Consider the following 54,559-nt stretch of genomic DNA (forward strand, 5'->3'; position numbering starts at 1 on the left):
CTCACACCTCGCCCAGCACCTCTGTGACGGCGCCATCCTGTGCGATGCGTCCGGCGTCGAGCCGGATGACGCGGGTGCACCACTCGCGGACGATGGCCATGTCGTGGGTGGCGAGCACCAGGATCTCCGCCTTGCTGACCAGCGCCTCGAGCTTGGCCCTTGCCCGCTGCATGAAGTCCGCGTCGCCCGCGAGGAACCACTCGTCCATCAGCAGCACCTCGGGGTCCATCACGGTGGCCATGGCGAAGGACAGCCGGACCGACATTCCCGCCGAGTAGGTCCTGACCGGCACGTCGAGGAACTCGGCGAGGCCCGAGAAGGCCCCCACCTCCTCGGCGAGGCTGGCGCTCTCCGCCTCGCCGAGGCCGCGGAACAGCCCGCGGAGGACGATGTTCTCCCGCCCCGTCGCATGCGGGTCCATCCCCGCCGCCGGGTCGATCAGCGCGCCCACCGAGCCCGCCACCTCCAGCCTGCCGCCGACCGGCTCATAGACCCCGGCCAGCGTCCTGAGCAGCGTCGTCTTCCCCGCCCCGTTGTGCCCGACGAGTGCCACCCGCTCGCCGGGGGCGATGCGGAAGCTCAGCTCGCGCAGCGCCGAGACCACGATGCGGCTGGCCTCGTCCTGGCGCAGCCGCAAGGGCGAGTTGGCGAGGATGCGCTTCTTCAGCGAGCGCGCGCCCAGATGGTAGAGCGGGAACTCGATGGTCACCGCCTCGGCATGAATGTGCGGCATGATCAAACCCAGAAGGCGATACGGCCGCGGAAGCGGATGAAGAAGCCGAGCGCGAGGCCGGCCGTGGCGGCGGTGAAGAGGCAGGCCGAGACCCAGACCGCCGCCGAGGCGCCGCCCTCGACCAGCGGCCCGCGCACCGTCTCCATCACCACGTAGAAGGGGTTGAGCACCAGCCACTCCGCCTTGCCCGGCCCCAGCAGCTCGGGCTTCCACAGCACCGGCGAGAGGAAGAAGGCAAGCTGCATGACGCTGCCGACGATGGGGGGGATGTCGCGGAAGCGGGCACAGAGCATGCCGAGGAACAGCGCCAGCGCGCAGGCATTGATGCCGATCAGCGCCAGCCCGGGCAGCGCCCAGAGCGCCTCCCAGCCCGGCCAGACGCCGGTGACGGCGAAGACGGCGAGGATGATGGGCAGGCTGTGGGCGGCGATGACGGCGTTGCGCCAGACGCAGCGCAGCACATGCACCGTGTAGGGCAGGGGGAGCTGGCGGATGATGCCCTCGGCGCTGGTCAGGCTGGTGCAGGCATCGCCGACGACGGCGTTGATGGTGTTCCAGGTGATCAGGCTGACGGCGATGAAGGGCAGGTAGTCGGCCAGGCTCATCTTGAACAGCGAGGAGTAGAGCAGCCCGAGCCCGACGATCATCACCGCGTTCGACAGCGTCAGCCAGAACGGCCCGAGCACCGAGCCGCGGTAGCGGTTGCGGATGTCGAGCGCCGCCAGCGCGAAGCTCAGCCGCCACCGCCGAACCCCCGTGGCAATGTCCCCCAGCGCCGCCGCACGGCGACGAGGGACGCGAGCGTCGAAGACGTAGAGCGCTTCGGGCCGCGCCCCGGGCATGGCAGTTCCATCCGGCATGACCGGGCCTATAGACCGGAAATCCGCCCCGCCGCCAGGGCGGTGCAACTTTCGGTAGCAATCCGAAACAGGCAAGCGTATGCATGCGCACAGTATTGCGATGCCAAAGCAGTCTTGCCGTCGGACCGGACGAACGTGTAGGGCTAGTGCTTCAGGACGTAGAACGTCCGCCAGGTCTTCGGGGCAAGCCTGGGATTCCGCGCCGTGGGGACGGCAGGGGTCCGTGGGGGGCAGGCTTCGGAACCCGGTGGTCCCAGACCCGGTGGAGCGAATGGGGATGCCCGAAGGGAACAGGACATCGCGTGACGGCATGGCCGGCGGGGCAGGGCGCGTTGCGCGCCTGGCACAACCGGCGATGGCGCTCTCGATGTTGGCCATGCTGGCGGCCTGTGGCCAGCAGCAGGCGAGTCGGCCAAGCACCGGCCATCATGTCGCCGTCACGCATGGCAGCTATAACCGCCCGGCGAGCTACAACCCGCCGGGCCCGCCCGGTGATCCATGGGGGCCCTATATCCGCGAGGCCGCCCGTCGGTTCGACGTGCCGGAGCGCTGGATCCGCGAGGTGATGCGCCAGGAGTCCGGCGGCCGCAGTTCCGCCACCAGCCCGGTCGGCGCCATGGGGCTGATGCAGGTCATGCCCGGCACCTACCGCGAACTCCAGGCACGCTACGGCCTCGGCGACGACCCCTACCACCCGTATGACAGCGTCATGGCGGGCGCGGCCTATATCCGCGAGATGTACGACCTCTACGGATCGCCGGCCTTCCTCGCCGCCTACAATGCGGGGCCGCGGCGACTCGAGGACTATCTCTGGAACAGCCGGGGCCTGCCGGCCGAGACGCGCAACTACGTTGCCCGCATCGGCCCCAACATCGTGGCCCATCACCCGAGCCGCCGCGCGGCGCCGGAGATCTACGCCGCGGCCGAGATTCCGCTGAGCATCCCGGCCGGCCCGCGCCGCATGGATCAGGCGACGATGATCGCGCTCCGCGAGCAGCGCCAAGCGGTCGATCCGGGCGTGCAGGTGGCCCGGCTCCCGGCTGGCCCGGTCGTCCGGATGGAGCCCATCCCCGATGGCAGCACCTATGCGGCCCAGGCCGCGCCGGTGCAGCTCGCCTCGCTCGACAACAGCTCGGTCGTGCGGATGGACCCGATCCCGGACGGCTCGACCGCCCAGGGCGCCCAGCGGCTGATGGAGTCGGAAGCCCGCGCCGCCGCCGAGCCGCCCGCCGCGCCGCGCGAGCCGGTGCTCGCCACCCCGGCCCCGCGCGCTCCGGCGGCTGTCGCCCCGCCGCAGCGCCCGACCCTTCTCGCCTCGGCCAATGCGGCGCCTGCGCCTCGGCCGGTGGCGATGACGAGTCGCGGTCTTGCGCCGCAGCTCCAGGGCTTCGGCGGCCTCGTGTCGAGCGCCCATGCCAGCAGCCTGCCCGTCTCGCTCCGCCCCGGCGCCGCCCGCCCGTCGGTGACGACCGGCGCCTGGGCCGTCCAGGTCGGCGCCTTCGCCAGCGAGAACCTGGCCCGCAGCGCCGCCAATGCCGCCCGCGAGGCCGGTGGCGGCCAGGCCCAGGTGCAGCCGGTCGCCGCCGGCCGCGGCAGGCTCTACCGCGCCCGCGTCATCGGCCTCTCGCAATCTTCCGCCCAGTCGGTCTGCGAGCGGATGCGGCGCAACGGTGCCTGCATGGTCCTCTCCCCCGACGCCCAAAGCTGACGACCCGGAGCTGAGCGGCGCGGGGGAACCCGCCCGCTTTCCGGTGGTTGTCCGCAACCACCGTTGTCGCAGGGAGCCATCATGCCCAGCCTCGACCCCGATCTCCTGCACCGCCTCGACGGCACCTTCGACATCCTCCTTGCCGCCCGCCCGGTCCTGGGCGGCGACCCGGACGAGGAGGACGAGGACGACTTCGACGAGGAGGATGAGGACGAGGAGGAAGACGACTACGACAAAGACGAAGACGAAGACGAAGACGACGAGGAGGATGACGACCTCGACGAGGAGGACGACGAGGAAGTCTGACCCCCTCTTGCCCTCGGCGCCCCGCTACCCCAGGCTGCGGCCAGCCAAGGGATAACAAAGGGGAAGGGTCGAGGATGTCTGCCGCTGCCGTGCCATCGGGGCTTTCGGGCTTCGCTTCCCTCGACCCCCTGGTGCGGCCCCGCTCCGTCGCGGTGATCGGTGCCTCCGACGAGCCGGCCCGCATCGGCGGCCGCCCCATCGCCTACATGAAGGAACGCGGCTTCGCCGGCCCGATCTGGCCGGTGAACCCGAAGCGCCCGACCGTCCAGGGCCTGCCCGCCTTCGCGTCCATCGCCGAGCTGCCTGCCGCACCCGACGTCGCCATCATCGCCGTGCCGTCAGCCCTGGCGATCCAGGTGCTCGATGAGCTTGGCACCAAGGGATGCCGCGCCGTCATCTGCTTCACCGCCGGCTTCGCCGAGATGGACGAGAAGGGCGCCGCCGCCCAGGTGCAGATGACCGAGGTCGCCCGCCGCCACGGCATCCGCCTGCTCGGTCCCAACTGCCTCGGCGTCTTCAACGACGCGATCCGCTTCTACGGCACCTTCACCGCGAGCTTCGAGAAGGGCTGGCCCATCCCCGGGCGCATCGGCATCGCCTCCCAATCCGGCGCCTACGGCACGCACATCTTCTCGGCGGCGCTCGACCGCGGCATCGGCACCCAGGTCTGCATCACCACGGGCAACGAGGCCGAGGTCGCGCTCGGCGACGTGCTCGGCTGGATGGCCCAGGCGCCCGAGGTGGACGTGATCTGCGCTTATGCCGAGGGCATCCGCGAGCGCGAAAGCTTCCTCGCCGCCCTCGACCTGGCGCGGCGCAACCGCAAGCCGATCGTGATGATGAAGGTCGGCCGCAGCCAGTTGGGCGGCGCCGCGGCCCAGTCCCACACCGCCTCCATCGCCGGCGACGACGCGGTGACGCAGGCGGTGCTCGACGAATTCGGCGTGGTGCGGGCGCGGACGACGGAGGAGATGCTCGACATCGCCTATGCCGCCACGCGCCGCATCTACCCCGCGCGGAACACACTCGGCGTGCTGACCGTCTCCGGCGGCGCCGGCGTCCTCATCTCCGACGCTGCCGAGGCCGCCGGCCTGCCCATGCCGCCGATGCCGGAGGAGGCGCAGGCCAAGCTTCGGGCGCTGATCCCCTTCTGCGCCCCACGCAACCCGGTTGACTGCACCGCCCAGGTGACCAACGACCTGAAGCTCATCTCCACCTTCGTCGAGAGCGTCGCGGTGGATGGCGGCTACAGCTCCATCCTCTCCTTCTGGTCGCAGACCGCGGCCGGCCGCAGCCTCGGGCCCAAGCTGCACCAGGAGATGCGCGCCGTCCGCGAGGCGCATCCCGACCGGCTCTGGGTGATGTCCATGCTCGCACCCAACAAGGTGCGCGACTACGAGGCCGATGGCTGGCTCTGCTTCGAGGACCCGTCCCGCGCCGTCGTCGCCATCGAGGCGATGGGCCGCTTCGGCGCCGCCTTCGCCCGTGCCGAGGCGCCGCAGGCCGACATCCCGCTGCCAAGCGTCGAGCTGCCCACGACGACCCCGAGCGAGGCGGTGGCGAAGTCGCTGCTCGCCGGCGCCGGCATTCCAGCCGTCCCCGAGCATGCCGCCCCCGACAGCGAGGCCGCCGTCGCCGCGGCCGAGTCCATCGGCTACCCGGTGGTGCTGAAGATCCTGAGCCCCGACATCTTCCACAAGAGCGAGATGGGCGGCGTCCTGCTCGACATCGCCGATGCGTCCCAGGTGCGCCATGGCTTCGCCACCCTGCTCGACCGCGCCCGCCACCACGCCCCCGCCGCGCGCATCGAGGGCGTGCTGGTGGCAAAGCAAATCAAGGGCGCCGTCGAGATGGCGCTCGGCGTCTTCCGCGACCCGGTCTTCGGCCCGGTGGCGATGGTGGGCCTCGGTGGCATCTTCATCGAGGTGCTGAAGGACGTCGCCTTCCGCCGCTGCCCCTTCGACACCGCGGAGGCGGAGCGGCTGATCCGCTCGCTGCGCGGCTTCCCCCTGCTCGACGGCGCCCGCGGCCGCCCGAAGGCCGATGTGGCCGCGTTGGCGAAGGCCCTCTCCGCCCTCTCCGCCTTCGCCGTGGCCGCCGGCCCGCGCCTCGCCGGCGTCGATGTGAACCCGATGCTGGTCCTGCCGGCGGGCCAGGGTTGCTTCGCGGCCGACGCGGTCATCGAACTCGAGGGAGGGAAGCACTGACATGCCCATCAACCACGACCAGCTGATGAACTACCCCATCCCGGAGGTCCGCCAGACCCTCCGCTGGCAGGATGTGGCGCTCTACAATTTCTCCGTCGGCCTCGGGCAGGACCCGATGGACGAGCAGCAGCTCGACTTCCTCTACGAGCCGCGGCTGAAGGTGATGCCCTCGATGCCCGTGGTGCTCGCCTCGCCCGGCTTCTGGTCGCGCAACCCGGATACCGGCATTGTCTGGCAGCAGATCCTGCACGGCGAGCAGGGGCTCGTCCTGCACAAGCCGCTGCCGACCGAAGGCGAGCTGATCGGCCGCTCGCGCATCACCGGCCTCGTCGATCGCGGCGAGGGCAAGGGCGCGCTGATGTATTCCGAGCGCGAGATCCTCGACGCCAGGACCGGCGAGCTGCTCGCCACCTCCACCTCCACCAGCTTCATGCGCGGCAATGGCGGCTTCGGCGGCCCCACCGGCCCGGTGAAGCAGCCGCACCCGGAGCCCGAGCGCGCCCCCGACATCACCCTCGACCTGGCGACGCGGCCGGAGCAGGCCCTGGTCTACCGCCTCAACAGCGACCTCAACCCGCTGCACATCGACCCGGAGGTGGCGAAGCAGGCCGGCTTCCCCCGCCCGATCCTGCACGGGCTCTGCACCTTCGGCACCGTCTGCCATGCTTTGCTGAAGTCGCTCTGCGACTACGACACAACCCGCTTCGGCTCGATGGACCTGCGCTTCTCCTCCCCCGTCTTTCCCGGCGAGACCATCCGCACGGAGATCTGGAAGGAGGAGGGCGGCGCCGCCTTCCGCGCCCGCGTCGTCGAGCGCGACAAGCAGGTCATCAGCAACGGGCGCTTCCGCTTCGCCGGCTGACATGGCTTGGTCACCCGGGGCCTGGACGCTCGGCCCCATCACCGTCTTCGACACCGAGACCACCGGGGCCGGCGCGGGCGACCGCGTCGTCTCCCTCGGCGCCGTGCGGCTCAACGCGACGCTGGAGCCGGAGGCGACGCTGCATCTGGCCTTCTCCCCCGGCATCCCCTGCCATTGGGGCGCCATCCGGGTGCATGGCATGTCGGATGCCTTCCTTGCCTGCCATCCGCCTTTCGAAGCGCATGCCGACGAGGTCGCCGCCTTCTTCGGCGGCCATGCCGCGGCGGCGCACAACTTCGCCTTCGACCGGCGGATGCTCGGCGGCGAGTTCGAGCGGCTTGGCCTCGAGGCACCCTGGGGTACCGGGCTCTGTACCATGCAGGCCTGGCGCCGCGCCTATCCCGGCGAGCGGGTGGGCCTCGCCCGCGCCGCCGCCGCCTGCGGCTTCGAGCGGGAGACGTCGCTGCACGGCGCGCTGGAGGATGCCTGGCTCGCCGTCCAGCTGCTCCGCCACCTGCACGGCCTGCCGCCGGTGCCGATGCGCCTCCACGGCATCACCAACGGCCCGGCGCACTCCCTGGCCGAGGCCTGAGGCCGGTGTCCTTCCGCGGCTTCGCCGCGGAAGGCGGGACGATGCCTCGGTAAGGAGGCCGACCTTCCGGGGCCCCCGCGGCCCGCGCAGCGGTGTCGTGGGGAGAGAATCGGTAGCACGCTAAGGGGCTGGACCGGCGGCCCTGGTGGCAGTACTGCAATGCACCCCCGGGAGGGACAAGGATGATCAACAAGATCGTGCAGTCGGTGGCCGATGCTCTGGCCGGCGTGAAGGATGGCTCCACCGTGCTGATCGGTGGCTTCGGCAGCGTCGGCCAGCCCGACGTGCTGATCGAGGGCCTGATCGAGCAGGGCGCCAAGGACCTCACCATCGTGCTGAACAATGCCGGCTCCGGCCGCATCGGCGTCGCCAAGCTGATGGACCAGGGTCAGGTCCGGAAGATCGTCTGCTCCTTCCCCCGCAGCAAGGACCCGGTCGTCTTCGAGACCCTCTACCGCGAGGGCAAGATCGAGCTGGAACTCGTCCCCCAGGGGACCCTTGCCGAGCGCATCCGCGCCGCCGGCGCCGGCATCCCCGCCTTCTACACCGCGACCGCGGCCGGCACGCTGCTCGCCCGCGGCAAGGAGAGCCGGGAGTTCGATGGCAAGACCTATGTGATGGAGCGCGCCCTCAAGGCCGACGTGGCGCTGGTCGAGGCCTGGGAGGCGGACCGCTGGGGCAACCTCGTCTACCGCGGCTCCGGCGGCAACTTCAACCCGATCATGGCGATGGCCGCCGAGCTGACCATCGCCCAGGCGCAGCACATCCGCGAACTCGGCGAGCTGCACCCGCATATGATCGGCACGCCCGGCGTCTATGTGAACCGCGTGGTCCAGGTGGACCGCGGCGGCGACTGGCTGAAGCCTGAGCAGAACTGAGGAGGAGCCGTCATGCCCTTCAACCGCGACCAGATGGCCGCCCGCCTCGCCGATGACGTGCCGGAAGGCTGGTGCGTCAACCTCGGCATCGGCATGCCGACCATGGTGGCCAACCATGTCCCACCGACGCGGGAGGTGATCTTCCAGTCCGAGAACGGCGTCATCGGCATGGGCCCGGCGCCAAAGGAGGGCCAGGAAGATCCCTGGCTCATCAACGCCGGCAAGCAGCTCATCACCCTGGCGAAGGGCGCCAGCTTCGTCGGCCATGCCGACAGCTTCGCCATGATCCGCGGCGGCCATATCGACCTCTGCGTCCTCGGCGGCTTCGAGGTGGCGGAGAATGGCGACCTCGCCAACTGGGCAACCAGCGAGAACGACACCGCGCCCGCCGTTGGCGGCGCCATGGACCTCGCCGCCGGGGCCAAGCGCCTCTGGGTCATCATGGAGCACACGACTAAGGACGGCCGCCCGAAGATCGTCGAGCGCTGCGGCTACCCCCTGACCGGCCTCGCCTGCGTCAACCGCGTCTACACCAACCTTGCCGTGCTCGACGTGGTGGAAGGCAAGGGCTTCGTCGTCCGCGACCTGGCACCCGGTGTGACGCTGGAGGAGGTGCAGGCCAAGACCGGCGCCACGCTGCACACCCAATGAGCGCCGCGCTCAGCGGGGAGGACCGCGCCGAATCCATCCGCATGATCCGGGACAGCGCCGCCGCGGTGGCGCCCCCGGGCGGCGACATGAAGCGGGTGCGCGACCTCCGCTTCCAGACCCCCGGCTTCGACCCGGCCATCCTCCGCCAAATGGGCGAGATGGGCTGGATCGGCCTCCGCCTGCCGGAAGAGGCCGGCGGGGCCGGCCTCGGCCTTGGCGAGGCCTGCGCCCTGGCCGAGGAGTTGGGCGGCGCCCTGGTGCCGGAGCCGCTGATCCCCGCGATGCTCTCCGCCTCCCTGCTCGCCGCCGTCGGCGCCGGCCCGCTGGAGCGCTTGGTCTCCGGCGAGGCCCTGGTGCTGACCGCCTGGCAGGAGCGTCCCGATACGCTGGAGGTGCCCGGCAGCCCCGACGCCCCCCGACGCTTCCTGCCCATGGCCGCCGGCGCCGCCTCCTTCCTACTCCCGGTCCGCGAGGGCGGCCGCATCGCCCTCTACGAGCAGCAGGCCGGCGCCGGCCTCACCACCGAGCAGACCCAGGATGGCGGCCATCTCGGCACGCTGGAGCCGAATCTCGGCATGGCCACGCGCATTGCCGACGACATCGGCGAGGCGCTCACGCTCGCCCTCGACGAGGCCGCGCTGCTGACCAGCGCCTACCTCCTCGGCGGCATGGACCGCGCCTTCGCCATGACGCTCGACTACCTGAAGACGCGGCAGCAATTCGGCCGCATCATTGGCACCTTCCAGGCCTTGCAGCACAAGGCCGCCGATGTGCGGATGCAGATCGCCCTGACCCGCGCCAGCATCGAAGCCGCGGCCGCGACGCTCGATGCCGGCGCCACCGGCGATGCCCGCCGCGCCGCCGTCTCCCGCGCCAAGGCCCGCGGCGCCGCCTCCTCCATGCTGGTGACGCGCGAATGCATCCAGCTGCATGGCGGCATCGGCTACACCGACCAGTATGATGTCGGCCTCTACCTGCGGAAGGCCATGGTGATGGCCAGCCAGTATGGCAGCGCCGCGCTGCACCGCCGCCGCTTCATGGCCGTGAGCCCGGAGGTCGAGGAATGAGCGAAGCGATCGCCCGCATCGTCTCGGAGCGTGAGGGCGGCGTCCTCGTCCTCACCCTCGACCAGCCGGCGCGGCGCAACGCGCTGGCCATGCCGCTCCGCGTGCAGATGATCGAGGCGCTGCACGCCGCGCAGGGCGACAAGGCGACGCGCGCCATCGTCGTCACCGGCGCCGGCGGGCATTTCTGCTCCGGCGGCGACATCTCGGGAATGGACGTGAACTCCGCCATGGAAGGCCGCGAGCGCATGCGCCTCTCGCATGAGCTGATCCGGCTGATGGTTCTCGGCAGCGTCCCCGTCGTCGCCGCCATCGAGGGCTATTGCGTCGGCGCCGGCCTCTCCATCGCCTGCGCCTCCGACACCGTTATCGCCGCCGAGGATGCCCGCCTCGGCGCCGGCTTCGGCAAGATCGGGCTGATGGCCGATCTCGGCCTACCCCACACCCTGCCGCTGCGAGTCGGCCAGGGGAAGGCGCGGCAGATCCTGCTCTACCACAACCAGATGACGGCGACGGAGGCGGAGCGTATCGGCCTCGTCGACCATGTCGTGCCCAAGGGCCATGCCCTGGCGACGGCCATGGAGAAAGCCCGCTTCCTCGCCGAGCAGGCCCCCGCGCCGATGGCATTGACCAAGCAGATGCTCGGCGAAGGCCTCGACCGCGCGCTGGAACAGGAGCGCCACTTCCAATCGACGCTCTTCCTCACCAAGGATTTCGCCGAAGGCCGCGCTGCCTTCCTCGGCAAGCGCACGCCCGCCTTCAAGGGAGACTGAGCCGATGGACGCCATCCGCATCCCCGCCCCGGCAGAGCTCGACGCGCTCGACGACGAGCATTTCCGCCAGGTGGTCCGCAGCTTCCTGCATGAGAACTACCCGGAGGAGCTGCGCAACCCTCCGAAGCGCCTCCATTGGGACGAGAACCGCCCCTGGTACATGAAACTGGCGGAGAAGGGGTGGCTCTGCCCCGGCTGGCCGAAGGAGCATGGCGGCCTCGGCCTATCGCCCGCCAAGCAGATCATCCTCACCGAAGAATACGAGCGCTACGGCGTGGCGCGGACCAACGACCACGGCATCGTCATGCTCGGCCCGCTCGTCATCAAATACGGGACGGAGGAGCAGAAGCAGCGCTTCCTGCCGAAGATCCTGACCGGCGAGCATATCTGGTGCCAGGGCTATTCCGAGCCCAATGCCGGCTCCGACCTCGCCGCTCTGCGCACGGAGGCGGTGCTCGATGGCGACGAGTATGTCGTCAACGGCCAGAAGATCTGGACCACGCTGGCGACCGATGCCAACTGGATCTTCCTCCTCGTCCGCACCGACAAGCAGGCGAAGAAGCAGGAGGGCATCTCCTTCCTCCTCGTCGACATGAAGACGCCCGGCATCACCGTGCGGCCGATCATCAACCTCGAGATGCATGACGAGTTCTGCGAGGTCTTCTTCGACAATGTCCGCGTGCCGAAGGAGAACCTGGTCGGCCAGCTCAACAAGGGCTGGGACATGGCCAAGGCGCTGCTCGGCTTCGAGCGCATCTTCCTCGGCTCGCCGCGCCAGTCCGGCTACGCCCTCTCGCGCCTCAAGATCCTCGCCGAGCGCATGGGCGTCTGGGAAGATGCCGAGTTCCAGGACCGCTACGCCCGCCTCCGCCTGGAGTTCGAGGACCTGAAGGCGCTCTACGGCACCTTCGTCGAGAAGCTGAAGCGCGGCGAGAGCCTCGGCCCCGACGTCTCCATGCTGAAGATCCTGCAGACCGAGCTGTTCCAGGCCATCACCGACACCATGCTCGAGATCGCCGGCGAGAATGCCGGGCTGCTGGAGCCGATGGAGGGCAACCGCGACCTCAATATCGGCGGCCTCTTCATCCAGGCCCGGCCGGCCACGATCTATGGCGGCTCGAACGAGATCCAGCGCAACATCCTGGCGAAAAACGTGCTCGGCCTGCCCGGCTAGAGCAAACTCTGATCAGGCGGAATCACCTGATCGGAGGTATTTGCTCGACCGAACAATGAGTTGGAGCATGATCCACGATCATGCTCCAGGCTTGGAAATCCAGGGCGTTTCAATTAGAGAGCGGGCGGTCCAAATGACAGGATCGTCATGTCCACACCCATCGAACGCCGTCCGCTCCCTTTTCTGCCGGCCCTCGTCTTCGGCTCGCGCTGGCTGCAACTCCCGCTCTATCTCGGGCTGATCGTCGCCCAGGTCGTCTACGTGTTGCTCTTCATGAAGGAGCTGTGGCACCTCGTCAGCCACGCCCACGACTTCGGTGAGCAGGACATCATGCTGATCGTCCTCGGCCTCATCGACGTGGTGATGATCTCCAACCTGCTCATCATGGTGATCGTCGGCGGCTACGAGACCTTCGTCTCCCGCCTCAACCTCGAGGGCCATCCGGACGAGCCGGAATGGCTCAGCCACGTCAATGCCGGGGTGCTGAAGATCAAGCTGGCGATGGCGATCATCGGCATCTCATCGATCCACCTGCTGCGCACCTTCATCGCCGCCAGCAACCTCGGCACGGAGCGCAGCACGACGACGGAGGCCGGCATCATGTGGCAGGCCATCATCCACGCGCTCTTCATCCTCTCGGCGATCGGCATCGCCGCAGTGGAGCGGCTGTCCCACACGGTGCCCGCGCGCGAGCATCACTGAGCGGTCAGGGCTCCTGGTTGCTCCGGCCGCTGGCGCCGCCGGTCACGCCGCCCGCACCACCGGCCCCGCCGCCGCCCATGGCGCCGTCATTGGTGGTGTTGGGGTCGTAATCGGTCGGCCCGCCTTCGGCGAAGCTCGGCACCCGGGCCTTCACCTTCTCGTCCGCCGGCTTCACCGGCTCGTCCGGCATCAGCCTGTCCTGGTCCTGCGCCATGCTCTCTCTCCGATCCTTGTCGAGCGAATGGAACAGGCGAGGGCCCCAAGCGGTTCAGGGCGAGGGGCGCAACGTGCCGCCGATTACTGCACCTCGCGCCAGGCGCCCTTCAGGTCGCCGAGGAAGCGGGCGTACTCGCGCTCCTTGCTCTCCGGGTCCGGCAGCCGCAACAGGTAGGAGGGGTGGACGGTCGGGAAGACCGGCACCCCGTCCTCGCTCTTCACCACCTCGCCGCGCACCTTGGTGATGGCGAGCGGCTTGCCGGTCAGCGCGCGCAGCGCCGTGGCGCCGAGCGAGACCACCAGCCGCGGCCCGACGATCTCGATCTCCCGCCGCAGGAAGGGCCGATAATGCGCGATGTCGCCCGCATCCGGCGACTGGTGCAACCGCCGCCGCCCCGTCGGCTTGAATTTGAAATGCTTCACCGCGTTGGTGACATAGGCCTCGGCGCGGGGGATGCCCGCCTCCTCCAGCGCCCGGTTGAACATCCGCCCGGCCGGCCCGACGAAGGGGCGGCCCGCGATATCCTCCTCGTCGCCCGGCTGCTCGCCGACGAAGAGCAGCGCCGCCCCGATCGGCCCCTCGCCGAAGACGGCCTGGGTGGCGTGCTCGGCGAGCGGGCCGCGATCGGCGAGCACCTCGGCGCGGAGGGCGGCGAGGGCGGTGGCGGGATCCTGGGTGAAGAGATCGGCTGACATGGGCGCCTCAACGTCCGCCGCCAGCACCCGTTGCCGCCGCGGCGCGGCCGGGGTCGCCCCGCGCGCCACCATCTCCGCCACGCGCCGCGGCGCCTCCGCCATCAGCCGGGGAATGTCCTGTGCCTCGGGCAGGTTGCGCCAGTACTTCACCGGCATCTCGGCCCGCATGGCGGCGGGCTTGAGCCGGGCGGGATTGAAGATGCTGGCGAAATAGGCCCGCCACAGATCCTCCTTGGCATCCTCCGCCGGCGCGTCGGCCCGCCTGCCGCCGGGCCCCATCTGTACTTCCTCCCCATCCCAATGCGCGCTCGCCTCCGGCGTCAGGATGGACCAGCGCATGCCCGCGAAGCGGCGGATGAAGAAGCCCGTTTCTGCCTCCAGGATATGGTGGTCCGGCTCGAACCAGGCGACATAACGCCCCTCCGGCGCCTCACGAAAGCGGACGAAGGCGTGCATCTTGTGGGCATCCCGCCGCACCGCCTTTGCCATCGCTTGGGCGCGGATCACCTCCGGGTCGGTCGCCATCTCCAGCAGCCCGTGCTCGCCATGGGCGATGCGCCAAAGCAGCCGATAGAGTAGGGCGAAGCGCTCCCCGTCGCGGTGGCGGATGACTACCTCCGCCAGCTCCGGGAAGGCGCGCGGCACGGTGATCCCGGCCCTTCGCGGCTCCGGCACCGGCTCATGCGCGAACAGCCCCGCCGCCTCGCCGACCAGGTGCCATGCCACACGCTCCGGTGCGACCTCGGCCGCCAGCAGTCGCCGCGCCGCCTCCCGCCAGGCCGGGAAGTCGGCGGGGCCGGGGAGGGCGATGCCGATCACAGCAGCGCCATCTGCACCGGCTTGGCGAAGCCGGTGCGCGGCGCCACCAGCGCCCGCAGGTCGAGCCGATCCGTCACCCTCGGCCGATGATCCTCGGTCACGAGGAAGGGCAGCAGCTTCCCCAGCGGCAACCGCAGCCGCGCCAGGTCCTCGCTGCGGATGCTGCGATGCCGCCGCGCCGCCAGCAGCCGGTCCACCGTTTTCGCCCCGAGCCCCGGCACGCGCAGCAGCCGCTCCCGCGGCGCCCGGTTCACATCGACGGGGAAGTCGCCACGGTGGCGCAGCGCCCAGGCCAGCTTCGGGTCGATGCCGAGGTCGAGCATCCCGCCCTCGCCCCCGGCCATGATCTCGTCCAGCGAGAAGCCGTAGAAGCGCAGCAGCCAGTCCGCCTGGTACAGCCGGTGCTCGCGCACCAGCGGCGGCGCCGCCGGCGGCAGCAGGCGCGAGGCATCGGGGATCGGCGAATAGGCGGAGAAGTAGACCCGCTTCAGCCCGTAGCTGCCATAGAGATTGGCCGTCGTCCCGAGCACCGCCCGGTCGTCCGAGGCGTCGGCGCCGATGATCATCTGCGTGCTCTGCCCGGCCGGGGCGAAGCGCGGGGCCGGCGCGCGCCGCTCCGTCTTCCGTGCTTCCTTCGCCTCCTCGATGCGCAGCCGCATCTGCCCCATCGCGCGGCGAATTTCGGACAAATCCTTCTCCGGGGCGAGCGCCTTCAGCGCCCCCTCCTGCGGCAGCTCGATATTGATGGAGAGCCGGTCGGCATGCCGTCCCGCCTCGGCCAGCAATTCGGGAGAGGCGTCGGGGATGGTCTTCAGGTGGATATAGCCGCGGAAGCCATGCTCCTCGCGCAGGATGCGCGCGACATCGACCAGCCGCTCCATCGTGTAGTCGGGCGAGCGGATGATGCCGGAGGAGAGGAACAGCCCCTCGATGTAGTTGCGCCGGTAGAAGTCGAGCGTCAGCTCCACCAGCTCCCGCACCGTGAACCGCGCGCGCGGCACATTGCTGGTCGCCCGGTTGATGCAATAGGCGCAGTCATAGATGCAGGCATTGGTCAGCAGCACCTTCAGCAGCGAGATGCAGCGCCCGTCCGGCGCATAGGCATGGCAGATGCCCATGCCCTCCGTGCTGCCAAGGCCGCCCTCGCGGCTGTCCCGCTTCTCGGTTCCCGAGGAGGCGCAGGAGGCATCGTACTTCGCCGCATCCGCCAGGATCTCGAGCTTCTGCCGCAACTCCATGCACGATCCTCCAGTTCCTTATATGTTCTGGTACCGGCGGATTCAAGGCCTGAGTGAACCTTTCCGGTCGCGGGTAGTTATGGCGGCCGATGATGCAGTTCCTCCGCCCCGCCCTGCTCCTCCTCCTGCTCGCCGGCCCAGCCCTGGCGCAGGAGGCCGCCTTCCTCACCCAGGACCAGCTGGCGACCGTGCTGCGCGCCCGCGGCTTCACCGACCTCGAAGGGGTGGAGCGCGAGGGCGACAGCTTCCGCATCGCCCGCGCCACGCGCTACGGCGAGCGGGTCGAGAATTTCCGCATCGACGCCGCCACCGGCCTGCCGCGCGAGCAGCCCCCGCTGACCGAGGCCCAGGCCCGCGAGTTGCTGCGCACCCGCGGATATACCCAGGTGACGGAGCTCGGCCGCGACGGCGATGCCATCCGCCTGCGCGGCCTGCGCGAGGGCACCCCCATCGAAGTGACCGTCGATGCCCGCACGGGGGCGGTGCGGCAATAGCCTTCAACCCCATCTCAAGCCTGTGACCCAGGCCTATATCAACCGCATCGGCACCGCCGTCCCCCGGCATGAGGTGCATGACGCCTTCCGCCGCTTCGCCGACCGGCAGATCACCGAGCCGCGCATCCGCACCGCCTTCGCCCGGCTGGCAGAGCGCTCGCAGATCGACACCCGCCATTCCGTGCTGGAGGCCGAGCCGGATGCCAGTGGCACGGTGGACGGCTTCTACCGCACCGACGCCTTCCCCGGCACCGGCGCCCGCATGGCCCGCTACGAGCGCGAGGCCCCGGCCCTGGCCGAAGCCGCCTGCCTGGCGATGGGGCTGGAAGGGGAGGGGCCGCGCGTCACCCATCTCGTCTTCGCCACCTGCACCGGCTTCGCCGCTCCCGGCCTCGACCACTGGCTGATCCGCCGCTTCGGCCTGCCGGGGAATGTGGAGCGCAGCATCGTCGGCTTCATGGGCTGCCAGGCGGCGATCAATGCGCTGAAGCTCGCCCACCACATCGTCCGCAGCGACGCGCGCGCACGGGTTCTGGTGGTGAATCTCGAGCTCTGCACCCTCCACCTCCAGCCGAGCAGCGAGATCGAGCAGCTGCTCTGCTTTCTCCTTTTCGCCGACGGCGCCAGCGCCGCACTGGTGACGGCAGAGCCGCGGGGCATCGGGATCGAGGGCTTCCACGCCGCGCTGATCCCCGAAGCCGCCGACCAGATCACCTGGCGCATCGGCGATGGCGGCTTCGACATGACGCTCTCGGGCTTCGTGCCGCTCACCCTCGCCCGCGCCCTGCCCGACGAGGCGGCGGCCATCCTCGACGGCGAGGCGGCGGACGCCTTCGACCTCTGGGCGGTGCATCCCGGCGGCCGCAGCGTGCTGGATGCGGTGACGCACGGCCTCAACCTGCCGGCACACGCGCTGGATGTAAGCCGGGCGGTGCTGCGCGAGCACGGCAACATGTCCTCCGCCACCGTCATGTTCGTCCTGCAACGGATGATGGCGGCGGGGCGCGGGCAACGCGGCTGCGCGCTGGCCTTCGGCCCCGGCCTCTCGGCCGAGACCATGCGCTTCCGCCTCGCCTGATGCGCCAGCGCAGCGCCGCCGAGGAGTGGATGGACGACGCGGCCGCGACCGAGGCCGAATTCGCCTCCGCTCTGCGCGACCTCGCCCGCATCAACCGGATGAGCCTCGCCTACCGCCCGACTCTCCGCTGGCTCGACGCGCTGGTGGCCGAAACGGGCGCCCGCCACCTCTCCGTGCTCGATATCGGCTTCGGCGGCGGCGACATGCTGGCCGCCATCGCCCGCTGGGCCGCCCGCCGCGGCGTCACCGTGGACCTCGTGGGGCTCGACCGCAGCCCCTGGGCCGCCCGCTACTCGGCCGCCGCCGGGGTCAAGGCCCGCTTCATCACCGCCGACCTCTTCGACCTGCCGGCGGAGGAGCGCTTCGATGTCGTGCTGTGCAGCCTCTTCACCCATCACCTGCGCGATCCGGAGCTGGTGCGCTTCCTCCGCTGGCTGCCGGGGCGCGCGCGAAGGGGCTGGCTGATCTCCGACCTGCACCGCCACTGGCTACCCTGGAGCTTCGTCTGGGGCGCGGTGCGGCTGCTGCGGATGGACCCGATGGTGGTGCATGACAGCACCGTCTCCATCGCCCGCGGATTCACCCGCGCCGATTGGCAGCGGCTGGTGGCCGAAGCCGGCGTCGCGGCGCGGATCGAGTGGGCCTTCCCGTTCAAATGGATCGTCTCCGCCCGTGCCTGATGTCGTGGTGATCGGCGCCGGCCCGGCCGGCTGCGCGGCGGCGATCACCCTTGCCCGCGCCGGCCGGGAGGTGCTGCTGCTGGAGCGCAGTCCCGAGCCCCGCGAGAGCGTCTGCGGCGAATTCCTCGGCCCCGACGCGGCGGCAGCGCTGGCCCGCCTCGGCCTCGATCCGGCGGCGCTCGGCGGCGCCCCGCTGCGGCGGATGCGGATCGGCCATGGCAGGCGCGAGGCCGATTTGGCGCTGCCCTTCCCCGCCTGGGCCCTGCCGCGCCGCCTGCTTGACGGCGCCCTCCAGGGGGCCGCCGGCCCGACCCTGCGCCGCGGCACCGCCGTGCTCGGCGCCGTGCCGATGGGGGAGGGGTGGCGCCTCCGCACCCCTTCAGGCGAGATTGAGGCGCGGCGCATCATCCTCGCCACCGGCAAGCACGCGCTGCGCGGCCATCCGCGCGAGGGCGCCCCGCCGCCCGCCCTCGGCCTCAAGCTGCACCTCGCCGGGGTGGCGATGGCGGATGCCGTCGCCCTGCTGCCCTTCGACGGCGGCTATGCCGGCCTGCAACCCCTGCCCGGCGGCGGGGCCAATCTCTGCGCCGCCCTGCACGGCCCGCCCGGCGACCTGCTCGCCCGCGTCCGCGCAGGCTCCGCCCTTGCCGGGCGCCTGCTCCGCGATGCGCGCCCGCTCTGGGACCGGCCGCTCGCCATCGCCGGCGTGCCCTACGGCTTCCACCAGCCCGCCGCCGGGCCGCCCGGCCTCTACCGCGTCGGCGACCAGGCGGCGGTGATCCCGAGCTTCACCGGCGAGGGCGTGGCGCTTGCCCTGCATTCCGGCCTGGCGGCGGCCGAGGCAATCCTCGCCGGCCAGGAGGCCGCCGCCTTCCACGCCGCATGGCGCCGCCGCAGCGCCGGGCCGATGCGCTGGGCCGGCCTTGCCGCGCATGTGCTGCGAGCCTCGCCCCCCGCCTTCGCCGCCCTCGGCGCGGTCGGCCCGCTGGCGCGCTTCGTTGCTACACGGACCCGGGTAGCCGCCTGACCCGCCGCCCGGCTCAGTCGATGCTGATGCCGAGCCGCGCCACCGTCTCCCGCTCATAGACCACCCGCTCGCGGGCAAAGGCGAGGTATTCGCGCGGGCCGAGATACTCGTTCGGCAGTTCCCAGCGCTTCATGATCGCCTGGCTGGCCTCGTCCTCGAAGGCCTTCTTCAGCGTGCGGTGGAGGATGTCCACCACCTCCGGCTCCATCCCCTTCGGCCCGGCGAGGCCATAGGGTGAGGTCACGCTCATCCCGTAGCCGAGATCCTTCAGCGTCGGCACATCGGGGAAGCTCGGCAGCCGCGTCGGCGTCCAGGCGGCGAGCAGGCGGAGCTCGCCGGTCTCCACCTGCGGCCGCCAGGACTGGCTGTCGGCGACGATGTCGATCTGCCGCCCCAGCAGGGCGGTCACGCCCTCCTGGCTGCCGCGCATTGGCACATGCGTCATCTCGGCTCGCTCACGGGTGAGGATGTCCTCCATGGCCAGGTGGTTGGTGGTGGCGATGCCGCTGGTCGAATAGGTCATCCGGCCGGGGGCGCGACGGGCGGCCTCCATCAGCTCGGCATGCGTCTTCCACGGGCTGTCGCCGCGCACCGCGGTGCCGAAGACGAAGCCGGTGAGCTGCATGATATAGGTGAAGTCGCCGACCGGGTCCCAGCTCGGCTGCCGCGTCAAGAAGGGGTGGCGGAGGATCGAGAGGTGGTGGTGCGCGATGGTGTAGCCATCCGGCCGTGCCTGCTGGATGAGGAAGGTCGCGGCGCGGGTGCCGCGGGCGCCGGCCATGTTCTCGATGATGATGGGCTGGCCAAGGTCCTTGGCGGCGATCTCGAACATCTGCCGGTGCAGCGCGTCGAGCGAGCCGCCCGGCGGCCAGGGGATGAGGCAGCGGATCTGCCGGTTGGGGAAGCGCCCCTGGCCAAGCGCCGGGGCCGCGAGCAGGCCGGCCGCCGCGCCGAGGGCGGCGCGGCGGGTGAATGTCGTCTTCATTGTGTCCTCCCTGTGTCCCTTGGCCCGGTCAGCCGTCGAGGGTGAGGTTCAGCCGCTTCACCATCATCTTTTCATAGTCGACGCGCCTGGCGACGAAGTCGCGGTAGTCCTCCGTGTTGCGGTAGACCAGCGGCATGTCGAACTGGCCGCGGATGCGCTCGTTCTCCGGGTCGAAGAGCGCGGCCTTGAAGGCATCGTGCAGCACCCGCACCACGCCCTCGTCCATGCCCTTCGGACCGCTGACGCCATAGGGCGAGGTGACCTCCATGTCGTAGCCCAGCTCCTTCAGCGTCGGCACGGTCGGGAAGCGCGCCGCGCGCTCGGCGGTCCAGACCGAGAGCGCCCGCATCGACCCCGCCTCGACGAAGGGCGCCCAGGCGCTGCTGTCGGAGACCATGTCCACCTGCCCGGCCAGCGCCGCCGTCACCCCCTCGTTCGAGCCGCGGAAGGGCACATGGGTGATCTCCACCTTCTCCAGCTCCAGCAGGGTCTCCATCGCCAGGTGGTTGCTGGTGCCGATGCCGCTGGTCGAATAGGTCAGCTTGCCGGGATTGGCCCGGGCATAGGCGATCATTTCCTGCCAGGTAGCGAAGCGGCTGTCGGCCTTGACGGCAGTGCCGAAGAGCCAGCCGGTGAGGCCGATGATGTGGGTGAAGTCCCGCACCGGGTCCCAGAGCGGGGTCTTCATCATCCAGGGCCGGCGCAGCACGGAGAGGTGCATCTGCGTCAGCGTGTAGCCATCCGGCCGCGACTGCTGGGCGACGGTCATCGGCCCGAGCGTGCCGCCCGCCCCCGGCTTGTTCTCGAGCACCACCGGCTGGCCGAGCGCCCTGCTGGCGATCTCGCCCATGGAGCGGAGCTGCGCGTCGGCCGAGCCGCCCGCCGGCCAGGGGATGACGAGGCGGATCGGCCGGTCCGGGAAGCGCCCCTGGGCGAGGGCAGGGGAGGCGAGCGCAGGGGCGAGGCTGGCCGCGGCGAGCGCGAGCGTCCGGCGGCGGGTGATCGATGGCATTCTTCAGGCGTCTCCCGGGTACTGTCTTGCTTCAGTCAATCCGCAGCTTCAGCCGTTCCGCCATCGCCTTCTCGTACTGCGCCCGGCGGGCGATGAAGCTGCGGTAGTCCTCAGTATCGTAGTACTCGAGCGGCATGTCGAACTGCGCCCGCACCGTGGCATTGGCCGGGTCGAACAGCGCCGCCTTGCAGGCATCGTGCAGCACGCGGACTACGCCCGGGTCCATCCCCTTCGGCCCGGCGAGGCCGTAGGGGGATGTCACGACCATGTCGTAGCCCAGCTCCTTCAGCGTCGGCGCGTCGGGGAAGCGGGGCGAGCGCTCGGCAGTCCAGACGCAGATCAGCCGGAGCTGCCCGCCATCTACCAGCGGCGCCCAGGCGGAGCTGTCGGCGACGCTCATCACCTCGCCCGCCGCGACGGCCACTGCCGCCTCGTTCGAGGCGCGGTAGGGCACATGGACCAGCTCCAGCTTCTCGCGCGCCGCCAGCTCCTCCATCGTCAGGTGGTTGGTCGTGGCGATGCCGGAGGTGGTGTAGGTCAGCCGCCCCGGATTGGCGCGGGCATAGGCGAGGTAGTCCGCCCAGCTCTTGATCGGCCCGTCCGCCTTCACCGCGATGCCGAACATCCAGCCGCAGAGCCCGATGATATGGGTGAAGTCGTTCACCGGGTCCCAGGGCGGCGTGCGGGTGATGAAGGGCCGCCGCACGATCGAGAGGTGCATCTGGCTGATCGTGTAGCCGTCCGGCCGCGCCTGGGTCGTCAGGTGCAGCGCACCCATGGTGCCCGAGGCGCCGGGCCGGTTCTCCACCACCACGCTCTGGCCCAGCGCCCGACCGGCGATCTCCGCCAGCGAGCGGAGCTGCGCATCCGCCGAGCCGCCCGGCGGCCAGGGGATGATGAGGCGGATGGGGCGGTCCGGGAACCGCCCCTGGGCCAGGGCAGGCGTCACCAGAGCCGCCCCGCCGAGGGCCAGCGCGCCGCGCCGGCCGAGCCGTGTGCCTTCGAAATCCATGGCCGTGACCTCCCGTAGGCGGGGGCCGGTTCCAAGTCCGGCCCCTCATCGTTGCCAGGCCAGTCTGGCGGGACGGCGGGAGAAGGGGAAGCGCCTTGCCACCGCCGGAGCGTCGCTGCGTTGCAGCGGCGAAGGAGCTCCCCATGCCCAGCGCAACCACCACCATCCCCCTGGATGCGGCCGCAGACCGCCGCCGCCGGATCCTCGCCATCATCGGCGGCTCCTCCGGCAACCTGGTCGAGTGGTATGATTTCTACGTCTATTCCTTCTGCTCGCTCTACTTCGCCGCCTCCTTCTTCCCCTCCGGCGACCGCACCTCGCAGCTGCTCGCCGCCGCCGGGGTCTTCGCAGCCGGCTTCCTGGTGCGGCCCATCGGCGGCTGGATCTTCGGCCGGCTGGCGGACCGGCGCGGCCGCCGCTTCTCGATGATGGCCTCCGTCCTGCTGATGTGCGGCGGTTCGCTGATGATCGCCGTCCTGCCCACCCATGCGAGCGTCGGCCTGCTCGCCCCCGTGCTGCTGACGGTCGCGCGCCTCGCCCAGGGCCTCTCGGTCGGCGGCGAGTACGGGACGAGCGCCACCTATATGAGCGAGGTGGCGGAGCCCGGCCATCGCGGCTTCTACGCCAGCTTCCAGTACGTCACGCTGATCGGCGGCCAGCTGCTGGCCGTGCTCGTCATTGTTATCCTCGAAGCCCTGCTCACCAACGAGCAGATGCGCGCCTTCGGCTGGCGCATCCCCTTCCTGATCGGCGCGGCGGCGGCCGTGGTCGCCCTCTTCCTTCGCCGCGCCCTGCACGAGACGCAGAGCGCCGACGCCGCGAAGCGCCCGGAGGCTGGCTCGATCCGCGCCCTGCTGCGGCACCCGAAGCCGCTGCTGCTGGTGCTCGGCCTGACCGCGGGGGGCAGCCTCAGCTTCTACGTCTTCACCACCTTCATGCAGAAATACCTGGTGAACACCGTCCATTTCGAGGCCCGCACGGTGAGTGCCACCATGGCCTGGGTGCTGCTGGCCTTCATGGTCGCCCAGCCCGCCTTCGGCGCCCTCTCCGACCGGGTCGGGCGGCGGGCGATGCTGCTCGCCTTCGGCGGCCTCGGCGCGCTGATGACGGTGCCGCTGCTGACGGCCATCGGCCACGCCGGCTCGCCCCTATCGGCTGGGCTGCTGGTGCTGGCGGGACTCGCGGTCGTCTCCTGCTACACCTCGATCAGCGGGCTGGTGAAGGCGGAGCTCTTCCCCGCCGAGGTCCGCGCGCTCGGCGTCGGCCTGCCCTATGCGGTGGCTAACGCGCTGTTCGGCGGCACGGCGGAGTATGTCGGCCTCTGGTTCAAGTCGGTTGGGGCCGAGAGCGGCTTCTTCTGGTACGTCACCAGCTTCTTCGCCCTCGCCTTCGTTACCGCCTGGCTGATGCCCGAGACCCGGGTCGAGAGCCACCTGACCCGGGAAGAGCGGGCGCTGGCCGGCTAGCCCAAGCGGGCGGCTTGCCTTGAACCCCGCCTCGGGCCAGTTTCCGCCGCGAAATCCCGGCCCGAGGACCCCTTATGCCCGACAGCTTCGACCTCATCGTCATCGGCTCCGGCCCCGGCGGCTATGTCTGCGCCATCCGCGCCGCCCAGCTCGGGCTGAAGACGGCCTGCGTGGAGAAGCGGGAGACGCTCGGCGGCACCTGCCTCAATATCGGCTGCATCCCCTCCAAGGCCCTGCTCCAGAGCAGCGAGAATTTCGAGGAGGCGGTCCACAAGCTGGCCGACCACGGCGTCTTGATCGACGGCGTGAAGCTCGACCTCGCCAAGATGCAGGCCCGCAAGGGCGAGGTGGTGAGCGCCAACGTCAAGGGCGTCGAATTCCTCTTCCGCAAGAACAAGGTCACCTGGCTGAAGGGCGCCGGCAAAATCACCGCCCCCGGCCAGGTCGAGGTCAATGGCGAGACCTACGCGACCAAGGCCATCGTCATCGCGACCGGCAGCGACAGCACCCCGCTCCGCGGCGTCGAGGTCGATGAGAAGCGCGTCGTCACCTCGACCGGTGCGCTGGAGCTGGACAAGGTCCCCGGCCATCTCGTCGTCATCGGCGGCGGCGTCATCGGCCTCGAGCTTGGCTCGGTCTGGAAGCGCCTCGGCGCCCAGGTCACGGTGATCGAGTATCTCGACCGCCTCATCCCCGGCATGGACGCCGAGCTGGCCAAGCAGGCCGAGCGCCTCTTCGCCAAGCAGGGGATGAAGTTCCGCTTGAAGTCGAAGGTGGTCGCCGCCGAGCAGGATGCCGAGGGCGTCACCCTCAAGGTGGAGCCCGCCGCCGGCGGCGCCGCGGAGGAGATCCGCGCCGATGTCGTGCTGCTGGCGATCGGCCGCCGCCCCTATGTCGAAGGGCTCGGCCTCGACGAGGTCGGCGTGAAGCGGGACGAGCGCGGCCGCGTCGTCACCGACGCGCATTTCGCCACCAGCGTCCCCGGCATCTACGCCATCGGCGACTGCATCGCCGGCGCCATGCTCGCCCACAAGGCCGAGGAGGAGGGCGTCGCCGTCGCCGAGATCCTCGCGGGCCAGGCTGGCCACGTGAATTACGGCGCCATCCCGAGCGTGGTCTACACCTGGCCCGAGATCGCCTCGGTCGGCGCGACAGAGGATGAGCTGAAGGCCCAGGGCACCGCCTACAAGTCCGGCAAATTCCCCTTCACCGCCAATGGCCGGGCGCGTGCGATGAACGACACGGACGGCTTCGTGAAGATCCTTTCGGACGCCAAGACCGACAAGGTCCTCGGCGCCCACATCATCGGCCCGGATGCCGGCACGCTGATCGCCGAGATGACGCTGGCCATCGAGTTCGGCGCCAGTGCCGAGGACGTGGCCCGCACCTGCCACGCCCACCCGACGCTCAACGAGGCAGTGAAGGAAGCCGCCCTCGCCGCCGACGGACGAGCGTTGCATATCTGATGCCGAAGCGCGGCGAATCGGCTACCCTCCCTGGTTGAGAGGGGAGGGTGATCGATGGCCGCAAAGCAACGCACCGGGGCGCAGGAGGCCTTCATGCGCTGGGCGCTCGCCGCCATCCTGGCGAAGCCCGGCCATCCGCTCGAATTCCTGGTCGACCCGGTGACCAAGGACTGGCATTCCCGCCTCGGCTCCCGCCACAAGGACGCCTTCAGGAACGAGCATTTTCCGGCCGTCCAGGCCGGGCACCTCGTCAGTTTCCACGGTCTCGACGGCGTGGCGAACGAGCGCCTTGCCCTGCAGGACGCGGACTTCAACCAGGAGCAGAATTACAGCGTCGAGACGCATGGCCGCCGCGGCATCGTCATCTCTCCCGCCGTCGAGATCGGCGGCGTCCCGGTCGAGCTGCGCACGGCACGGATGTGGGAGAATGTCGGCGTGCTGGTGCCGAAGGGCACCGTCGCCAAGGCCAAGCCGCACCAGGGCTGGGCGCTCTCCGGCTGAGCGCTTGCCCCGACTCGCCGCCCCGGCCGATCCTCCCGCCGTGATCAAGTATATCGGCTCCAAGCGGGCGTTGCTGACGCAGATCCTCTCGGCCATCGGCACCGCCGCGCCGGCAGGGGCGACGGTCGCCGACCTCTTCTCCGGCACCGCCCGGGTCGGCCATGCGCTGAAGGGCGCCGGCTACCGCGTCATCGCCAACGACCACAACGCCTACGCCCATATCCTCGCCACCTGCTACGTCCAGGCCGATGTGGAGCGGTGGGCGGAGAAGGCCACCCGCATCCTTGCCGACCTCGGGCGCCTGCCGCCGCGTCATGGCTGGTTCACCGAAACCTATTGCGTCGCCGCCCGCTACTTCCACCCCGACAACGGCGCCCGGATCGAGGCCATCCGCGAGGGAATCGCTGGCCTGGGCGCCGAGCCGGAGCTGGAGGCGGTGCTGCTCACCTCCCTGCTCGAGGCGGCCGACCGCGTCGACAGCACCGCCGGCCTGCAGATGGCCTATATGAAGCGCTGGGCCGCCCGCGCCCATAACCCGCTGGCCCTCCGCCTGCCCGCCATGCGGCCACGGCCCGCCGCCGGCCCCTGCGCCGCCCTCTGCGGCGAGGCGGAGGAGGTGGCGGCCACGCTCGACTGCGACCTCGCCTATCTCGACCCGCCCTACAACCAGCACTCCTACCTGCGGAACTACCATGTCTGGGAGACGCTGGTGCGCTGGGATCAACCGGAGGTCTATGGCATCGCCAACAAGCGACTGGATTGCCGCACGCGGCGCTCCGCCTTCAACAGCCGCCCAGGGATAGGCCCGGCGCTGGCGCGCACCATCGCCGCGCTGCGCTGCCCGACCGTCATCATCTCCTTCAACGACGAGGGCTATCTCGGCCGTGCCGCGTTGGAGGCGATGCTCAGGCCGCGCGGCCCGCTGCGGGTGATCGAGATTCCCTATGGCCGCTATGTCGGCGCCAAAATTGGCATCCACAACCCGAAGGGCGAGAAGGTCGGCACCGTGGGCCGCCTGACCAATGTCGAATACCTCTTCGTCTCCGGCGAGCGCGCCCTCGCCCTGCCGCCGAGGGCCGCCTGATGAGCCCGTTCCAGAGGAAGGTGCTCGGCTTCGCGCTGCTGGCGCTGGGTGTCGCCGGGGTGGTGCTGCCGATCCTGCAAGGCGCGCTCTTCCTCGCCCTCGGCCTCTTCGTGCTGCGCGACCAATACGCCTGGGCGCGGCGCTGGATGGGCAAGCTGGAGGCCCGCTTCCCCAGCCAGATGGCGCGGGTCGAGGCGATGGAGGCGCGGCTGATCGGCTGGACGCGCCGCCAAGGCGAGAGGCTGCGCCGCCTGCTGTCCTGATTGCGTAATAGTGATCGGATTGTTACCGTAAAGATGACCAAAGTATTAACCGGCTGACGTTCAGCCCTTGGTGCTTTTATCAACCTGCACGAGAAAAGCCGTATGGCTGATCTCCGCACAGATTCTCGATTCGTCGCCTTGCTGCTCGGCATCGGCCAGACCCTGGCCTGGGCCACCAGCTACTACCTGCCGGCCCTGCTGGCCCCGGTGGTGGTCGAGGACCTCCAGGCCGACCGGATGCTCGTCTACGGCGCCTTCTCCCTCGCCCTGCTGATCTCGGGCCTCGCCGCGCCGCGCATCGGCCGGACGATCGAGCGCCTCGGCGGAAGGCCGGTGCTGATGGCCTCCGCCCTTACCCTCGCCGCCGGGCTGGCGCTGCTCGGCCTGCTGCCGGGGCTGGCGGGGTGGTTTATCGCCTGGGTCGTGCTCGGGATCGGGATGGGGCTCGGCCTCTACGAGGCGGCCTTCGCCACGCTGGGTGCGCTCTACGGCCGGGCGGCGCGGCGGGGCATCACCATCGTCACCCTGCTCGGCGGCTTCGCCAGCACCATCGGCTGGCCGCTGGCCGCGGCGCTGATGCCGGCCATCGGCTGGCGCAACACCTGCCTCGTCTTCGCCGCCGTCAACCTGCTGGTGCTGCTGCCGGTCTACGCGCTGCTGCCGCGCGCCGGCACGGGCGGCGAGGCAACCGCCGCCGCTATCGACCCCACCGAGATTCCCCTGCCGGCCGATTGGGTGCGGCGCAGCTTCCTCTTCCTCGCCGCCTTCTTCACGCTGCGGGCGCTGATCAGCACGACGATGTCGGTGCAGCTGCCGGTGATGCTGGCCGGGCTCGGCCTCTCGGTCGCCGCCGCGGTGGCCGCTGCCTCACTGATGGGCCCGGCCCAGGTCGCCGGCCGGCTGTTCGAATTCACCATGGGTAAGGCCGTCCACCCGCTGCGCGTCGCCTGGCTCGGTGCCGGGCTGCTGCCCGTCGCCACGCTGCTGCTGGTGCTGGTCGGGCCGGTGGCCGCGGTGCCCTTCGTGCTGATGCACGGCGCCAGCAACGGTATCATCACCATCTGCCGCGGCTCGGTGCCGCTCGCGCTCTTCCGCCCGCGCGGCTACCCGGTGCTCATGGGCAAGCTGGCGCTGCCGGTGCTGATGGCCCAGGCCGCGGCGCCGATGGTGACCGCGCCGCTGCTCGCGCATCTGCCGGCGATGGCGGTGCTCGGCCTGGCCGGGCTGGTCGGCCTCGCCGCCATGCTCTGCCTGCTGCCGCTCCGCGCCGCCCCGCCGCCGCGCGTCGCCGAAGCCGTGCAGGGCTGAGGACCGCAACCGGCGCAAAGGAGACCTTCGCTAGCCGGCGACCGAGCCCCGCCGTACCGCTGTCGCCCGCGCAGGCTCCTGCCGGGCGCGGCCAAGGGCGACCCAGGCCCCGAGCCCGGCAACCAGCAGGGTGGAAAGCGCGGCCCAGACCGCCAGGTATTCCAACGCCATCCAGAGCCAGGCCATCGGGACCGGCCCGAGCCAAACCAACGTCGTGACCATCACAGCGCCAAGAAGGGCGGTGCCAAGCATCAGGGGGGAACTCCTGGCGTTGTCCTCGGGCACGAGGGGGGTGTGCCGCATCACATTCGTACATTGCACGCGGAGTTGATGCAAGTGTTTCCGCGTATTACACGCCACCAATTCCGTCCACGGACCGACCGCCACCCGGCGTGACCCCGAAGGCCGCCCGAAACGCCGCCCCGAAGGCCGGCGCGCTGGCATAGCCGACGCGCGCCGCCGCCCGCGCCGGCGGCACCCCCTCGGCCAGCAGCGCCGCCGCCTCGGCCAGCCGCAGCGCCTGCCGCCAGCGGCCGAAGCTCATCCCCGTCTCCTCGCGGAAGAGGCGGGTGAGGGTGCGCGGGCTCGCCCCACACTGCCGCGCCCAGTCATCGAGGCCGAGCGGCTGCGCCGGGTCCGCCTGGAGCGCCGCCGCCAGCCGCCGCAGCCGCGGGTCGCGCAGCGCCGGCAAGCCGAGCGGCAGGCGCGGCGCGCGGGCGATCTCGTCGAGGATCAGCGCCGTGATATGTCCGCCGCGCCCGGCCTCGTCCCATTCCAGGGGCTCGGCGCAGGCGGCGAGCACCAGCTCCCGCAGCAGGGGCGAGACGGCCAGCACCGTCACCGCCCCCGGCCCCGCCGCGGCTGCATCGGCGCGGAGGAAGAGCGCCCGCATCGCGACTGGCCCCCGCATCGCCGTCACATGCGCGACGCGCGCCGGCATCCACAGCGCCCGCCCCGGCGGCAGGACGAAGGCCGCCGTGTCGGTGGCGATCCGCATCACCCCCCGGGTCGCGTAGAGCAGCTGCGCCCGGGTATGCGCATGCCGCTCCACGCTCTCCCCGGCGCGGTAATCACGGGTGAAGCCGGCCAGCGGGCGGTCGACGCCGTCCTGCGGCAGGTTGCGCAGCGGCGCCTCCGGCAATTGGCCGGATGCCGACAGGGTTTGGCCAGCCATCGTCATCCGGCCAGGCTAGTCTGCCGCCACGGTCCAGGGAATTGGAAAGCGCCATGCACGACCCAGCCAGGCGGCAGATCGCCTTCGTCAACATCGCCCATGTCTTCACCCACTACTCGCTGCTGATCCTGGCGACGGCGGTGCTCGGCATGGTGGCCCAGGCGCCGGAGGCCTTCGGTCGGGAATACGGCCCGATCCTCGCGCTGGGGACGGGGATGTTCGTGCTCTACGGCCTCGGCTCCCTGCCCATGGGCTGGCTCGCCGCCCGCTTCGGCCGCAAGGCGATGATGGCCGGCTTCTTCCTCGGCACCGGCGGGGCGATGATGCTCGCCGGCCTCGCCGAGCGCCCGCTGACCCTTGGCCTCGCGCTCGCGCTGATGGGCGCCTTCGCCGCCATCTACCACCCCATCGGCACGGCGATGCTGGTCGAGGCGGCGAGCGCCGCGCCCGGCGGCAAAGTCGGCCGCGCGGTCGGCATCAACGGCGTCTTCGGAAATATCGGGGTCGCCTGCGCCCCGGTGGTGACGGCCCTCGTCGCGGCCCGGCTCGGCTGGCACTGGGCCTTCATCCTGCCCGGCGCGCTCTGCGCCCTCGCCGGCCTCGCCTGGCTGCGCGAGCCCGCCTTCGACGCCGAGAAGGCCGCCGCCGGCGCCAAGCCCTTCCCCGAGATCCCGGCCGCCATCGTCCGCCGCGCCGTCGCCGTGCTGCTGAGCATCGCCGCCGTCTCCGGCCTCATTTTCAACGCCTTCACCCTGCTGATCCCGAAGCTGATGGAGGAGCGGCTGGCGACCTCGCCCGGCCTGCTGCCGGTGGTCGGCATGCTCGCCTTCGCCGCCACGCTCTGCGGTGGCCTCACCCAGTTCACCGTCGGCCGCCTGATCGACCGACACACGCTGAGGCGCGTCTTCCTGCCGCTGGCCCTGCTGCAACTCCCCTGCCTGCTCGCCCTGTCCTTCGCGCAAGGCTGGTGGGTGCTGCCGCTCTCGGCGCTGATGGCCGCTTCCATCTTCGGGCAGGTAACGGTGAACGAGACGATGACGGCGCGCTACGTGGCGCCGGCGCTGCGGGTGAAGCTCTACTCCATCCGCTTCACCATCGGCTTCCTCGGGGCGGCGGCGGCCTCGCCCCTGGTCGGCTTCCTGCACGAGGCGACGGGCAGCCTCGCCGCGCCGATGCTGGTGCTGGCTGGCTTCGGCGCCGTCACCTTCCTCTGCGCGCTGCTCTTCCCCGACCGGCCGGAGGAGCTGCAACCGGAACTCTGGGCGCAGCCGCGCCAGACGGCTGGCCTCGCCGCCGCCGAGTAGGTTGACCGCTGCCGCCTGGGCGGCGACGCTCCGGGCATGACCATCCTCACGGGCCATGCCCGCCTCGCCGGGATCATGGGCTGGCCCGTCGCCCACTCCCGCTCGCCGCGCCTGCACGGGCTCTGGCTGCGCCGCCACGGCATCGACGGCGCCTACCTCCCCCTGCCGGTGCGGCCGGAGCGCTTCGCCGATGCGGTGCGCTCGCTCGCCGATCTCGGCTTTCGCGGTGCCAACGTCACCATCCCGCACAAGGAGGCCGCCTTCGCCGTCTGCGACCGGGTAGAGCCCTCGGCCGAACGCGCCGGCGCCGTGAACACGCTGGTCTTCAGCGACGGGCGGATCGAGGGCTCCAACACCGACGGCTTCGGCTTCCTCGCCAATCTCCGCGAGGGCGCGGCGCACTGGCGGCCCGAGGCCGGCCCCGCCGTGCTGCTCGGCGCCGGCGGCTCGGCGCGGGCCATCGCCGCCGCGCTGCTCGATGCCGGCTGCCCCCGCATCACCCTGGTCAACCGCACCCCCGCCCGTGCGGAGGCCCTGGCCCGGGCGCTGGGCGGCCCGATCGATGTCGCGGATCGCGCACCGCTCGGGGATGCGGCCTTGCTGGTCAACACCACATCCCTCGGCATGCAAGGCCAGCCGCCGCTCGAGATCGACCTCGCCCCGCTGCCCGCCGCTTCGGTGGTCGCCGACATCGTCTACGTCCCGCGCGAGACCGGGCTGCTCGCCGCCGCCCGCGCGCGCGGCCTGGGGGCGGTGGACGGGCTTGGCATGTTGCTGCACCAGGCGCGGCCCGGCTTCACCGCCTGGTTCGGCGCCGAGCCCATGGTCGATGACGAGCTGCGCGACTTCGTCGGCGGGGACATCCCCGCCCAATGAGGCCCGCCCGATGAAGATCGTAGGGCTGACCGGCAGCATCGGCATGGGCAAGTCGACCGCCGCCAACACCTTCCGCCGCCTTCAAGTCCCCGTCTTCGACGCCGATGCCGCCGTCCACGCGCTGCAATCCCGCGGTGGCCGTGCCGTCGCCCCCATCGGCGCCGCCTTCCCCGGCACCGTGCGCGACGGCCGCGTCGACCGCGAGGCACTCCGCCACGCCGTCCTCGGCAAGGACGAGGCGCTGACGCGGCTGGAGCGCATCGTCCACCCGCTGGTGCGCGATGCCGAGCGCCGCTTCCTCGCCGCCGCCCGCCGCCGGGCGGAGCCGCTGGTCGTGCTCGACATCCCGCTGCTCTTCGAGACGCGGGAGGAGGGCCGCTGCGACCTGGTGGTGGTGGTCTCCGCCCCGGCGGCGGTGCAGCGCATCCGCGTCCTCCGCCGCCCGGGGATGACCGAGGCCCGCCTCGCCGCCATCCGCGCCCGGCAGATGCCCGACCGCGAGAAGCGCCGCCGCGCCGACCTCGTCGTGGAGACGGGCCTCTCCCGCCACGCCGCCCAGCGCGCCATCCGCGCGCTGGTGCGGGAGATTCGCGGCCGCCGCTGAGCCCCGGCTACTGCGCCGAGGCCTGGGTAGTGCCTTGGGTCGATCCCTGGGCTGAGGCCTGGGCCGGAGCCTGGGCCGCGCCCTGGCCCGGACCCTGCCCCGAAGCCGGCGCCGCGCCCTGGCTCGTCGTCCCGGTCGTGGCCTCGATCCGCTCGCGCGGTACGCCCAGCGCCGCCGCCGCCTCGCGCTCCTTGCCCGGCGGCACGGCGACCGGTCGGACTTCCACCGGCGCCACGCCCTGCTGCTTCATCCCGAGCCGGTCCGCCGTCCGCGGGCTGAGATCGACCACCCGCCCGCGCACATAGGGCCCACGGTCGCGGATGGTGACGCGCGCGGTGCGCCCGGTCTCGAGGTTCTTCACCTCGGCGACGGTGCCGAGCGGCAGGGTCCGATGCGCCGCGGTGTCGGAGTTGGGGTCGAAGCGGGCACCGCTCGCGGTCTGACGCCCGTTGAACTGCGGGCCGTAATAGGAGGCCTGCCCAACCTGGGTCGGCGCGGGCTCCGGCGCGGCGGCCTGGGGCTCCGGCGCGGGCGGCGGCGTGGCGCAGGCCGCGAGGCCGCAGAGGATCAGGCTCGGCAGGGCGAGGCGGAGGCCGTTCCGCATGACGTCGTCTCCATGCTTGTTGCGACCAGGTTGACGCCACGGATCGATGCCGGTTGTGCATCGCAACGGCTCCGTCAGGCCGTCTCGCGGCCTCGTGTCCGGCCCTTGCCGCTTGGCGCGAGCGGCCTCGCTGGTCGCCCCACCGCCCGGCGAGGTCGCATCCAGCGGCCCTGCCCGGCGTTGTCACAAGCCCATGTCAGCCAGAAGGAGGTACGAGCATGAACGGCAAGGACATGCACCGCATCGTCGGCCGCTGGATGGAAGGCAAGCCGACCCGCGACAGCCTCGCCGAGCTGCACCGCCAGCAGCAGGCCACCCCGCCCGCCACCGCGGCCGAGCTGCATCGCCGCCGCCGCGCCGAGGCTGCCGAGGCGGGCCTGCCGGCCAGTCAGCCCGCCCGCCGCATGGTAAGGTAGGCGCCGAATCGAGGCGGAGGCGCGGATGAGCCAGTCGGGTCGGGATGCGCGGCAGCGCGCGGTGGTGCTGGATACCGAGACCACCGGCCTCGACCCCGCCACCGGCGACCGCGTCATCGAGGTGGCGGCGATCGAGCTGGTCAACCTGATGCCGACCGGCGCCACCTATCACACCCTCATCGACCCCGAGCGGGACGTCCCGCCGGAAAGCACCAAGGTCCACGGCTTCACCGCCGAGATGCTGAAGGGCCAGCCGAAATTCGCCGAGATCGCGGAGGGGATGCTCGGCTTCATCGGCGATTCGGCGATCATCGCCCACAACGCGCCCTTCGACTTCGGCTTCCTCGATGCCGAGCTGGTCCGCGCCGGCCACCCCCCGCTCGACCGGGCGCGGATGGTGGACAGCCTGGCGCTCGCCAAGCAGCGCTATCCCGGCATGCCGAACAACCTGGACGCGCTCTGCCGCCGCCTCGGCATCGATAACTCGATGCGCACCAGCCACAACGCCCTGCTCGACGTGAAGCTGCTCGCCCAGGTCTATCTGGAGCTGATGGGCGGCCGCCAGCCCGGCTTCGTCCTGGCGCTGAACATCGGCGGCGGCACCCGCGCCCTGGCCGGGCTCGACCGCCCCCGCACGCCCCGCCTCGTCACGCCGAGCGAGGAGGAACTTGCCGCCCACGCCGCCTTCCTGAAGAAGGTGAAGGACCCGCTCTGGCTCCAGCCGCCCTTCGCCGCCGGAACCCCCTGACGCCCCGCGCCTTCTCCCGGCTCGCCCCAAGAGCCGGAAAAGCCCCATGCCCCGCATCCCGAACGCCGTCACCGTCATCACCGGCGCCTCCTCCGGCATCGGCAAGGCGACGGCCCTGGCCTTCGCCCGCGAGGGCGCCCGGCTGGTGCTCGCCGCCCGCCGCCCCGAGGCGCTGGAGGACACCGCCCGCGAATGCCGCGCCCTCGGCGCCGAGGCCATCGCCGTCCCGACCGACGTCTCCGACGGCGCCCAGGTCGAGGCGCTGGCCCGCGCCGCCATCGACGCCCATGGCCGCATCGATGTCTGGTTCAACAATGTCGGCACCGGCGTCTTCGGCCCCTATTGGGAGGCCTCGGCCGAGATGCAGCGCAAGGTCGTCGAGATCAACCTGATCGGCACCATGCAGGGCAGCTCCGCCGCGCTGCCGCATTTCCTCCGCCAGAACAGCGGCGTGCTGATCAACATGTGCTCGATGGGCGGCTGGTCGCCGACGCCCTTCGCCGCCTCCTACGCCGCCAGCAAATTCGGCATCCGCGGCTTCAGCGCCAGCCTCCGCCAGGAGCTGACGGCCAAGCCCGGCATCCATGTCTGCGTCGTCTTCCCCGCGCTGGTGGACACGCCCGGCCTCGACCGCGCCGCGAACGTCTCCGGCCGCCGGCTGGAGCCGAAGGCCCTCTACCTGACGCCGGAGGCGGTGGCCGCAGTGGTGCTGGACCTCGTCCGCCGCCCGCGCGCGGAGGTGGCGGTCGGCTGGGAGGCAACGGCGGCGCGCCTCGCCTACGGCCTTGCCCCCGGCCTGACGGAGACGGTGTCGGGCGCGGCGATCCGCGCCGCCCTCCGCCGCGCCAGCCGGGTGCCGCGCAGCGAGGGTGCTGTCGCCCGCCCCATCGCCGCCGGCACCACCCCGCGCAGCGGCAAGCCCGTCCCCCATTCGCGCGGCCCGAGCCTTGGCACGCTGGCCTTAGGCGGCCTCGGCCTGCTGCTCGGGGCGGAGCTGCTGAGCGGGGCCATGACGCGGCGCCGATAGCTGACTAGGCTTCCCACCGGGACAAGAACCGGAGGAAACGAATGGCCCAGCTCCAAGGCCCCCAGCTCCAAGGCAAGATCGCGCTCGTCACCGGCGCGGCCGCCGGCATCGGCGCCGCCTGCGCCGCGACCCTGGCGCGGGAGGGGGCGAAGGTCCTCCTCACCGATCTCGACGATGCCCGCGGCGAGGCCATGGCCGGCCGCATTCGCGAAGCCGGGGGCGAGGCCCACTACCTCCACCAGGACGTCACCGACGAGGCCCGCTGGTCCGAGGTGGTGAAGGAGGCCGAGACCCGCTTCGGCCGGCTCGACGTGCTGGTCGCCAATGCCGGCATCGCCATCCTGAAGCCGATCCTCGAGATGTCGCTGGAGGAATGGCGCAAGCAGATGGCCGTCAACGTGGACGGCGTGTTCCTCTCGGTGAAGCACGCCGTGCCGGCGATGAGGCGCGCCGGCGGCGGCTCCATCATCCTGCTCTCCTCCGTCGCCGGCATCCGCGGCTCGGCGGGGCTCGCCGGCTACTCGGCGACGAAGGGCGCCGTCCGCCTCTTCGCCAAGTCGGTGGCGCTCGAATATGCGCGGGAGAACATCCGCTGCAACAGCGTCCATCCCGGCATCATCGACACCGAGATCTGGGACAAGATGCCGATCGGCCCTGGCGGCCGGAACGCCCCGCTCGACGCCCGCGCCATCGCCGCCGCCAGCGTGCCGACCGGCAAGCTCGGCACGCCGCAGGACATCGCCAACGGCGTGCTCTTCCTGGCCTCGGACCAGTCGAGCTACGTCAACGGCTCCGAACTCATCATCGATTCGGCGCAGACAGCCGGCCGGGTCGGCAGCCTCAAGCAGGACTGAGCGCTTCGAGATTGCCAGCGGCGAAGGCGGCCCATAAGACCGCCCGAGCCGAGGCAGCCAGGGCCACCATCCGCGATGAATCTGTTCCGTATTCCGGGCATCTGGTCGCTTCTGGCGAAGACCCTGGCGGCCGCCCTCATCGGCGCCGCCCTGTTCGGCGCCGCCGTCTCCAGCATGGCGATGCTCGACGCCGGCACCAATGACCGGGGCCTCGCCGCCGGCACCGCGGCAGCCGCCATAGCCGCCCCGGTCCTGCTGGTGCTGGGCCTCGCCTGGATCGTGGTCCGCGCCCGTCGCCGGCCTACGCCTGGGCAATCCCCCTGAGCCGCCCCACCCCCTCGGCCACCGCCGCCTGCAACAGCCAGGCATCCCCGCCCCAGGCCAGCAGGCGGAAGCCGTCCTGCCAGGCCCGCTCAGCCTCCTCCGCCCCCGTCACCAGCCGCCCCAGCCCCTTGCCGTGCTTCTGCGCCGCCGCGCAGACCCGCCGCGTCGCCTCGCGGAAGGCCGGATGGTCGAACTCCCCCGGAATGCCGAGCGAGGCCGAAAGATCGAAATGCCCGACCCAGAGCGCATCGACGCCATCGAGCGCTGCGATCGCCTCCGCCTGCTCCACCCCCTCCGCCGTCTCGATCATCAGCACCAGCACGGTGCGCTCATTGGCCGCCGCCAGCTTCGCCGCCGCCGGCCCCGCCCGGTAGTTGTCATGCGCGATCTGAAGCGCGACGCCCCTCCGCCCCTGCGGCGGATATTTCAACGCCGCGACGGCGGCCTTCGCCACCTCCAGGCTGCCGACCAGCGGCAGCATCACCCCCTCCGCCCCTACATCGGCGAGGCGGGCGATGTCATGCGCATCGCGCGAGGGCACCCGCACCAGGGTCGGGATGCCGCCCGCTTCCAGGTAGCGCAGCGCCGACTTCACCGTCTCGGTCGAGAAGCCGCTATGCTCCATGTCGAGGAAGGCGAAGTCGCAGCCCGCACCGGCCAAGATGTGCCCGATCCCCGGCGTCACGAATTCGACGAGGAAGGTTCCGGCAGCGAGTTGCCCCGACTGCACGAGTCCCTTGAGGCTTTGCGGCATGGACTTCTCCTCCCGGTTTGCCCAGAACAGGGCGTCATGGCTTACTGACATTTCAGGGTAAGGGAGAAGGCCAGTCTATGCCCGAAGCGCCGATGCCGCTGGCGACGGAAAGGCCCGACCGGGCGGTGGACTACTCGCCCCCCGTCGGCGATGAGGTGAAGACCACCACCTGCTACATGTGCGCCTGCCGCTGCGGCATCCGCGTCCACCTGAAGGATGGCCGCATCCGCTACATCGAGGGCAACCCGGACCATCCGGTGAACAAGGGCGTGCTCTGCGGCAAGGGCAGCGCCGGGATCATGACGCAATACTCGCCCGCCCGCTTGCGTGCGCCGCTGAAGCGCGTCGGCCCCCGCGGCTCCGGCGAGTTCGCCGAGATCTCCTGGGAGGAGGCGCTGGAGACCGCGACCGGCTGGCTCCGCCATGTCCGCGCCACCGATCCGCGCCAGCTCGCCTTCTTCACCGGCCGCGACCAGTCGCAGAGCCTCACGGGCTTCTGGGCCGCGCAATTCGGCACGCCGAATTTCGCCGCGCATGGCGGCTTCTGCTCGGTGAACATGGCCGCCGCTGGCCTCTACTCCATCGGCGGCAGCTTCTGGGAATTCGGCGAGCCCGACTGGGACCGCGCCAAGTACCTGCTGATGTTCGGCGTCGCCGAGGATCACGACAGCAACCCGATCAAGATCGGCCTCGCCAAGATGAAGGGCAGGGGGGCGAGGGTCGTCTCCATCAACCCCGTCCGCACCGGCTATTCCGCCATCGCCGACGAATGGATCGGCCTCCGCCCCGGCACTGACGGCCTCTTCGCGCTCGCCATCGCGCATGAGCTGCTGCGCACTGACCAGATCGACCTCGACTTCCTCGCCCGCTACACCAACGCCTCCTGGCTCGTGGTGCGCAACCCGGGCGGCGAGGATGACGGCCTCTTCGCCCGCGACGAGAACGGCAAGCCCCTCGCCTGGGACCGCGAGCGCGGCGCCATCGACGCCTCGCTGATGGACCTTTCCGCCGTCATGGTGGGCGAGGTCTCCCTGCCCGACGGCCGCCGCGCCCAGCCCGTCTTCCACCTCATGGCCGAGCGCTACCTCGCCCCCGAATACGCGCCGGACGCGGTCGCCGAACGCTGCGGCCTCCCCGCCGAGCGCATCCGCCGCATCGCCGCCGGGATCGCCGATGTCGCCTTCAATCAGGCGATCACGCTGGACCAGCCCTGGACCGATGTCTGGGGCCGCCGCCACGAGACGATGACCGGCCGCCCCGTCGCCTTCCACGCCATGCGCGGCATCAGCGCGCACAGCAACGGCTTCCATACCTGCCGCGCGCTGCACCTGCTGCAGATGCTGCTCGGCGCCGTCGATACCCCCGGCTCCTGGCGCTACAAATCGCCCTTCCCACGGCCGATCCCGCCCGGCCCCGGCCCCGCCGGCCGCGGCGCCAAGCCGAACACCCCGCTCGCCGGCAACATCCTCTCCTTCCCGCACGGGCCGGACGACCTGCTGGTCGATGACGACGGCAACCCGATCCGCATCGACAAGGCCTTCTCCTGGGACGCGCCGCTGTCGCTGCACGGGATGATGCACACCGTCATCGGCAATGCCGGCGCGGGCGACCCGTACAAGATCGACACGCTCTTCATGTTCATGGCCAACATGGCCTGGAACAGCGCGATGAACCCCGGCGAGGTCATCCGCATCCTCACCGAGACGCAGCCGGACGGCAGCTACACCATCCCGCACGTCATCTACTCGGACGCCTATTTCTCCGAGACGGTGCCCTATGCCGACCTGATCCTGCCCGACACCACCTATCTCGAACGGTGGGACTGCATCTCCATCCTCGACCGGCCGATCGGCAGCGCGCATGGCGCGGGCGACGCCATCCGCCAGCCCGTCATCAAGCCCGACCGCGACGTGCGCCCCTTCCAGGACGTGCTGATCGAGCTCGGCGCCCGCCTCGGCCTGCCCGCCTTCACCAAGCCGGACGGTACGCCCAAGTTCAAGGACTACCCCGACTACATCACCAACCATGAGCGCATGCCCGGCGTCGGCCCGCTCGCCGGCTTCCGCGGCGCGGATGGCAGCAAGAGGGGCGTCGGCGAACCCAACCCCGACCAGCTCCAGCGCTACATCGAGAATGGCTGCTTCTGGCGCGACCACCTGCCGCCGGAGCAGGGCTACTACAAGCACGCCAACAAGGCCTATCTCGAGCAATCCAAGGCCATGGGCCTGATGGGCAAGTCGGACCAGATCGTCATGCAGATCTGGTCGGAGCCCTTGCAGAAATTCCGCCTCGCCGCCGAGGGCCATGGCGCGAAGCAGCCGCCGGATCGCCTCCGCGAGCGCATCCGCACCTATTGCGACCCGCTGCCCATCTGGTACCCGGCGCTCGAGCATGAGGGCCAGGACCTCAACCGCTTCGGCCTCTCCGCCATCACCCAGCGCCCGATGGCGATGTATCATTCCTGGGGCTCGATGAATGCCTGGCTGCGGCAGATCATCGGCGCCAACAAGCTCTATATGGCGCGCAGCCGCGGCACGGCGCTCGGCCTCGCCCAGGACGACTGGGTCTGGGTCGAGAGCCGCGCCGGCCGCCTCAAATGCCAGGTCTCGCTGATGGAGGGCGTGAACCCCGACACGGTCTGGACCTGGAACGCCATCGGCAAGCGCGCCGGCGCCTGGAACCTCGACGAAGGCAGCCCGGAATCCACCCGCGGCTTCCTGCTCAACCACGTCATCAGCGAATGGCTGCCCGCCCAGGGCGGCTTCCGCCAGGCCAATGCCGACCCGGTGACCGGTCAGGCCGCCTGGTACGACCTCCGCGTCTCGGTGACGAAATGCGCCCCGGGCGAGGAGGGCATCACCAGCCCCCACCCGGACGCACCCGCCCTGCCGCCGCACATGCCGGCCCGTCCCGACATCCTCCGCTATTCGACGAAGGCAACCCCGTGACCTGCCTGCCCGAGATCACCCCAGGCCAGAAGAAGCTTGGCCTCGTCATCGACCTCGACACCTGCGTCGGCTGCCAGGCCTGCGCGACCAACTGCAAGGAGTGGAACGCCTCAGGCCATAGCGGCCCGCTGCCGGACACCAAGCCCTATTCGGCGGGCGCCGAGGGCGTCTGGTTCAACCGCGTCCACAGCTACGAGGCAGGGGAGGGGGAGCGCGGCCGCACCGTCAACTTCCCCCGCTCCTGCCTCCATTGCGAGACGCCCGACTGCGTCACCGTCTGCCCGACCGGCGCCTCCTACAAGCGCATCGAGGACGGCATCGTCCTCGTCGACCACGACCTCTGCATCGGCTGCGGATTATGCGCCTGGGCCTGCCCCTACGGCGCGCGCGAGATGGACGAGGACGAGGGGGTGATGAAGAAATGCACCCTCTGCATCGACCGCATCTACAACACCAACATCCCCGAGGCGCAGCGCCAGCCCGCCTGCGTGCTGACCTGCCCGACCAGCGCCCGCCATTTCGGCGACCTGGGCGACCCTGACAGCAAGGTCAGCAAGCTCGTCGCCGAGCGCGGCGGCCAGCCGCTGATGCCCGAGCTCGGCTACAAGCCGGTCAACAGCTACCTGCCGCCGCGCAACCGCAGCAGCGTCGCGGCGAAGCCGGATGAGGCGGTGCCGACGCCGATGGACATCAAGAACCCGCTGCTGCGCTGGATGGACAAGGTCCTCACCCGGTGAACCCCGCTCCTTCGATCGTCTTCTTCACCACCGCCTCCGGCGCCGGCTACGGGTTGCTCTTCTGGCTCGGCCTGCTGCGCCCGCTCGGCCTCGTCCCCGGCCAGGGCCTCGTCGCCCTGGCGCTGGCGCTGGTGCTGATCACCGCCGGGCTCCTGTCCTCCACGCTGCATCTCGGCAACCCGCAGCGTGCGTGGCGCGCCGTCTCGCAATGGCGCTCCTCCTGGCTCTCGCGCGAAGGCGTGGCGGCCATCCTCACCTACATCCCCGCTTTGCTGCTCGGCCTCGCCCTCTGGGTCGATGCCCCCGCGCTCGCGCTCATCGCCGGCCTGCTCGCCGCCGCCGGGGCGGTGGCTACCGTCTACTGCACCGGCATGATCTACGCCTCGCTGAAGCCCATCCGCCAATGGCACCACCCGCTGGTCGTGCCCGGCTACCTGGCGCTCTCCGCCTTCAGCGGCGCCGTGCTTCTGGCGATGCTCGCTGCCTTCGCCGGCGGCGGCGCGGTGCCGGCCCTGCTCGCGGTGCTGACCGGCGCCGCCGCGCTGCTGCTGAAGCGCGCCTACTGGCAGGCCATCGACTCTGGCCCGCCCATCGCCACCATCGAGAGCGCGACGACCCTCGGCTTCATCGGCAAGGTACGCCAGCTCGACCCGCCACATACCGAGCAGAACTACCTGCTGCGCGAGATGGGCTTCCGCATCGCCCGCAAGCATGCGGCGAAGCTCCGCCTCATCGCCCAAGGCGCCGGCTTCGCACTGCCGGTGCTGCTGGCGCTGCTGGCAGTCCTGGTCGGCGGCACGCCGGCGGTGCTGGCGCTGACCCTCGGCGCCGTCCTCGCCATCGGCGGCCTGCTGATCGAGCGCTGGCTGATGTTCGCCGAGGCGACCCATACAGTAATGCTCTACTACCGCGGCTAGAGCGGCGGAGCTGGGGGACGCGGCCGGTCGAGGGCCGCTCCGCTTAGGGGATCAGCCGGTCGGCGCGCAGCCGCCCGAACAGGTCGAAGAACGCCTCGTCCGTCGCCTGGTAGGCGGTGAAGCCCAGGCGCCGGCTCTTGCCCATGTCGGTCACCACCTCGATCGGGCGGCCGAGATCGGCATCGGTGTGCCAGGGCGAGGCAAGCCGGCCGAGTTCGGCCTCCGCCAGCCCCTCGCGCTCGGCGATGCGCCGCCAGACGGGTGCATCCTCCGCCATCTGCTCCTCGAGCGGCCGCACCGTGCCGTCGAAGGGCGCCGGCTCCAGCCCGAACCAGCCGGCGATGCGGCCCCACATCCAGCTCCAGCGGAAGATGTCGCCGTTCACCACGTTGAAGGCCTCGTCGTGCGCCGCGGGCGTGGTCGCCGCCCAGAGCAGGTGCCGGGCCAGCAGCCGCGCATCCGTCATGTCGGTCAGCCCATTCCACTGCGCGGCCGAGCCCGGGAAGCGGAAGGGCCGCCCCATTTCGCGGCAGAGCGTGGCGTAGACCGCCAGCGTGCTCCCCATGTTCATCGCGTTGCCGACCGCCTTGCCGATCACCGTATGCGGGCGGAGCACGCTCCAGCCGAAGCCGTCGCGCGTGGCTGCGGCGAAGACCTCGTCCTCCTGCGCGTAGTAGAAATTCTCGACATCAAGCCGGCCCTGCTCCTCGCGGAACGGCGTCTGCGGCAGCGCGCCCTTCCCATAGGCCTCGAAGGGGCCGAGATAGTGCTTCAGCCCGGTGACCAGCGCGACGTGCCGCAGGCTGCCGGCGGGGCGCAAGCCGTCGAGCAGGTTGCGCACCATCGCCGCGTTGACCCGGATGTTCTCCGCCTCGCTCTCCTGCCGCAGCCAGGTAGTGACGAACACGACCTCCGGGCGAATCCTGGCGAGCGCCGCAGCGACGCCGGCTGCATCCTGCAGGTCGGCGACGACCGGCAGCACGCCCTCCTGCCCGGTCGGCCGGCGCGCAAGGCCATGCACCGTCCATCCCTCCGCCGCCAGCAGCGCCGCCGTCGCGCCGCCGACGATGCCGCTCGCGCCCGCGACCAGTGCCGTGCCTGCCATCCCCAACTCCTGCATCCGTTGGCGGCGGAACTGGGCCCGGGGGCAGCGGCGTTCCAGACGGAACCGAATTGGGACATAGGCACCAGGAGGTCACCACCCATGCAGCCCGGCAGCCCAAAGGAGGACCGGCAGGAGGAATGGCGGGAGGATTGCGCGCCGCGGCGCGTGCTCGGCCTGTTCACGACCAAGTGGACGAGCATGGTGCTGCACACGCTGCACGCCCGGCATGGCGGCGCGGCCCGCACCGGCGTCCTGCAGCGCAGCCTGCCCGGCATCTCGAAGAAGATGCTGATCCAGACTCTGCGGGAGATGGGGGAGAGCGGCCTCGTCACCCGCCATGTCCGGGGCACGGTGCCGCCGGCGGTGGAGTACCGGCTCTCGGCGCTGGGGCGGCGCTTCGTCGAGCCGGTGGAACTGCTCTATGCCTGGGGCCGCGCCAATGCCGAGGCGCTCGACCAACTCGGAAGCCGCCCCACCTCGCGCCGCGGCTGAGCAACCCGGCCGCCGGCGGATCGGCCCGCCCCTTGCATGTCCTCCCCCCGATCCGCCACGCTGCGAAGCAGGGACGGCATAAGGGAGACAAGCGGATGCGACACAGCGCGCGATGGGCCATCGCGGCCATGGCCCTGACCCTACCGGCGAAAGCCGCCGACCTCACCATCGCGGTGGGCGGCGCCTTCACCTCGATGGACCCGCATTTCTTCGACCTCTCGCCCAACCACGCGCTGACCTGGCACGTCTTCGACCGCCTGGTTCACCCCGATGCCGAGCAGCGCCCATCGCCCGGCCTCGCCACCTCCTGGCGCGTGGTCGACGAGCGCACCTGGGAGTTCAAGCTGCGCGAGGGCGTCCGCTGGCAGGACGGCACGCCCTTCACCGCCGACGACGTGGTCTACACCTTCGCCCGCGCGCCGAACGTGCCGAACAGCCCGACCTCCATGGGCCAGTACATCCGCCCGGTGACGCGGCTCGAGGTGGTCGATGCCCACACCATCCGCATGCACACCGCCGAGCCCATCCCGCTCATCCCGCAGATGATGATGTCCTTCTCCATCATCGGCCGGAAGCAGGGCGAGGGGATGAGCACCGCCGATTACAACAGCGGCAAGGCGGCGGTTGGCACCGGCCCCTACCGCCTCGTCTCGCTGGCCCTCGGCGACCGCGCCGTTTTCGCCCGCAACCCGAACTACTGGGGCCGCACCCAGCCCTGGGAGCGCGTCACCTACCGGATGATCACCAATGACAGCGCCCGCGTCGCCGCCCTGCAATCGGGCGACGTGGACGCCATCGACACGGTGCCCACGCGCGACGTCGCCCGCATCTCGCGCGACAACCGCCTCACCGTCACCTCCCGCCCCGGCCTCCGGCTGATCTACCTCTATGTCGATGCCAACCGCCCAGTCTCGCTGTTGGTCACCGACCGCGAGGGCAAGCCCATCCCCAATCCGATGCGCGACGTGCGCGTGCGCCAGGCTCTCTCCATCGCCATCAACCGCGAGGGCATCCAGCGACAGATCATGGAAGGCTACTCGAAGCCCACCGGCCAGGCCCAGCCGGAAGGCGCCATGGGCTACGACCCCTCGATCGCCGTCCCCGCCTACGAGCCCGACCGCGCCCGCCGCCTGCTGGCCGAGGCCGGCTACCCCGACGGCTTCAACATCACCCTCAGCGGCCCGAACGACCGCTACGTGAATGACGACGCCATCGCCCAGGCCATCGCCCAGATGTGGGCGCGCATCGGCGTCCGCACCCAGGTCGCCACCAGCCCGGCCAGCGTCTTCTTCACCGCCGGCGGCGTGCGCGACGAGCACAGCATCGCCCTCACCGGCTGGAGCACCTCCACCGGGGAGCCCGACACGCATCTCTCGCTGATGCTGGCGACGCCGGAGCCCGAGCGCGGCCGCGGCACCCGCCTCCGCCCCAGCCACTACAGCAACCCCTCGCTCGACCGCCTGATCGACCGTGCGCTGACGACGATCGACCAGGAAGCCCGCGAGAAGCTCTATTTCGAGGCCATCCGCATCGGCTACCAGCAGGAGCTGGCGGTCATCCCGATCCACCACCAGGTCAACATCTGGGCGATGCGCAAGGGCATCTCCTACACGCCCCAGCTCTCGGAGCAGACCCGCGCCATGGAGTTCGCCCCGGCACGCTGACGACATCCCTGGCGTCCGGGGAGGGCAGCGCCCTCCTCGGCACTACTTCAGCAGGCTCAACCCGCGCAGCACCTCCAGCCCCGGCCCCGCCGCCTCGCTGTGCAACGGCCGCCCTTGGGCATTGCCCCGCGCCACGCTGAACCGCCCGCGATCCTGCGCCAGCTCCTCCGCCGAGAGCCGCCCATCCCCGTCAAAGTCGAGGCTCTCGACGGTCAGCTGCGCCGCAAGCTGCCCTGCCAGCGCGCCCGCCGCGACGGCGCCGGCCAAGTTCTCCCCGGTCACCCCCCCCTGCACCGCCACCAGCTAGGCCGCCCCGCGCGCCAGCCGCGCCAGCTCCGCCCGCGTCAGCCGCCCGTCGCCCGAGACATCCGCCTGCGCCACCACGGCGCCGAAGCAGCCGGCGGTATCGGCCCCGCCGCAGGCCGCCTCGGCATGCTCGAGCGCCGCCATCACCGCGACGCCCTCGCCATGCAGCAGCGCCACCTCCGGCGGCACCGCCTCGCAGCGATGCCAGCGGGTGAGGGGAGCCTCGCCCGGCAGCCGGTCCTCGCGCGCCTTGGCCTCGGGCTCCGCCGTCTCCAGCGCATCGCCCGCGGCGCGCAGCATCAGCCGAGGCGCCTCCGCCCCGCGCCCGGTGCCGACCAGCCAGTCCCCCTGTTGCCGCAGGACAGAGAAGCGCAGCAGCCGCCCAGCCCCCTCGCGCGGCACCCGCGCCGCGGCGCGATGGGTCAGGTGCAGCAGCGCATCCGGCCGGGCGCATTCGCCCTGGAACCAGGCGCCCTGCAAGACCTCCGGCACCGGCTGCGCCAGGGCGAGCCCCGGCGCCAACAGGAGAAGGGCAACCAGCAAGCGCCTCATTGCAGCACCACCTCCCGCCCGGCGCAGAGATCCGTGCCCGGCAGGGCGACCTCCCGCCCGTCGCGGAACACCGCCACCAGATCCACCCGGCACTCGCCGGGACCGCCGGGCGGGGCGAAATCCATCGCCTCCCCGGCGCCGAGCACGGTCCGGCCGAGCCGGTCCTCGCCGCGCTTCCCGCCCGGCGGGTCGGCATAGAGCTCCACCACCGGCTGCCCGCCCGCGTTGCGCAAGCGGATGCTGCCCGGCTGCGGCTCCTTCGCATCCTCCGCCGGCGCCGCCAGCTCATCCACCGTCCAGCCCGGCCGCAGCGCGATGGTGCCGAGCACGCAGATGTCGATGTCCCGCCGCTCCTCCGCCGAGTTGTTGTCGAAAAGGATGCGCAGATCGGCCCGGCAGCCGCCCTCCATCGCCACCGCGCGCCGCGCGCCGGGGGCGATCACCTCATCGCCCAGCGCATCCTCGCCCCATTCGTCGCTCTCGGCCGGGGAGAGGAAGACCCGCTCCACCGTGCGGCTGAAGCCATTGATCAGCGTCACCCGCCGCGACCCGCCTTCGCCGGCCACCGGCGCGCCGAAGCCGACCTGCCGCTGCGCGCAGAGATCGAGCCCGCGCTGCACCTCCTCGCGGTCATTGTCGAAGACGGCGCGCAGGTCGAAGCGGCACGCCTGCCCGCGCAGCCGCAGGCGGAAATCACCCTGCGGCTCGATTGTCTCGGAGCCCAGCCGATCCGCCCCCCACTCCTCCCGCCCGGTGGCGCGGGCATAGAGCTCGCGCAGCATCCGCCGGCCGCGGTTGCTCACCGTAACCTCCCGCACCGGCAGGCTCGGGTCGCCGAAGGCGAGGCGCGGCGTGCGGCAGATATCGTGGCGTTCGCGCACCTCCTCCTCGTCATCGGCGAAGACGGCGCGCACATCGACGCTGCACCCCGCCATGTTGCGGAGCCTCAGGCGGAAATCCTCCCCTGCGCCCACCACGTTGCTGCCGAGCCAGTCCGGGCCCCACTCCCGCGCCCGCACGGCGCGGCCGCCGGCCGGGGCGATATAGAGCTCGCGCAGGGCCTGGTCGGACTGGTTGTCGACGGTGACATCGCGCACCGGCCCGCTATCGGCGAAGGCGATGCGCCCGCCGCGGCAGAGATCGACCCGCCGCCGCATCTCGTCGCCGCCCTCAAAGACCGCCCGCGCCTCGAACTGGCAGTCCCGGGTGCGGCCGAGCGGCACCCGCAGCGTCGCCCGCGGCGGCAGCACGGCGCTGCCGAGCCGGTCCGGCCCATCCTCCGCGCCAGGGCGGAAGACATAGAGCTCCTGCATGATGCGATCCGTGTCATTGGCGACCGCCGCCTCCCGCACCGGGACGGGGGCCGGCTGGGCGAGGACTGGCCCGGCCAAATTCGGGGCGATGGCCAGCAGGGCCGCCAGGAGCAGGCGATGCATCGGGACTCCGCGATCGATTCGCCCGGACAGTGCCGCCCCACCACCCCCGGTTGCAAGCCCTGCGCGGATCACGGTCAGCCGGAAGGATGCGGCTCAGCGCCGTTCCGCGCTCTCCTGCGCATAGCCGCGGCCGTAGCGCCGCTCCAGCCGCCGCTGCACCAGGTCCCAGAGCGTCGTCATCACTAGGTAGTAAAGCGCCGCGACCGCGAAGAGCTCCAGCACCAGGAAGCGCTCCTGGATCAGAATCTGCGTCCGCCGCAGCAGCTCGTCGACGGAGATGACGCTGGCGACGGAGGTGGTCTTCAGCAGCCCGTTGACGCTGTTGCCGAGCGGCGGGATGACGATGCGCAGCGCCTGCGGCCAGGTCACCAGCCGGAACACCTGCCCGCGCCGGAGGCCGAGCGCCAGCGCCGCCTCCCGCTGCCCCTTCGGCACGGACAGGATGCCCGCCCGCAGGATCTCGCTCAGATACGCCGCCTCGTTGAGCGACAGCCCGAGCAGCGCCGCCTCCCAGACCGAGAAGCGCAGCCCGAAGAGCGGCAGCCCGGTATAGATGACGAGCAGCTGCACCAGCAGCGGCGTGCCGCGGAAGATCCAGCAATAGAAACCTGCCGCCCCCCGCAGCACCCGGCTGGTGGACAGCCGCATCACCGCGATGCCGAGGCCGATCACCAGCCCGCAGGCGAGCGAGGCCACGGTGAGCGCGACCGAGATCGCCGCGCCCTCCAGCAGATAGGCATTGAAGAGGTAGTCGAGGAACCCGTCCCAGCGCCAGGCTTGCACCTTATGCGGGACCGACTACCTCGAAGGCCCCGCCGTATTCCTTCACCCCGTACCGGTCCAGCAGCGCCTTGAGCGCCCCATCCGCCCGCATCTCCGTCAGCACACCCGCGACCGCCTCCGCCAGCGCCTTGCTGCGGAAGCCGAAATTGATCGGCGTGCCATAGAGCCCGCTGATGGCGCGGCTGAAGTCGCCGCGCTCCTCATACTCCTTGCCCGTGCTGTCGATGGAGATCGCCGCATCGAGCTGCCCGACGCGCAGCGCCTGGAAGGACACCGCGAAATTGTCGAAGGGCCGGATGGTGATCGGCCGCAGCTTCTTCTCCTCCAGCGCCTTGGCGATGTCCTGCGTCCGCCGGAACTCGAACCCACCCTGCTCCACGCCGACGGTGAGCCCCGCCATGTCCTCGATGCGGGCGATCTTCTTCGGGTTGCCACGCGGCACGCTGACGGTGATCGCTTGCTCCTCGTAGCGGACGAGGTACATCAGCTTGGCGCGTTCCTCGGTGTAGAACATGCCGGTGTTGATCATGTCCCAGCGCCGCGCCGCGAGACCCGGGATCATCGCCGCGAACTCGACGCGCACATGCTCGACGCCGAGGCAGAGCCGCTTGGCGATCTCCGCCCCCAGCTCCACCCGCATACCGACGAGCTGCCCTTGCGCATTGACGAATTGCATCGGCGGCAGGGTCGGGTTGGTCGAGAGGGTGAGCGTCCGCGCTTTCACCAGCTCGCCATCGGCCACTTTCGGCGCACAGCTTTGCCCGAAAGCGGGCAGGCTGACGGCGGCGCAGGCGGCACCCAGCAGGGAACGGCGAAGCATCATCTATCTCCTCACTCGGCCGCCGCGCGGGCGTCCGCAATCGCGCCCATCGCTTGCAAGACCGAGGCCAGCGCCGGCACATCCCGCTCCGGCAGCGGCAGGCGCGGCGGCCGAGGGTCGCCCATCTCCATCCCCATCAGCCCGAACCCCGCCTTGGTGCCGGAGACGTAGCGCGGCCCGCCCACCCAGGGCAGCAGCGGCGCCAGTTTTCTGTAGAGCGGCAGCGCCTTCTCCCGGTTGGCTTCAAAGGCAGCGGCCGCGAACATGTCCCGCGACAGCCGCGGCACCAGGTTGCTGCACACCGCCACCCAGCCGATCGCGCCGAGCCAGGCGCTCTCATACCCAAGCACGCCCGCGAACACCTCCATCCGGTCGCCGCAGAGCGCGATGATGTCGCGCACCCGCGTCGCCTCGAGCGTGCTCTCCTTGACGTATTTGCAGTTGGGGATGGTCGAGAGCCGCGCCAGCGTTGCCGGCAGCAGGTCGACATTCGCCGTCGCCGGGTTGTTGTAGACCATGATCGGGATGCCGATCGCATCCGCCACCGTCTTGTAGTGATGGAACAGCTCGTCCTCTGTCGGCACGGCGTAGAAGGGCGGGATGATCATCACCCCATCCGCGCCAAGCGCCTCCGCCTCGCGGCTCAGCGCGACGACTTCCCGCGTATCCTCCGCCCCCGTGCCCATCAGCACCGGCACGCGCCCGGCGGCGGTCTTCACCACCGTCTCGGTGATCGCCGTCCGTTCCTCGCGGCTGACGCTCAGGAACTCCCCCGTCGAGCCGAGCGGGATCAGCCCGTCGATCCCCTCCGCGATCTGGAACTCCACCAGCCGCTCCAGCGCCTGGAGATCGACGGCGGCGCCATCCGCGGTGAAGGGGGTGATGAGGACGGTATAGGTCCCGCGGAACGTCCCGGCCATGCTGCTTGCCCCTTCGGTCCTGCATGCGATGATGCCGGACTGAACAGGAAGTGGCGGACCCCGGCAAGCGCATGCGCCTCACCCATCCCGATATCCGCCCCACCTCCGCCCCCATCCGCATCAGCTTCGACGGCCAGGCGCTGGAGGCGCTGCCGGGCGAGACCATCGCCGCCACCCTCTCCGCCGCCGGCATCCTCGCCTACCGCACCACGCCATCCGGCGCCCCGCGCGGCCTGCATTGCGGCATGGGCGCCTGCTTCGACTGCCTCGTCACGGTCGATGGCCGCCCCGGCCAGCGCGCCTGCCTGACCAAGGTGCGGGACGGCATGGCGGTGACCGGCGCCCCGCCCGAAGCACCCGCCCCCCTCGCCACCGCCCCCGAGTCCATCCCCGAGCGCGACTGCGACGTGCTGGTGATCGGCGCCGGCCCCGCCGGCCTCTCCGCCGCCCGCGCCGCCGCCGAGGCCGGCGCCCGCACCCTGGTCCTCGACGAGCGCGCCGACGCCGGCGGCCAGTACCTCAAGCCGCTCGCCGCCTCCCACAGCCACGCCGCCCCCGACGCCCAGTTCCGCAAGGGCGAAACCCTCCGCGCCCTCGCCCAGGCCGCCGGCGCCGAGATCCTGACCGGCGCCACCGTCTGGGGCGGCTTCGCCCCCGACGAGATCGGCGCCCTGGTGGACGGCGCCGCCGTCACCCTCCGCCCGCGGCGCCTCATCCTCGCCCCCGGCGCGCATGAGCGCCCCGTCCCCGTCCCCGGCTGGACCCTGCCGGGGGTGATGACCACCGGCGGCATGCAGACCCTGGCCCGCGCCAACCGCGTCTCCCCCGGCCGGCGGATCGTCATCGCCGGCAACGGCCCGCTGAACCTGCAGCTCGCCTGCGAGCTGCTCGACGGCGGCGCCGAGGTGGTCGCGGTGGCGGAGGCCGCCCCCCGCCCTGGACTCGCCCAGTGGCGCGACGCCGCCCGCATCCTCCGCGCCTCGCCTGACCTCGCCTGGGACGGCCTCCGCTACCTCCGCCGCCTCCGCCGCGCCGGCATCCCCGTCCTTTGGGGCTCGTCGATCCTCGCCTGCGAGGGCGATAGCCGCTTCACCGCCCTCCGCCTGATGACGCCCACGGGCGAGCGCCGCATCGAGGCCGATGCCTGCGCCCTCAATCTCGGCTTCCAGCCGGAGACCGGCCTCGCCCGGGCGCTGGGCGCCGAGCACCGCTTCACCGGCGAGCGGCTGGAGACGGTCACGGCCGAGGACGGCCGCACCTCCCTCGCATCGGTCTTCGCCATCGGCGACGGCGCGGCCATCGGCGGCGCCCGCATCGCCCTAGCCCGCGGGCGCCTCGCCGGGCTGGCGGCGGCGGCCGATCTTGGCCTTGCCGTTCCCGACGCCGCCCCCGCCCGCGCCGCCCTCCGCCGGGCATTGGCTTTTCAGTCCGGCCTCTGGCGCCTCTTCGCCGCCCCGCCCCTCGACCTCACGGCGGTGCCGGACGACACCATCCTCTGCCGCTGCGAGGAAGTGACTGCCGGCCGCCTCCGTGCCGAACAGGCCGCCGGCCTCCGCTCGCTGGCGGCCCTGAAGAAGGCAACCCGCGCCGGCATGGGCCGCTGCCAGGGCCGCATGTGCTCCATCTCCGTCGCCCGCCTCTGCGGCGTCGCCGAGGAAGCCGGCTTCGCCGCCCCCCGCGCCCCGGTGAAGCCCGTCCCCGCCGCCGCCCTCATGCTGGAACTGGGGGAGGGCGGCGACTGGCCCATCGTCCCGCTCCCGCACTACAACCAATGGACCGCCCGCCCCGCCGCGCCCCTGGCCGAAACCTGCGACGTGCTGGTGATCGGCGGCGGCGTCCTCGGCCTCTCGACGGCGATGTACCTCGCCCGCGACGGCGCCGACGTGCTCCTCGTCGAGCGCGGCGAGGCCGGCATGGCCGCCAGCACCGCCAATGCTGGCAGCCTGCATGTCCAGCTCCTCACCTACGACTTCGGCGGCGATCAGAAGACCGGCCCCTCGCTCGACCGCCTCCCCCTCGGCCCGCGAAGCATCGCCCTCTGGCGCGAGATCGCCGCCGAGGCGGGGGAGGGGCTTGGCATCCGCACCGAGGGCGGCCTCATGCTCGCCGAGACGGAAGACCAGTTCCGCTGGCTCCGCGCCAAGGTCGCGGCCGAGAAGGCGAGGGGGATCGAGAGCCACCTCCTCGGCGCCAACGAGCTGATGAGTCTCGCCCCCTATCTCGGCCCTCACTTCATCGGCGCCGGCTTCGCCCCCGCCGAGGGCCAGATCGACCCGCTGCGCGGCACCCTCGCGCTCCGCCGCCTCGCTGCCCGAGCCGGCGCCCGCCTGCACGAGGGGGTGGAGGTCCAAGCCATCGCCCGCGAGGACTCGGGCTTCACCGTGACGACGCCCGGCGGCGCCATCCGCGCCGGGCGGGTGGTGAATTGCGCCGGCGCCCATGCCGGCCGCATCGCCGCCATGCTCGGCGTCACGCTGCCGGTGATCGGCTCCGTCCAGCAGGTCATCGCGACCGAGGGCGTGGCGCCGACCATGCGCCACCTCGTCGCCCATGCCGGCCGCCACCTCTCGCTGAAGCAGGGCGATGGCGGCCATGTGCTGGTCGGCGGCGGCTGGCCTGGTGTGCTCGATGCCCGCGGCGCCCCGCGCAACCTGCGCCGCTCCATCGAGGGCAATCTCTGGGTCGCCGGCCGCGTCCTGCCCGGCCTTGCCGGGATGCATGCCATCCGCGCCTGGACCGGCCTCGCGGTGGAGGTGGACCGCGCCCCGTTGCTCGGCGAGACGCCTGGGGTGCCCGGCCTCTTCCACGCCGTCACCAGCAACGGCTACACCCTGGCCCCCATCGCCGGCCGGATGACGGCGGATGCGGTTCTGGGTCGTGGCACGGTCCCGCCGGAATTCACCTTGGCTCGATTCGAGTAGCCGGCGGACTCGGAGAAATAGGTGAGGGGCTTGGGGAGAATACCTTCTCCCCAATCTCCTCTTTTTTGAGGGAGTTTGGACGGATGCAACTCGGCATGGTCGGCCTCGGCCGCATGGGCGGCAACATCGTGCGGCGGCTGCTCCGCGCCGGCCATGACTGCGTGGCCTATGACCGCGACCCCGCCCCCGGCGCCGCGCTCGCCAAGGAAGGCGCCCGCGCCGTCGACAGCCTCGAGGCCATGGTCGCCGCCATGCAGGCCCCCCGCGCCATCTGGATCATGCTCCCCAACGGCGCCCCGACGGAGGCCGCCATCGATGCGCTGGCCGCCCTGCTCTCCCCCGGTGACGTGCTGATCGACGGCGGCAATTCCATGTGGAAGGACAGCGTCCGCCGCGGCACCGCGCTGCGGGCCAAGGGCCTCCACTTCCTCGACATCGGCACCTCCGGCGGCGTCTGGGGCCTGGAGCGCGGCTATTCGATGATGATCGGCGGCGAGGACGAGGTCGTTCGCCGCCTCGACCCCATCCTCGCCGCCCTCGCCCCCGGCAAATCCGCTGCCGCCCCGACGCCAGGCTACAGCGGCGACCCGCGCCCGGAGCAGGGCTATGTCCATGCCGGCCCCAACGGCGCCGGACACTTCACCAAGATGATCCACAACGGCATCGAATATGGCATGATGCAGGCCTTCGCCGAGGGCCTCGACATCCTGAAGCATGCCGACAGCGACGCCCTCCCCGAGGACCAGCGCTTCACCCTCAACCTCGCCGAGATCACCGAGGCCTGGCGCCGCGGCAGCGTCGTCGCCTCCTGGCTGCTCGACCTGACCGCCCAGGCGCTCGCCAGCGACCCGCAGCTGGAGAGCTTCTCCGGTCATGTCTCCGACAGCGGCGAGGGCCGCTGGACCGTGCAGGCCGCGGTGGAGACGGCCGTCGCCGCCCCCGTCCTCTCCGCGGCGCTCTACGCCCGGTTCACCAGCCGCGACGAGGGCCGCTTCAGCGGCAAGGTCCTCTCCGCCCAGCGCAAGGGCTTCGGCGGTCACCTCGAGACCCCGAAGAAATGAGCCACTTGGTCCTGGTGATGGGCGTCTCCGGCGCCGGCAAGAGCACGGTCGGCAGCCTCCTCGCGGAACGCCTCGGCGTTCCCTTCGCCGATGCCGACAACTTCCACCCGCCCGCCAACATCGCCAAGATGAGCCGCGGCGAGCCGCTGACGGATGAAGACCGCTGGCCCTGGCTCGACGCCATCGGCGCCTGGCTCGACGCGCACGCGCCGGGCGGCGGTGTCGCCACCTGCTCGGCGCTGAAACGGGCCTATCGCGACCGCCTGCTCGCCGGCCGCCCGGCGGTGCGCCTGCTCCATCTGAGCGGCGACCCGGCGCTGATCGGCGCACGCCAAGCGGCGCGGCCCGACCACTTCATGCCGCCGAGCCTCATGGCCAGCCAGTTCGCCACGCTGGAGCCGCCGGCGCCGGACGACCGCACCATCGTCCTCTCGGTCGAGCCGCCGCCCGAGGACATCGTAAAGGCCGCACTGGCAGCCCTGGCCAATCCGTGAAGCTCCGCTTTATCCTTTGCCACCCCGCGCCGGAACTCTATGGCGAGCGGCGCGAGGGCCTGCTGGCGGCGGAGCTGCGCGCCCTCGGCCATGACGCCGCCGTGCTCCGCGCCGAGGCCGCCCCGGCGCCGCGCGTCACGCAGGCCGAGGGCGGCGCGCCCTTCCTCCACTTTCCTTCCGACGCGCCTGGGCTGCAGGCCCACCGCCAGGGCTCTGCCGCCATGGTGGAATGGCTGCGCGCCGACGCGCCGGATGTCGTGCTGTTCAAGGGCATGGACTACGACATCGTCGCGCATTGCCTGGAAGCCCTCGACCGCACGCGCTGCCGCATCGGCTTCGTCATCGGCGGCACCAGCATCCACCGCAACCTGGCCGCGGCCGATTTCGTCCTGGCCGAGAGCGAGTGGCAGGTCGAGGCCGTCACCCGCCATCTCGGCCGCGCCCTGCCGGCGGCGCGGCTGCCGAAGCACATCGACTGGCCAGCCGTCGATTCCGCCCATGCCGCCACCCGCGCGGAGGAGGCCAAGCTCTACGACCTCTGCAATGTCGGCGGTTTCGAGCCGCGCAAGAACCAGGCGGCGCTGGCGCCCCTCTTCCCCGACTGCCGCATCGCCCTCGTCGGCGACGGCGGGACGCGCGCCGCCGTCGCCGCCCTGGCCGAGCCCCACCCCGCGGTCCATCTCACCGGCCATCTGTCCCAGCCGGAGGCCTTCCGCGTCGTGGCGCAATCCTGGCTCATGGCGCATGCCTCTACTTGGGAGGGGGTGCCGCGCGTGATCGTCGAATCGCTCGCCTGCGGCACGCCCGTCGTCGCGCATGACTTCGCCATCCAGGCCCGCTTCGACACGCCCGCCGTGCGCCTC

57 protein-coding genes (1 of these 57 cut by a window edge) are annotated in these 54,559 nt (G+C 71.4%); 38 read left to right on the top strand and 19 right to left on the bottom strand.

What is annotated here, in order from left to right; all coding sequences use genetic code 11:
• Position 1: 1 nt before the first annotated feature.
• Together EP26_RS18940 and EP26_RS18945 are read right to left on the bottom strand one after the other, a co-directional pair.
• Complete coding sequence (locus tag EP26_RS18940; protein ID WP_043340067.1) at positions 2-733, bottom strand: ABC transporter ATP-binding protein; 732 nt, start codon at positions 731-733, stop codon at positions 2-4.
• 2 nt (positions 734-735) lie between these two features.
• On the bottom strand, positions 736-1,575 hold the full coding sequence (locus tag EP26_RS18945; protein WP_043340913.1) for an ABC transporter permease: 840 nt from the start codon (positions 1,573-1,575) through the stop codon (positions 736-738).
• Between the two features lie 295 nt (positions 1,576-1,870).
• Between EP26_RS18945 and EP26_RS18950 the strand changes: the two genes are divergently transcribed.
• From EP26_RS18950 to EP26_RS19005, 11 genes are all read left to right on the top strand, one after another.
• Positions 1,871-3,301: a lytic transglycosylase domain-containing protein gene (locus EP26_RS18950; RefSeq protein ID WP_157033621.1), complete on the top strand. Its 1,431-nt coding sequence runs from the start codon at positions 1,871-1,873 to the stop codon at positions 3,299-3,301.
• A gap of 81 nt (positions 3,302-3,382) precedes the next feature.
• A complete protein-coding gene (locus EP26_RS36305; protein ID WP_043340914.1) occupies positions 3,383-3,607 on the top strand; it encodes a hypothetical protein in 225 nt (74 codons plus the stop codon).
• Between the two features lie 74 nt (positions 3,608-3,681).
• Positions 3,682-5,814 carry an acetate--CoA ligase family protein gene (locus tag EP26_RS18960; protein ID WP_043340915.1) on the top strand — a complete coding sequence of 711 codons (2,133 nt, stop codon included), beginning with the start codon at positions 3,682-3,684 and terminating at the stop codon, positions 5,812-5,814.
• 1 nt (position 5,815) lies between these two features.
• The gene (locus EP26_RS18965; RefSeq protein ID WP_043340917.1) at positions 5,816-6,676 is read left to right on the top strand and encodes a MaoC family dehydratase; all 861 of its coding nucleotides are present in this window, start codon (positions 5,816-5,818) and stop codon (positions 6,674-6,676) included.
• Between the two features lies 1 nt (position 6,677).
• Positions 6,678-7,268, top strand: a complete 591-nt coding sequence (locus tag EP26_RS18970; RefSeq protein ID WP_052389376.1) for a 3'-5' exonuclease — start codon at positions 6,678-6,680, stop codon at positions 7,266-7,268.
• Between the two features lie 182 nt (positions 7,269-7,450).
• Positions 7,451-8,146 carry a 3-oxoacid CoA-transferase subunit A gene (locus tag EP26_RS18980; RefSeq protein WP_043340920.1) on the top strand — a complete coding sequence of 232 codons (696 nt, stop codon included), beginning with the start codon at positions 7,451-7,453 and terminating at the stop codon, positions 8,144-8,146.
• 12 nt (positions 8,147-8,158) lie between these two features.
• On the top strand, positions 8,159-8,797 hold the full coding sequence (locus tag EP26_RS18985; RefSeq protein ID WP_043340922.1) for a 3-oxoacid CoA-transferase subunit B: 639 nt from the start codon (positions 8,159-8,161) through the stop codon (positions 8,795-8,797).
• Positions 8,794-9,864, top strand: coding sequence for an acyl-CoA dehydrogenase family protein (locus EP26_RS18990; RefSeq protein WP_043340923.1), 1,071 nt, complete (start codon positions 8,794-8,796; stop codon positions 9,862-9,864). Before EP26_RS18985 ends, EP26_RS18990 begins: the two co-directional genes overlap by 4 nt.
• Positions 9,861-10,634: an enoyl-CoA hydratase/isomerase family protein gene (locus EP26_RS18995; protein ID WP_052389377.1), complete on the top strand. Its 774-nt coding sequence runs from the start codon at positions 9,861-9,863 to the stop codon at positions 10,632-10,634. Before EP26_RS18990 ends, EP26_RS18995 begins: the two co-directional genes overlap by 4 nt.
• Positions 10,635-10,638: 4 nt before the next feature.
• Positions 10,639-11,808 carry an acyl-CoA dehydrogenase family protein gene (locus EP26_RS19000; protein ID WP_043340925.1) on the top strand — a complete coding sequence of 390 codons (1,170 nt, stop codon included), beginning with the start codon at positions 10,639-10,641 and terminating at the stop codon, positions 11,806-11,808.
• Positions 11,809-11,955: 147 nt separating this feature from the next.
• Complete coding sequence (locus EP26_RS19005; protein WP_043340926.1) at positions 11,956-12,510, top strand: TIGR00645 family protein; 555 nt, start codon at positions 11,956-11,958, stop codon at positions 12,508-12,510.
• 4 nt (positions 12,511-12,514) lie between these two features.
• Here the strand turns inward: EP26_RS19005 and EP26_RS19010 are convergent, their stop codons facing one another.
• The 3 genes from EP26_RS19010 to EP26_RS19020 all read right to left on the bottom strand — a co-directional run bounded on the left by EP26_RS19010 (position 12,515) and on the right by EP26_RS19020 (position 15,479).
• Positions 12,515-12,724, bottom strand: a complete 210-nt coding sequence (locus tag EP26_RS19010; RefSeq protein ID WP_043340928.1) for a hypothetical protein — start codon at positions 12,722-12,724, stop codon at positions 12,515-12,517.
• Between the two features lie 83 nt (positions 12,725-12,807).
• On the bottom strand, positions 12,808-14,241 hold the full coding sequence (locus EP26_RS19015) for a UdgX family uracil-DNA binding protein (RefSeq protein WP_043340929.1): 1,434 nt from the start codon (positions 14,239-14,241) through the stop codon (positions 12,808-12,810).
• Positions 14,238-15,479 (bottom strand): putative DNA modification/repair radical SAM protein, encoded by a 1,242-nt coding sequence (locus EP26_RS19020; protein ID WP_043340931.1) that lies wholly within the window; start codon positions 15,477-15,479, stop codon positions 14,238-14,240. Before EP26_RS19020 ends, EP26_RS19015 begins: the two co-directional genes overlap by 4 nt.
• A gap of 89 nt (positions 15,480-15,568) precedes the next feature.
• Between EP26_RS19020 and EP26_RS19025 the strand changes: the two genes are divergently transcribed.
• The 4 genes from EP26_RS19025 to EP26_RS19040 are packed head-to-tail and all read left to right on the top strand — an operon-like array spanning position 15,569 to position 18,758.
• Positions 15,569-15,973 carry a hypothetical protein gene (locus EP26_RS19025; protein WP_043340933.1) on the top strand — a complete coding sequence of 135 codons (405 nt, stop codon included), beginning with the start codon at positions 15,569-15,571 and terminating at the stop codon, positions 15,971-15,973.
• A 22-nt stretch (positions 15,974-15,995) separates the two neighbouring features.
• Positions 15,996-17,051, top strand: a complete 1,056-nt coding sequence (locus EP26_RS19030) for a type III polyketide synthase (RefSeq protein WP_043340934.1) — start codon at positions 15,996-15,998, stop codon at positions 17,049-17,051.
• Positions 17,051-17,731, top strand: coding sequence for a methyltransferase domain-containing protein (locus tag EP26_RS19035; protein ID WP_043340936.1), 681 nt, complete (start codon positions 17,051-17,053; stop codon positions 17,729-17,731). Before EP26_RS19030 ends, EP26_RS19035 begins: the two co-directional genes overlap by 1 nt.
• Complete coding sequence (locus tag EP26_RS19040; protein ID WP_043340937.1) at positions 17,724-18,758, top strand: NAD(P)/FAD-dependent oxidoreductase; 1,035 nt, start codon at positions 17,724-17,726, stop codon at positions 18,756-18,758. The genes EP26_RS19035 and EP26_RS19040 overlap by 8 nt, the downstream gene beginning before the upstream one ends.
• Positions 18,759-18,771: 13 nt before the next feature.
• Here EP26_RS19040 and EP26_RS19045 read toward each other — a convergent pair whose 3' ends face one another.
• Genes EP26_RS19045 through EP26_RS19055 form a run of 3 tightly spaced genes read right to left on the bottom strand, consistent with a single transcriptional unit; the run spans position 18,772 to position 21,767 of the window.
• On the bottom strand, positions 18,772-19,743 hold the full coding sequence (locus EP26_RS19045) for a tripartite tricarboxylate transporter substrate binding protein (RefSeq protein WP_043340938.1): 972 nt from the start codon (positions 19,741-19,743) through the stop codon (positions 18,772-18,774).
• A 28-nt stretch (positions 19,744-19,771) separates the two neighbouring features.
• Positions 19,772-20,755: a tripartite tricarboxylate transporter substrate binding protein gene (locus EP26_RS19050; protein WP_052389379.1), complete on the bottom strand. Its 984-nt coding sequence runs from the start codon at positions 20,753-20,755 to the stop codon at positions 19,772-19,774.
• Positions 20,756-20,786: 31 nt separating this feature from the next.
• Positions 20,787-21,767: a tripartite tricarboxylate transporter substrate binding protein gene (locus EP26_RS19055; RefSeq protein ID WP_043340940.1), complete on the bottom strand. Its 981-nt coding sequence runs from the start codon at positions 21,765-21,767 to the stop codon at positions 20,787-20,789.
• 143 nt (positions 21,768-21,910) lie between these two features.
• Here EP26_RS19055 and EP26_RS19060 point away from each other — a divergent pair, with 143 nt between their 5' ends.
• The 6 genes from EP26_RS19060 (at position 21,911) to EP26_RS19085 (ending at position 27,855) form a co-directional block, all read left to right on the top strand.
• Positions 21,911-23,233, top strand: coding sequence for an MFS family transporter (locus EP26_RS19060; protein ID WP_043340941.1), 1,323 nt, complete (start codon positions 21,911-21,913; stop codon positions 23,231-23,233).
• Positions 23,234-23,307: 74 nt separating this feature from the next.
• On the top strand, positions 23,308-24,699 hold the full coding sequence (gene lpdA / locus EP26_RS19065; protein WP_043340942.1) for a dihydrolipoyl dehydrogenase: 1,392 nt from the start codon (positions 23,308-23,310) through the stop codon (positions 24,697-24,699).
• A 54-nt stretch (positions 24,700-24,753) separates the two neighbouring features.
• The gene (locus tag EP26_RS19070) at positions 24,754-25,200 is read left to right on the top strand and encodes a polymorphic toxin type 5 domain-containing protein (RefSeq protein ID WP_043340943.1); all 447 of its coding nucleotides are present in this window, start codon (positions 24,754-24,756) and stop codon (positions 25,198-25,200) included.
• A 4-nt stretch (positions 25,201-25,204) separates the two neighbouring features.
• Complete coding sequence (locus tag EP26_RS19075) at positions 25,205-26,284, top strand: DNA adenine methylase (protein WP_211259479.1); 1,080 nt, start codon at positions 25,205-25,207, stop codon at positions 26,282-26,284.
• Complete coding sequence (locus tag EP26_RS19080; protein ID WP_043340946.1) at positions 26,284-26,547, top strand: PGPGW domain-containing protein; 264 nt, start codon at positions 26,284-26,286, stop codon at positions 26,545-26,547. Before EP26_RS19075 ends, EP26_RS19080 begins: the two co-directional genes overlap by 1 nt.
• Before the next feature lie 102 nt (positions 26,548-26,649).
• Positions 26,650-27,855, top strand: a complete 1,206-nt coding sequence (locus EP26_RS19085) for an MFS transporter (protein ID WP_052389380.1) — start codon at positions 26,650-26,652, stop codon at positions 27,853-27,855.
• A 30-nt stretch (positions 27,856-27,885) separates the two neighbouring features.
• Here the strand turns inward: EP26_RS19085 and EP26_RS19090 are convergent, their stop codons facing one another.
• Together EP26_RS19090 and EP26_RS19095 are read right to left on the bottom strand one after the other, a co-directional pair.
• Entirely contained in the window at positions 27,886-28,107 is a 222-nt protein-coding gene (locus tag EP26_RS19090; protein WP_157033623.1) for a hypothetical protein, read from the bottom strand.
• 97 nt (positions 28,108-28,204) lie between these two features.
• Positions 28,205-29,029 (bottom strand): AraC family ligand binding domain-containing protein, encoded by an 825-nt coding sequence (locus tag EP26_RS19095; RefSeq protein ID WP_157033624.1) that lies wholly within the window; start codon positions 29,027-29,029, stop codon positions 28,205-28,207.
• A gap of 53 nt (positions 29,030-29,082) precedes the next feature.
• Here EP26_RS19095 and EP26_RS19100 point away from each other — a divergent pair, with 53 nt between their 5' ends.
• The 3 genes from EP26_RS19100 to coaE are packed head-to-tail and all read left to right on the top strand — an operon-like array spanning position 29,083 to position 31,813.
• On the top strand, positions 29,083-30,333 hold the full coding sequence (locus tag EP26_RS19100) for an MFS transporter (protein ID WP_043340949.1): 1,251 nt from the start codon (positions 29,083-29,085) through the stop codon (positions 30,331-30,333).
• A 36-nt stretch (positions 30,334-30,369) separates the two neighbouring features.
• Positions 30,370-31,209 carry a shikimate dehydrogenase gene (locus EP26_RS19105; protein WP_084112665.1) on the top strand — a complete coding sequence of 280 codons (840 nt, stop codon included), beginning with the start codon at positions 30,370-30,372 and terminating at the stop codon, positions 31,207-31,209.
• Between the two features lie 10 nt (positions 31,210-31,219).
• Positions 31,220-31,813: a dephospho-CoA kinase gene (gene coaE / locus EP26_RS19110; RefSeq protein WP_043340952.1), complete on the top strand. Its 594-nt coding sequence runs from the start codon at positions 31,220-31,222 to the stop codon at positions 31,811-31,813.
• A 7-nt stretch (positions 31,814-31,820) separates the two neighbouring features.
• Here coaE and EP26_RS38180 read toward each other — a convergent pair whose 3' ends face one another.
• The gene (locus EP26_RS38180; RefSeq protein ID WP_157033625.1) at positions 31,821-32,417 is read right to left on the bottom strand and encodes a septal ring lytic transglycosylase RlpA family protein; all 597 of its coding nucleotides are present in this window, start codon (positions 32,415-32,417) and stop codon (positions 31,821-31,823) included.
• A 218-nt stretch (positions 32,418-32,635) separates the two neighbouring features.
• Between EP26_RS38180 and EP26_RS19120 the strand changes: the two genes are divergently transcribed.
• The 5 genes from EP26_RS19120 to EP26_RS19140 all read left to right on the top strand — a co-directional run bounded on the left by EP26_RS19120 (position 32,636) and on the right by EP26_RS19140 (position 35,786).
• Positions 32,636-32,833, top strand: a complete 198-nt coding sequence (locus EP26_RS19120; RefSeq protein WP_043340954.1) for a hypothetical protein — start codon at positions 32,636-32,638, stop codon at positions 32,831-32,833.
• Positions 32,834-32,858: 25 nt separating this feature from the next.
• Entirely contained in the window at positions 32,859-33,581 is a 723-nt protein-coding gene (gene dnaQ, locus EP26_RS19125) for a DNA polymerase III subunit epsilon (RefSeq protein WP_043340955.1), read from the top strand.
• 46 nt (positions 33,582-33,627) lie between these two features.
• On the top strand, positions 33,628-34,608 hold the full coding sequence (locus EP26_RS19130; protein WP_043340957.1) for an SDR family oxidoreductase: 981 nt from the start codon (positions 33,628-33,630) through the stop codon (positions 34,606-34,608).
• A gap of 41 nt (positions 34,609-34,649) precedes the next feature.
• Complete coding sequence (locus EP26_RS19135) at positions 34,650-35,462, top strand: SDR family NAD(P)-dependent oxidoreductase (RefSeq protein WP_043340958.1); 813 nt, start codon at positions 34,650-34,652, stop codon at positions 35,460-35,462.
• A gap of 75 nt (positions 35,463-35,537) precedes the next feature.
• Complete coding sequence (locus tag EP26_RS19140; RefSeq protein WP_043340961.1) at positions 35,538-35,786, top strand: hypothetical protein; 249 nt, start codon at positions 35,538-35,540, stop codon at positions 35,784-35,786.
• Here EP26_RS19140 and EP26_RS19145 read toward each other — a convergent pair.
• Positions 35,764-36,540 carry an HpcH/HpaI aldolase family protein gene (locus EP26_RS19145; RefSeq protein WP_043340966.1) on the bottom strand — a complete coding sequence of 259 codons (777 nt, stop codon included), beginning with the start codon at positions 36,538-36,540 and terminating at the stop codon, positions 35,764-35,766. The two genes, EP26_RS19140 and EP26_RS19145, sit on opposite strands and share 23 nt — an antisense overlap.
• Positions 36,541-36,617: 77 nt before the next feature.
• Between EP26_RS19145 and EP26_RS19150 the strand changes: the two genes are divergently transcribed.
• Genes EP26_RS19150 through EP26_RS19160 form a run of 3 tightly spaced genes read left to right on the top strand, consistent with a single transcriptional unit; the run spans position 36,618 to position 41,142 of the window.
• Positions 36,618-39,488, top strand: a complete 2,871-nt coding sequence (locus tag EP26_RS19150; protein WP_043340968.1) for a molybdopterin oxidoreductase family protein — start codon at positions 36,618-36,620, stop codon at positions 39,486-39,488.
• Positions 39,485-40,225, top strand: a complete 741-nt coding sequence (locus tag EP26_RS19155; protein ID WP_043340970.1) for a 4Fe-4S dicluster domain-containing protein — start codon at positions 39,485-39,487, stop codon at positions 40,223-40,225. The genes EP26_RS19150 and EP26_RS19155 overlap by 4 nt, the downstream gene beginning before the upstream one ends.
• Positions 40,222-41,142 carry a dimethyl sulfoxide reductase anchor subunit family protein gene (locus tag EP26_RS19160; protein ID WP_043340972.1) on the top strand — a complete coding sequence of 307 codons (921 nt, stop codon included), beginning with the start codon at positions 40,222-40,224 and terminating at the stop codon, positions 41,140-41,142. Before EP26_RS19155 ends, EP26_RS19160 begins: the two co-directional genes overlap by 4 nt.
• A 43-nt stretch (positions 41,143-41,185) precedes the next feature.
• On the opposite strand, the gene EP26_RS19165 is transcribed toward EP26_RS19160, so the two are convergent.
• Positions 41,186-42,247: an SDR family oxidoreductase gene (locus EP26_RS19165; protein WP_043340975.1), complete on the bottom strand. Its 1,062-nt coding sequence runs from the start codon at positions 42,245-42,247 to the stop codon at positions 41,186-41,188.
• A 99-nt stretch (positions 42,248-42,346) separates the two neighbouring features.
• On the opposite strand from EP26_RS19165, the gene EP26_RS19170 reads away from it, so the two are divergent.
• Both EP26_RS19170 and EP26_RS19175 read left to right on the top strand, forming a co-directional pair.
• Positions 42,347-42,739 carry a winged helix-turn-helix transcriptional regulator gene (locus tag EP26_RS19170; RefSeq protein WP_043340977.1) on the top strand — a complete coding sequence of 131 codons (393 nt, stop codon included), beginning with the start codon at positions 42,347-42,349 and terminating at the stop codon, positions 42,737-42,739.
• Between the two features lie 95 nt (positions 42,740-42,834).
• A complete protein-coding gene (locus tag EP26_RS19175) occupies positions 42,835-44,403 on the top strand; it encodes an ABC transporter substrate-binding protein (protein WP_043340980.1) in 1,569 nt (522 codons plus the stop codon).
• Between the two features lie 42 nt (positions 44,404-44,445).
• Here EP26_RS19175 and EP26_RS19180 read toward each other — a convergent pair whose 3' ends face one another.
• The 6 genes from EP26_RS19180 to EP26_RS19205 all read right to left on the bottom strand — a co-directional run bounded on the left by EP26_RS19180 (position 44,446) and on the right by EP26_RS19205 (position 49,220).
• Positions 44,446-44,703 (bottom strand): hypothetical protein, encoded by a 258-nt coding sequence (locus EP26_RS19180; RefSeq protein WP_043340982.1) that lies wholly within the window; start codon positions 44,701-44,703, stop codon positions 44,446-44,448.
• A 3-nt stretch (positions 44,704-44,706) separates the two neighbouring features.
• Positions 44,707-45,261 (bottom strand): hypothetical protein, encoded by a 555-nt coding sequence (locus EP26_RS19185; protein WP_043340986.1) that lies wholly within the window; start codon positions 45,259-45,261, stop codon positions 44,707-44,709.
• On the bottom strand, positions 45,258-46,697 hold the full coding sequence (locus EP26_RS19190; protein ID WP_043340989.1) for a hypothetical protein: 1,440 nt from the start codon (positions 46,695-46,697) through the stop codon (positions 45,258-45,260). The genes EP26_RS19185 and EP26_RS19190 overlap by 4 nt, the downstream gene beginning before the upstream one ends.
• A gap of 93 nt (positions 46,698-46,790) precedes the next feature.
• A complete protein-coding gene (locus tag EP26_RS19195; protein ID WP_043340991.1) occupies positions 46,791-47,480 on the bottom strand; it encodes an amino acid ABC transporter permease in 690 nt (229 codons plus the stop codon).
• Position 47,481: 1 nt separating this feature from the next.
• A complete protein-coding gene (locus EP26_RS19200; RefSeq protein ID WP_043341026.1) occupies positions 47,482-48,300 on the bottom strand; it encodes an ABC transporter substrate-binding protein in 819 nt (272 codons plus the stop codon).
• A gap of 11 nt (positions 48,301-48,311) precedes the next feature.
• A complete protein-coding gene (locus EP26_RS19205) occupies positions 48,312-49,220 on the bottom strand; it encodes a dihydrodipicolinate synthase family protein (protein WP_043340992.1) in 909 nt (302 codons plus the stop codon).
• 71 nt (positions 49,221-49,291) lie between these two features.
• On the opposite strand from EP26_RS19205, the gene EP26_RS19210 reads away from it, so the two are divergent.
• From EP26_RS19210 to EP26_RS19225, 4 genes are all read left to right on the top strand, one after another.
• Positions 49,292-52,141, top strand: coding sequence for an FAD-dependent oxidoreductase (locus EP26_RS19210; RefSeq protein ID WP_043340995.1), 2,850 nt, complete (start codon positions 49,292-49,294; stop codon positions 52,139-52,141).
• Positions 52,142-52,224: 83 nt separating this feature from the next.
• The gene (gene gnd, locus EP26_RS19215) at positions 52,225-53,202 is read left to right on the top strand and encodes a phosphogluconate dehydrogenase (NAD(+)-dependent, decarboxylating) (protein WP_043340997.1); all 978 of its coding nucleotides are present in this window, start codon (positions 52,225-52,227) and stop codon (positions 53,200-53,202) included.
• A complete protein-coding gene (locus tag EP26_RS19220) occupies positions 53,199-53,696 on the top strand; it encodes a gluconokinase (protein ID WP_043340998.1) in 498 nt (165 codons plus the stop codon). The genes gnd and EP26_RS19220 overlap by 4 nt, the downstream gene beginning before the upstream one ends.
• Positions 53,693-54,559: the 5' portion of a glycosyltransferase family 4 protein gene (locus tag EP26_RS19225; protein ID WP_043341000.1), read on the top strand. Its footprint extends 174 nt past the window's final position; only the first 867 of its 1,041 coding nucleotides appear in the window; the start codon lies at positions 53,693-53,695; its stop codon lies beyond the right edge, outside the window. The genes EP26_RS19220 and EP26_RS19225 overlap by 4 nt, the downstream gene beginning before the upstream one ends.

The sequence above is a fragment of the Belnapia moabensis DSM 16746 genome, from assembly GCF_000745835.1.
Classification (GTDB): Bacteria; Pseudomonadota; Alphaproteobacteria; order Acetobacterales; family Acetobacteraceae; genus Belnapia; species Belnapia moabensis.

Coding starts and splice junctions, on each gene's coding strand:
- dnaQ (WP_043340955.1), top strand. CDS start 32,859: ATGAGCCAGTCGGGTCGGGATGCGCGGCAGCGCGCGGTGGTGCTGGAT.
- EP26_RS19205 (WP_043340992.1), bottom strand. CDS start 49,220: ATGGCCGGGACGTTCCGCGGGACCTATACCGTCCTCATCACCCCCTTC.
- EP26_RS19035 (WP_043340936.1), top strand. CDS start 17,051: ATGCGCCAGCGCAGCGCCGCCGAGGAGTGGATGGACGACGCGGCCGCG.
- lpdA (WP_043340942.1), top strand. CDS start 23,308: ATGCCCGACAGCTTCGACCTCATCGTCATCGGCTCCGGCCCCGGCGGC.
- EP26_RS18950 (WP_157033621.1), top strand. CDS start 1,871: ATGCCCGAAGGGAACAGGACATCGCGTGACGGCATGGCCGGCGGGGCA.
- EP26_RS19145 (WP_043340966.1), bottom strand. CDS start 36,540: ATGCCGCAAAGCCTCAAGGGACTCGTGCAGTCGGGGCAACTCGCTGCC.
- EP26_RS19005 (WP_043340926.1), top strand. CDS start 11,956: ATGTCCACACCCATCGAACGCCGTCCGCTCCCTTTTCTGCCGGCCCTC.
- EP26_RS18985 (WP_043340922.1), top strand. CDS start 8,159: ATGCCCTTCAACCGCGACCAGATGGCCGCCCGCCTCGCCGATGACGTG.
- EP26_RS19185 (WP_043340986.1), bottom strand. CDS start 45,261: ATGAGGCGCTTGCTGGTTGCCCTTCTCCTGTTGGCGCCGGGGCTCGCC.
- EP26_RS19170 (WP_043340977.1), top strand. CDS start 42,347: ATGCAGCCCGGCAGCCCAAAGGAGGACCGGCAGGAGGAATGGCGGGAG.
- EP26_RS19050 (WP_052389379.1), bottom strand. CDS start 20,755: ATGCCATCGATCACCCGCCGCCGGACGCTCGCGCTCGCCGCGGCCAGC.
- EP26_RS18940 (WP_043340067.1), bottom strand. CDS start 733: ATGCCGCACATTCATGCCGAGGCGGTGACCATCGAGTTCCCGCTCTAC.
- EP26_RS19055 (WP_043340940.1), bottom strand. CDS start 21,767: ATGGATTTCGAAGGCACACGGCTCGGCCGGCGCGGCGCGCTGGCCCTC.
- EP26_RS19210 (WP_043340995.1), top strand. CDS start 49,292: ATGCGCCTCACCCATCCCGATATCCGCCCCACCTCCGCCCCCATCCGC.
- EP26_RS19220 (WP_043340998.1), top strand. CDS start 53,199: ATGAGCCACTTGGTCCTGGTGATGGGCGTCTCCGGCGCCGGCAAGAGC.
- EP26_RS19085 (WP_052389380.1), top strand. CDS start 26,650: ATGGCTGATCTCCGCACAGATTCTCGATTCGTCGCCTTGCTGCTCGGC.
- EP26_RS19190 (WP_043340989.1), bottom strand. CDS start 46,697: ATGCATCGCCTGCTCCTGGCGGCCCTGCTGGCCATCGCCCCGAATTTG.
- EP26_RS19080 (WP_043340946.1), top strand. CDS start 26,284: ATGAGCCCGTTCCAGAGGAAGGTGCTCGGCTTCGCGCTGCTGGCGCTG.
- EP26_RS19045 (WP_043340938.1), bottom strand. CDS start 19,743: ATGAAGACGACATTCACCCGCCGCGCCGCCCTCGGCGCGGCGGCCGGC.
- EP26_RS19150 (WP_043340968.1), top strand. CDS start 36,618: ATGCCCGAAGCGCCGATGCCGCTGGCGACGGAAAGGCCCGACCGGGCG.
- EP26_RS19095 (WP_157033624.1), bottom strand. CDS start 29,029: ATGGCTGGCCAAACCCTGTCGGCATCCGGCCAATTGCCGGAGGCGCCG.
- EP26_RS18945 (WP_043340913.1), bottom strand. CDS start 1,575: ATGCCCGGGGCGCGGCCCGAAGCGCTCTACGTCTTCGACGCTCGCGTC.
- EP26_RS19200 (WP_043341026.1), bottom strand. CDS start 48,300: ATGCTTCGCCGTTCCCTGCTGGGTGCCGCCTGCGCCGCCGTCAGCCTG.
- EP26_RS19070 (WP_043340943.1), top strand. CDS start 24,754: ATGGCCGCAAAGCAACGCACCGGGGCGCAGGAGGCCTTCATGCGCTGG.
- EP26_RS19175 (WP_043340980.1), top strand. CDS start 42,835: ATGCGACACAGCGCGCGATGGGCCATCGCGGCCATGGCCCTGACCCTA.
- EP26_RS19135 (WP_043340958.1), top strand. CDS start 34,650: ATGGCCCAGCTCCAAGGCCCCCAGCTCCAAGGCAAGATCGCGCTCGTC.
- gnd (WP_043340997.1), top strand. CDS start 52,225: ATGCAACTCGGCATGGTCGGCCTCGGCCGCATGGGCGGCAACATCGTG.
- EP26_RS18970 (WP_052389376.1), top strand. CDS start 6,678: ATGGCTTGGTCACCCGGGGCCTGGACGCTCGGCCCCATCACCGTCTTC.
- EP26_RS19090 (WP_157033623.1), bottom strand. CDS start 28,107: ATGCTTGGCACCGCCCTTCTTGGCGCTGTGATGGTCACGACGTTGGTT.
- EP26_RS18990 (WP_043340923.1), top strand. CDS start 8,794: ATGAGCGCCGCGCTCAGCGGGGAGGACCGCGCCGAATCCATCCGCATG.
- EP26_RS19060 (WP_043340941.1), top strand. CDS start 21,911: ATGCCCAGCGCAACCACCACCATCCCCCTGGATGCGGCCGCAGACCGC.
- EP26_RS19020 (WP_043340931.1), bottom strand. CDS start 15,479: ATGGAGTTGCGGCAGAAGCTCGAGATCCTGGCGGATGCGGCGAAGTAC.
- EP26_RS19130 (WP_043340957.1), top strand. CDS start 33,628: ATGCCCCGCATCCCGAACGCCGTCACCGTCATCACCGGCGCCTCCTCC.
- EP26_RS18980 (WP_043340920.1), top strand. CDS start 7,451: ATGATCAACAAGATCGTGCAGTCGGTGGCCGATGCTCTGGCCGGCGTG.
- EP26_RS19140 (WP_043340961.1), top strand. CDS start 35,538: ATGAATCTGTTCCGTATTCCGGGCATCTGGTCGCTTCTGGCGAAGACC.
- EP26_RS19025 (WP_043340933.1), top strand. CDS start 15,569: ATGATGCAGTTCCTCCGCCCCGCCCTGCTCCTCCTCCTGCTCGCCGGC.
- EP26_RS19105 (WP_084112665.1), top strand. CDS start 30,370: ATGACCATCCTCACGGGCCATGCCCGCCTCGCCGGGATCATGGGCTGG.
- EP26_RS36305 (WP_043340914.1), top strand. CDS start 3,383: ATGCCCAGCCTCGACCCCGATCTCCTGCACCGCCTCGACGGCACCTTC.
- EP26_RS19120 (WP_043340954.1), top strand. CDS start 32,636: ATGAACGGCAAGGACATGCACCGCATCGTCGGCCGCTGGATGGAAGGC.
- EP26_RS19165 (WP_043340975.1), bottom strand. CDS start 42,247: ATGGCAGGCACGGCACTGGTCGCGGGCGCGAGCGGCATCGTCGGCGGC.
- EP26_RS18960 (WP_043340915.1), top strand. CDS start 3,682: ATGTCTGCCGCTGCCGTGCCATCGGGGCTTTCGGGCTTCGCTTCCCTC.
- EP26_RS19100 (WP_043340949.1), top strand. CDS start 29,083: ATGCACGACCCAGCCAGGCGGCAGATCGCCTTCGTCAACATCGCCCAT.
- EP26_RS18995 (WP_052389377.1), top strand. CDS start 9,861: ATGAGCGAAGCGATCGCCCGCATCGTCTCGGAGCGTGAGGGCGGCGTC.
- EP26_RS38180 (WP_157033625.1), bottom strand. CDS start 32,417: ATGCGGAACGGCCTCCGCCTCGCCCTGCCGAGCCTGATCCTCTGCGGC.
- EP26_RS19010 (WP_043340928.1), bottom strand. CDS start 12,724: ATGGCGCAGGACCAGGACAGGCTGATGCCGGACGAGCCGGTGAAGCCG.
- EP26_RS19000 (WP_043340925.1), top strand. CDS start 10,639: ATGGACGCCATCCGCATCCCCGCCCCGGCAGAGCTCGACGCGCTCGAC.
- EP26_RS18965 (WP_043340917.1), top strand. CDS start 5,816: ATGCCCATCAACCACGACCAGCTGATGAACTACCCCATCCCGGAGGTC.
- coaE (WP_043340952.1), top strand. CDS start 31,220: ATGAAGATCGTAGGGCTGACCGGCAGCATCGGCATGGGCAAGTCGACC.